Here is a 55303-nt window from a genome sequence, read left to right as displayed (position 1 = left end):
CTGTGCTCGCGGCCAGGCCGGCGCCCGTTACCTTCAGAAAATCACGACGTTTCATGCGTACCCTCCGTAGTGTCGATGCTTCGACCCGGGAACGATCTTGCTGTCGCTTGTCTTCGCCGAGGCTCGACGTTGTTTTGTTTGAGGCTTGCTAGCGTTTCCGAATGGCCCTGATGGGCTCTTTTGTTGGAATTCCGATCATTGCGGTTCCGTCAGCAAGGATGACCGGACGCCCCGTGATAATCAAGTCTCATGCCTCCCTCGCAGTTGCGAACGGCCGGCCGCCGGCGGGAGACCGTCCTGATCTGCTGATCGATTGGGCAATCGCAGGGCGCGGCATGACATGCCGGAAGACTGTCTTTGCCGGAGCAGATGGTCCGGCCAGCAACGCAGCGTTGCGACACCTTGGCGCATCCGGCCGTTTCGTCAGTCGGTGGCTAAGGCTTTGGGCCGGCGCTTGCGCATCTGATCCGCTCTGCCTTCAACAATGCCCTCATCTTGGGAAAATAAGTCTCGTCGAGTGCAGTCGGCATGTCTGCACAGATGTACGGCAGATGAAGCCTGACGTCCTCTTCAAAGCTGCGGCGCCATTCGGGCTCGTCGTACACGGCCAGAATCTCGTCATAGGCGAACAGCATGTGCGCCACGAAATTCTTGTAGCGAACCCATTCGGTGGGTTCGGTTCGCAGCTTTTGCATGTCGGGCTCGGCCAGCTCGGGATATCGCAGCGCCGATTCACTGTAGGACATGTAGACCTGCCGAGCTGTCGCGATCCTCCCGTTCGCGCGAATGACCCAGACCTGATAGGCCACGAACACCAGGGCAGCGATCGCCACCACTGCGGAGGCGATCTGTGCCGTATTGCCGTGCCTGGTGGCGAACGAGGGGGGCGGCGGTTCCGGTTTCGCCGTCAGGGCAGCGATGACGCTGCTGACCAAAAGGGTTACTCGCTCGCTCATGAATGGCTCTGTCCGAAGCTCTGTTGAAACATCTCGTCGACCGGATGCTAGACCGGGATCGGTCGACAAAGTGTTGCCATTGCTGGTAACCGGATCAGTCCGCGATTGAGCCCATCCGCATGCCCGCGCTCCGAAGCGCTTCCTGCCCCTCTTGCGGGGAAGGGCTGGGGAGAGGGCGTCTCCGGAACGGGACAATCCCCCAGAGGCGAGAACATCACCCGGCGCTTGCGCACCGACTCTCCCGCAAGCGGTTAACCATCACCCCTTCGCGAACGCCGCTTCCATCGCCTTTCGCGTCCTGATCGTCTCGTTGTTCGCGTCGAACTCGACGTCGCTCCAGCGCACGATCTCGCCATGGGCGACGTCGTGCTTCAGCTTCAGCCGATGGGCGAGGCCAATCGGCAGGGCGCTTGCCTTCAGGCTCGCGGCCGCCGGCACCAGCTTGCCCCACACCGTGTAGCCGCCTTCGCCGTCCAGCATCTCGCCGGCCCGTAAGTTGCGCTTGGCCACGGAGGCGACGTCGCCGCGGAAGCCGTAGGGCTGCCCGGTCGGCTCGCCGCGCAGTGCGGCCGACAGGATCGAGATGTTCAGCTCGAGCCCGATCAGGTGATAGGGCTTGTACATCGCGGCAAAACGTCCGCTGCCGTCGGTCTTCAACCCGTATTGCCGGAAGCAGTCCGCGGCGTAGTCGTTCGGCGCCTCCAGCACGACATAGACGCCCCAGCGGAGATCGCGAAACACCGGCCGGCCGTCGCGTTCGAGCGACGACACCACCTCCACGACGCCCGAACGCTCCAGCACGCCGCCGCGTGAGCGCGGCCGCATGATGTGCGGGAGGTCGTCGACGCCGCAGGGCGGAAACAACAATCCTTCCGAGGGGACGTCGAGCCCGCAGGCGTTCGCGATCGCGGCCATCTCGATCGCCGATTTGGTGCCGTCGAGGAAGGAGTTGAACATCTGCGGATTCATGCCGGCCGATTGCGCTTCGCCCGCCGTGAGCCCGTAATGCTGCCAGACGCCGTCGGGCGTCACGTCATGATAGGCCGGCAGATATTTCGTGCCCTTGCCGGCGGCGACCACGCGAAAACCGGTGGCGCGGGCCCAGTCGACCATCTCGGCGGTCAGCGCCGGCTGGTCGCCATAGGCGAGCGAATAGACCACGCCCGCATTGCGTGCTTCCTCGGCGAGCAGCGGGCCGGCCAGCACGTCGGCCTCGACATTGACCATCACGACATGCTTGCCCGCAGCGATTGCCGCGCGTGCGTGCCTGATGCCGACGGCGGGATTGCCGGTCGCTTCCACCACGACATCCATCGCCCCGCCGGCAATGGCGCGTGCGCCGTCATCGGTGAAGGTGGTCGCCGCGATCCGCTCGGCGCTCCACCCCACGGTGCGGCAGGCCTCGCGCGCACGGTCGCGGTCGAGGTCGACGATAACAGGCACCTCCAGCCCGGGCGTATGCGGCACCTGCGCCAGAAACATCGAGCCGAATTTGCCGGCGCCGATCAGCGCGACCCGAACGGGCTTGCCAGCGGACGCGCGGGCCTGGAGGAGGCGGAAGAGGTTCATGTGAATATCCGAGAATGCAAATGGATGTGGGGTGACGCGAACTATCAACGATCGTCATTCCGGGGCGACGCGTAGCGTCGAGCCCGGAATCCATCGGGCCGCAAGGAATGCGGATGAAAGGATTCCGGGCTCGCGCTACGCGCGCCCCGGAATGACAGCCTACTCCGCCGCCTGCCGCGGCGCACGTGCCAGCCGCACCAGCGCATCATCATCCACCGTCTTGATCGGCGCGAAGTCGCGATGGGCGATGTACTCCGGCCGCGTCGGGGTGCGGATGTAGTTCGAGACCGCGTTCAGCGTCAGGTACACGATCTTGCGCGGGTAGGGCGTGATGTTGCCCGCCGAGCCATGCACGAGATTGCCATGGAACATCAGCATGCCGCCGGGCTTGCCGGTCGGCGCGACGATGCCACCCTGCTTGACCAGCCGCGTCACGGTCTCCTCATCCAGCGTCCATAACGGATAGGAGGTGGTGGCGAGGTCATGCGAGGCCTTGAGATCGCCGGCGTTCTGGCTCTGCGGCACCAGCATCAGCGGGCCGTTGATCGGCATCACCTCGTCGAGGAAGATCGCGATGTTCATCGCGCGCGGCTCCGGCATGCCGTCGTCGCGCTTCCAGGTGCCGTAATCCTGGTGCCACTGCCAGACGTCGCCGGTGAAGGCCGATTTCGCGTTGATCTTGAACTGGTGCATGTAGACCGGCTCGCCGAACAGCTGCTCGACCGGCTCGATCATGCGCGGATGCGCACCGAGGATCCCGAAGGCCTCGTTGTAGAGATGCGCGGCAAAGGCCGTGCGCGGCGCGCCGCTCTTCTCGCGCCAGACCTCGGGCCGGTTGGCGTCGTAAATGCCGACCGCCTCGCGGGCGAGGAAATCGACTTCCTCCTGGCTGAACAGCTCGGGCAGAAACAGCCAGCCCTCGCGGTGGAAGAATTCCAGTTGCTCCTGAGACAGTTTCATGGGTCGTCCTCCTTGGTTTGTTTGTTTTTGTCGTATTTTCTCTGCCGTCATGGCCGGGCTTGACCCGGCCATCCACGTCTTTCGTTCCACGTCCAGGACGAACGTGGATGCCCGGGACAAGCCCGGGCATGACGGCGACGGAGATCTGGCCTACGCCGCCGCCTCGTCCGTCGCCCTCAATCTCTCCTCAGTCATCCGTCCCGCCGTCTGCGCATGCGCCAGCGCCGCGCGTTCGGCCGCCTTGGCGTCGCCGCTGAGAATGTGTGCGGCAATCGTGGCATGTTCGGCCCAGGCGCTGCCGCGATAGTCGAGCTCGGAGAGTACTGTCGCCATCGAGCGGCGCATATGCGGCCATTGCGGCGATATCGTCTCCTCGATCACGGGATTGCCGGCGAGCTGGTAGATCGCGCGATGAAAATCGACGTCGAGCGTGATGAGCTCGCCGAGCGAGGTGTTGCGGTCGATGCCGCGCCCGGCGGCGAGCGCCGCGTCCAGTCGCGCGCGTCCCGCCGCGTCGCTGGCGGCCCGCGTCGCTGCGAGCCGCGCTGCGAGCGCGTCGATCGCGCCGCGCACCTCGTAGAGCTGGCGGATGCGCGAGGGGTCGAGCTGGGTGACTTCAAAGCCGCGCTTGCCGCTCTCGGCGACGAGCCCCTGCCGGTGCAGCAGATGCAGCGCATGCGACACCGGCTGGCGGGACACGCCGAGCCTGTCGGCGAGCTCGTTCTGCCGGATGCGCTGGCCGGGTTGCAGCGTGCGGTCGGAGATCGCCTCAAGGATCCGGGCATAGACCTGGTCGATCAGGTTCGGGAGCGGGTCGAGAGGGATCACGCTGACAACTCCGAAGGCCAACAAAGAATACGGAATTCCGTATTCGAAGGTATTGCAGGAAGGGGGAGGCCGTCAAGGTGGCCTGCGCGGCGTCCCGCCAAGCCATTGATATCGCTAGAGGCGTCTACTGTGCATGGGGTCGTTTTCGCGCGAATTGCGCCGCGAGGCGGCTACTCCGCCAGAAACGCGTCCACCACTGCGCCGAACTCCGGCGGCGCCTGCTCGAACATCCAGTGACCGGCATTCTCGATCACCGCCGTCCTGGCGCCGGCGATGTGGCCGGCCAGCACGCGCCACATCACCGACAGGCTGCCGGTGGTCGCGCCGCCGCCGATCAGCAGCGTCGGTGTCCTGATCGCCTGCGCATCGGCGAGCGTGTAGGGCCTGCGCTGCTCGTTGATCTGGCCGAGGAAGGTCAGCGCATTGTCGCGCAATTGCTCCTTGGCTGCCGCCGGCACCCGCCGCCATGAGCCGTCGCCTTCGATGCCCTCGTAGAAGTTCTGCAGCGCACCCTCGAGGTCGCCGGCGCGGATCATCTCGACCGAGCGCGCCGTGCGCGCGGCGAGCGGTGGATGCGCGGGCGTACCCTCCGGCACCGGCAGGCTGGAATCGAGATCGCCGCCCGGCTCGGCCAGCACCAGCTTGCGCAGCAGATCCGGTCGCGCCTGCGCCACGCGAAAGGCGATGTGGCCGCCGCGCGAATGGCCCATCAGGTCGACCGGGCCGGGGGTGACCTGCTCGATGAAGGCGATGGTGTCAGCGACGTGCTGCGCCATCTTGTAGTCGTCGCCGATGGCGTCCCAATGCTCGGGAAAGAAATGCCGGAGGCTGACCGAGATCACGCGATGGCTCTTCGACAGCGGGCCGAGCACCGAATACCAGGTGCGGAAATCCCCGAGCGTGCCGTGCACGCAGACCAGCGGCGGACCCCCGCCGACTTCGAGATAGGCCATGTCGTAACCGTTGACGCGAAATGTCTGCATGATCAGCTCGCCAGAAAGTCCATCACGACTTCGGAGTATTTCTGCGGCGCCTGCTCGAACATCGGGTGCGTCGCGTTCGGGATGATCGCCGTCTTCGAATAGGGCACATGCGCCGCGAGCGCATGCAGCACCTTCGGCAGCAGGCCCTTGGTCCGTGCGCCCAGGATGAACAGCGTCGGCATCCTGATCGCCTCCGCATCCGTCTTCGAAAACGGCGGGCGGTTGTCACGGACCTGGCCGATCAGCGTGGTGGCGTTGTCGCGGAGGTTCTGCTTCACCATCGCCGGCAGCCGCGGCCAGGTGCCGGCCCCTTCCAGCGTGTCGACGAACACCGCAAGGCCGCCGTCGACATCACCGGCTGCGATCTTCTCCGCCGACGCCGTGAAGCGCGCCAGCAGCGGCGAAGGGCCGCCGACGTAATCCGGATCGAGGCTCGCATCGAGCTCACCGCCGGGCTCGGCCAGGATCAGCCGCCGCAACAGGTCGGGGCGCTGCTGTGCGACGCGGAAGCAGATGTGTCCGCCCCGCGAATGGCCCATCAGGTCGACCGGCCCGAGGTCGAGCTTTTCGATGAAAGCGATGACGTCCTGGACATGCTGGGCGATCGAATAGGTGTCGCCAACACCGTCCCAGCGTGCCGGGAAGAAGTGCCGCAAGCTGACGACGATCATCCGGTGCCGCTGCGTCAGCGGCCCGAGCACGCAGCCCCAGACGCGGAAGTCGTTGAGCGAGCCGTGCACACAGAACAGCGGCGCACGGCCGCGGTCTTCGCCCACGTCGAGATAGGGCATGTCGTATCCGTTGACGTGGAGGCTTTGCATTTGGGGCTCGCGGAGAAGGGGGCGGAACTCCTGTGCAAGATCCCCGGAAACCGGGTGGATCGCAACTATTTCCAAGCCTAGATTTAGGCGCAGACAACAATAGGGGCATGCGACAAGGACGCAGCCAGGAACCCGGCCATGACCAACCAGCATTTTGCCCTGTTCGACACTAGGATCGGTCTCTGTGCCATCGCGTGGGGTCCGCGCGGCATCAACGGCACGCAGCTGCCAATGGGTGGTGAGGACAAGATCCGCACCCGCATCAGCCAGCGCCATGCCGACGCCACCGAAGCCGAGCCGACCGCCGAGGTGCGAGAGGCGATTGACCGCATCGTCAAGCTGCTCGCGGGCGAGCCGGACGACCTCACCGACATCCCGCTCGATCTCGACGGCGTGCCCGACTTCAACCGCGGCGTCTACGAGATCGCCCGCGCCATCCCGCCCGGCAAGACCCTCACCTATGGCGACATCGCCAAGCGCCTCGGCGGCGTTCAGCTGTCGCGCGATGTCGGCCAGGCGCTCGGGCACAACCCGTGTCCGATTGTCGTACCCTGCCATCGCGTGCTGGCGGCCGGCAACAAGCCCGGCGGCTTCTCGGCCAATGGCGGCGTGGTGACGAAGCTGAAGATGCTGGAGATCGAAGGCGCGCTGGTGAACCACACGCCGAGCCTGTTTGATTGATCTCTTCTTTACCCTCCCCTGGAGGGGGACGGTCGGCGCGTAGCGCCGGGGTGGGGTGATCTCTCAATTCGGGCACTGTACGATGTGGAGAGACCGTCACCCCACCCCGCTGCGCATTCCGCTCCGCTGCATGCGCATCGACCCTCCCCCTCCAGGGGAGGGTTAGCAAGGGCGCCCTAGATCTTCGCGGTCGCCTTCGGCCAGTATTTATCGCGCAGATGCCGCTTCACCAGCTTCCCCGTTGGCGTGCGCGGCAGCTCGGCTTCGAAGTCGATCGAGCGCGGGCATTTGATCGCCGAAAGCCGTGTCCTGCAGTAAGCGATCAGGTCGGCCTCGAGCGCCTTGCCGGCGCGCGTCATGTCGTGCGGCTGCACCACCGCCTTCACCTCTTCGCCCATCTCTTCGTTCGGTACGCCGAACACGGCGACGTCGGCGATCTCCGGGTGGGTGATGAGGACGTCCTCGGTCTCCTGGGGGTAGATGTTCACCCCGCCCGAGATGATCATGTAGGATTTGCGGTCGGTGAGGAACAGGAAGCCGTCCTTGTCGAGATAGCCGACGTCGCCGAGCGTCGACCAGCCCTTGGCGTTGTAGGCCTTCTTCGTCTTCTCGGGATCGTTGTGGTAGGTGAACGCCGGGGCATCGGCAAAGTAGACCGTGCCGATCTCGCCGACGGGTTGCTCTTCGTCGTTCTCGTCCAGAATCTTGATCGTGCCGACCACGGCGCGGCCGACACTGCCGCGATGCTCCAGCCATTGCTGCGAACTGCAGACGGTGACGCCGTTGCCTTCCGAGCCCGCATAGTACTCGATCAGGATCGGCCCCCACCATTTGATCATCTTGGCCTTGACGTCGACCGGGCAGGGTGCCGCGGCGTGGATCGCGCCCTTCAGCGTCGAGACGTTGTACCTGGCGCGGACCTCGTCCGGCAGCTTCAGCATGCGCACGAACATAGTCGGCACCAGCTGGGACTGCGTGACCTTGTATTTCTCGACCAGCTTCAAGAACTCTTCTGCGTCGAAATGCTCCATGATGATGGAGGTGCCGCCCAGCACGGTCGCCATCATGTTGAACCGCAGCGGAGCTGCGTGATAGAGCGGCGCCGGCGACAGATAGATGCTGTCCGCGTTCATGCCGCACATGTCGGCGCACAGCACGCGCAGGAGCGGGTTCGGCGCGTCGATCGTCTTGCCTTCGAATGCCTTCTTGACGCCCTTGGGCCGGCCGGTGGTGCCGGACGAATACAGCATGTCGTAGCCTGCGACCTCGTCCGCGATCGGCGTCGTCGGCTGCGCAGCTGCTTCCTTGTCGTAGGACCTGAAGCCGGGCAGTGGCTCGTCCATCATGTAGAAGATGGGCCCGCCCTGCGCACCCTCGATCAGTCCCTTGATCTGGTCGGCGCATTTCGGTGTGGTGATCACGACCTTGGCGCCGCAATCGGCTATGATGTAGTCGATCTCGTCCTGCTTCAAATAGCGGCTGATCGCGGTGTAATAGAGCCCGCTGCGTTGTGCTGCCCAGCAGATCTCCATAAAGGCGAGCCGATTCTCCATCAACAGCGCGATGTGGTCGCCGGCCTTCAGGCCCAGCGAGCGGAACAGGTGTGCGCCCTGGTTCGAGAGTTCATCGAGCTCTCGATAGGTGATTGCCTTGCCGGTCCCGGCCATCTGGTAGGCGATCTTGTCGGGGGTGGTGCGGGCGTAGATGGAGGGATGGGTCATTAGCGTTGGTCCCAAGGCATGCGAGATGTCGTCCCGGCGAACGCCGGGACCCATAACCACAGGGTGTAGTTTGGCGGAGGATCGTGGTCCGGTACCGTGACCGACCACGATCAATGGATTTCGCGGTATGGGTCCCGGCGTTCGCCGGGACGACACCGTGAATGTGGCCGCGGCTTACAGTCGCTCGACGATCGTCACGTTGGCCATGCCGCCGCCTTCGCACATGGTCTGGAGACCATAGCGCTTGCCGCGCTGGTGCAGGGCGTGGAGCAGAGTCGTCATCAGCTTGGTGCCGGAGCCGCCGAGGGGATGGCCGAGCGCGATCGCGCCGCCATTGACGTTGAGGCGCTCCGGATCGGCGCCGGTGGTCTTCAGCCACGCGGTCGGCACCGAGGCGAAGGCCTCGTTGACCTCGAACAGATCGATGTCATCGATCTTCATGCCGGACTTCTCCAGCGCGCGCTTGGTGGCATGCAGCGGCGCGTCGAGCATGATGACGGGGTCGCCGCCCATCATGGTCATGTGGTGGACGCGCGCGATCGGCTTCACGCCGAGCTGCTTCAGGCCGCGCTCGTTCACCACCATGACGCCGGAGGCGCCGTCGCAGATCTGGCTGGCGCTGGCCGCGGACAGCTTGCCGTTCTCGGCGATCAGCTTGACGCCCTTGATGCCGTCGAGCGTGGCGTCGAAACGGATGCCCTCGTCGATGTGGTGGGTGTCCTTGCTGCCGTCGGCGCGGGTGATCTCGAGCGGCACGATCTCCTTCTTGAAGTGACCGGCCTGGGTCGCCGCGATCGCGCGCTGATGGCTGTTGTAGGAGTACTCGTCGAGCTCGTTCTTCGACAGGCCGTACTTCTCGGCCATCATCTCGGCGCCGGTGAACTGGCTAAACACGATGTTCGGATAGCGGTGCTCGATGCCAGGGCTCTTGTAGTTGCCAAAGCCGTTCTTGGCCGGGAGCTGCGACGACAGCCCCATCGGCACGCGCGTCATCGATTCCACGCCGGCCGCGATCACCACGTCCATCGCGCCCGACATCACCGCCTGCGCCGCGAAGTGCAGCGCCTGCTGCGACGAACCGCACTGGCGGTCGATCGAGGTGCCAGGAACGCTCTCCGGCAGCTTCGAGGCCATGATGGCGTTGCGGGCGACGTTGTTCGACTGCTCGCCGACCTGCATGACGCAGCCCATGATCACGTCCTCGACCAGGGCCGGATCGACCTTGGTGCGGTCGACCAGCTCGTCCAGTACCTTGGCGGCGAGATCGGCCGGATGCCAGCCGGCGAGGCGGCCCCCCTTGCGCCCGCCGGCGGTACGCGCAGCGGCGACGATGTATGCCTCGGCCATTTCGGTCTCTCCCTGAATTGTTCTGTATCGCGTTGGGTTGTCGGGGCGGATTTAAGGGTCGAGCTATCGATTAGTCAATCGATCAATTAACTCTTGTGATGAGGCGCTGCTTCGGCTTATCTGCGCCCGCTTCAAGCGGCGAGAACAGGGATCTCCGTGACTACCAGCGTACCGAACAGGCTCCCCAGCGCGAAGAATTCCACGGCGGAGAAATTGCTCGTGGCCGCGAGCGAGCTGATGATCGAACGCTCCTCGATCGAGATTTCCCTGAGCGACATCGCGCAGAAGTCCGGCGCCAACGCCGCATTGGTAAAATATCATTTCGGCAACAAGGACGGCCTGCTCCTGGCGCTGCTCGAGCGCGACGCGGGGACCGAGCTGTCCAATCTCGAATATCTGCTGGCCCAGCCGATCACGCCGACCGCGAAGCTGAAGCTGCATATCGGCGGGATCATCCGCGCCTATTACCGGTTCCCTTACATGAACCGGCTGATCCACTATCTCCTGCATGAAACCAACGCAGGCTCTGCCGACGAAGTCTCGAAGTTCTTCGTCGCGCCTCTGCTCGACTTTCATCGCCGCCTGCTCGCCGAAGGCGTCAGCCGCGGCGAGTTTCGTGCCACAGATCCGGTGCTGTTCTACACCAGCCTGATTGGTGCCTGCGATCATCTGTTCTTCGGCCGGCACGCGATGTCGCGCGCGACCGGCGTCGGCCCGGTCACCGACGACGTCTGCCGGCAATATATCAGGCACATGGAAACGCTGATCTGCGGCGGCATCCTCACGCAAGCCGGGGAAGCTGCCGCGGCCGGATAATCCGGCCGAAACTTTGAAGTCTAGAGAAGAAACGCCCAAGGAAAGGTACAAGCGATGGAATTGAAAGACATAGCCGTTCTCATCACCGGCGGCGGTTCGGGCCTCGGCGAAGCGACCGCCCGCGCCATGGCGGCCAAGGGCGCCAAGATCGGCGTGATCGACCAGAACAAGGACAACGCCGAGAAGGTCGCCGCTGAAGTGAAAGGCATCGCGCTCCATGCCGACGTCACCAGCGAGGAGCAGATCAAGGCCGCGATCGCGAAGGCTGAAGCCGCACATGGCGTTGCCCGCGTGCTGATGAACTGCGCCGGCATTGGCGGCTCGCAGCGCATCGTCGGCCGCGACGGCGTCTATCCCTTGGAAAAGTTCGCGCGCATCATCAACGTCAATCTGATCGGCACCTTCAACTGCCTGCGGCTGTTCGCCGAACGTCTCGTCACGATCGAGCCGGTCGGTGAGGAGCGCGGCGTCATCATCAACACCGCTTCGGTTGCCGCTTATGAGGGGCAGATCGGCCAGATCGCCTATTCGGCCTCGAAGGGCGGCGTCGTCGGCCTCACCCTGCCGGCCGCGCGCGACCTCGCCAGCCAGAAGATCCGCGTCAACACCATCGCGCCGGGCCTGTTCTTCACCCCGCTGCTGATGGGTCTGAACGAGGAAGCCCGCAAGAGCCTGGGCGCCCAAGTGCCGCATCCCTCGCGCCTCGGCGATGCCAAGGAGTACGGTTCGCTCGCCGTGCACATCGTCGAGAACCCGATGCTCAACGGCGAGACCATCCGTCTCGACGGCGCCATTCGTATGGCCCCGCGGTAGAGCGGGCTTCTTACCCTCCCCTGGAGGGGGAGGGTCGATCGCGCGAAGCGCGAGCGGGGAGGGGTGATCTCTCCACACGGGCAGCGTCTCAGGTGGAGAGACTGTCACCCCACCCCGTCTCACATTTCGATGCGCTCAACGTGAGCCGACCCTCCCCCTCCAGGGGAGGGTGGCAGACGGCCTCCGTGTGGCACGAAAGGACGAGTCTCCCATGTCCCAACCGCTGCTGATCGAGCATGACGACGGCGTCGACCGGGTGACGCTCAATCGTCCTGACAGCCTCAATGCGCTCGATCCGGCTTTGATCGACGCGCTCAACGTCTACTTCCAGGGCCTGCAGCGCAACCGCGACACGCGCGTCGTGGTGCTGAAGGGCGCCGGCAAGAATTTCTGCGCCGGCCTCGATCTCAAGGCCGCGATGGCGCGCCGTGCCGGGCAGCAGGAGCCGCCCGGCGTCACGGAGTCGCTGGACTCGCAGCGGCGCATCGCCGACATCGTGATGCTGATGCGGCGCTGCCCGCAGCCGATCCTGTCGCTGGTGCAGGGCGCGGCTGCCGGTGGCGGTTTTGCGCTTGCGCTCGCCTCCGACATCCGCATTGCGACGAAATCGGCGCGGATGAACTGCGCCTTCATCAAGCTCGGCCTCGGCGGCTGCGACATCGGCACCAGCTATTTTCTGCCGCGGCTCGTCGGTGTCTCCGTGGCGTCCGAGCTGATCCTCACCGGGCGCTTCATCGGTGCGGAGCGGGCGCTCGCGGTCGGGCTCGTGTCCGAGGTCGTCGACGACGACAAGCTCGATGCGGCCGCCGAGCCCTATGTCGAGGCGATGATGATGGCGTCGCCCGTGGGGCTGCGGCTGTCGAAAGAGTGTCTCAACATGAGCATCGATGCGGGATCGCTGGAAGCCGTGATTGCGATGGAGGATCGCAACCAGGTCCTGTGCAGCCGCTCCGAGGAGTTTTCGGAAGGCATCAGGGCCTTCCTTGAGAAGCGAAAGCCTGTCTATATCAAGCGCTGAAGTGACAAAGATCCGCAAAGGACAGTAATTCCGGGAGACGCAAAATGAGTGGAAGCGCGGCGGCGGTGATGACTAAGCCCGCCTTTCGCAAGGTGGAGTGGCTTAAGCGCGACATCGATGTCGAGCGGCGCGCCGACGGCACGGTGCTGCTGAAGTCGCGCATTCCGCTGCAGGCTTACGAGAAGCATCTTCCGGCCTCGCTCGCGAAATGGGCGAGGCAAGCGCCTGAGCGCACCTGGCTGGCACAGCGCGGCGGGCCGAGCCGCGAATGGCGCAAGGTGTCCTATGGCGAAGCCAAGCGCACCGTCGATGCGCTGACGCAGGCGCTGCTCAATCTCAGGCTCGACGGTCGTCCGGTCACGATTCTCTCCGGCAATTCGATCGAGCACGCGCTGATGACGCAGGCGGCGATGCAGGCGCGCTCTCCGGCCGCACCGGTGTCGCCGGCCTATTCGTTGATGAGCCACGATCACGTCAAGCTGAAGTACCTGTTCGACCTGATCAAGCCGGCCGTGGTGATGGTGCAGGACGGTCAGATCTTCGAAAAGGCGCTGAAGGCGCTCGATCTCACCGGTGTCACCGTCGTGCACGTCGTACGTCCCTGCGACGGCATCAAGAGCGTCGGCTTTGCCGAACTCGCGGCAACGCCCGTTACTGCTGATGTCGAGGCGTCGATCGCGAAGATCACGCCGCAGACTGTTGGCAAGCTGCTGTTCACCTCCGGCTCGACCGGCATGCCCAAGGCCGTCATCAACACGCAGGAGATGATGTGCGCCAATGCGGCGATGATGATGCAGGTGCGGCCGCGCTCGCCCGACGGACCGATCGCGACGATGCTCGACTGGATGCCATGGAACCACACCATGGGCGGCAACGCGGCGTTCCATCCAATCCTGGTCGATGGCGGCACGCTCTATATCGACGATGGTCGCCCGATGCCGGGTCAGTTCGATGAGACGCTGAAAAACCTCCGCGAGATATCGCCGACCTATTACGCCAACGTGCCCGCCGGCTACGCCGCGCTCGCGGCTGCGATGGAGAAGGACGACGCGCTGTGCCGCTCCTTCTTCAAGAACCTGTCGATCATGGCCTATGGTGGCGCGCGGCTGCCCGACGATCTCTACGAACGCATGCAGGCCCTCGCGGTGAAGACGACAGGCGAGCGCATCGTGTTCTACACCGGCTGGGGCTCGACCGAGACGGCGCCGACGTCGACCGGCACCTATTGGGACACCGAGCGTGTCGGCCTGATCGGTCTGCCGTTTCCCGGCGTCGAGTTGAAGATGGTGCCGTGCGGCTCGAAATACGAGCTGCGCCTGCGCGGCGTCAATGTCACGCCCGGCTATTTCGGCCAGCCGGATCTGACGAAGAAGATGTTCGACGAGGAGGGCTTTTACTGCATCGGCGACGCCGGCATTTTCGTCGACGATTCCGATCCGGTGAAGGGCATCATCTTCGCCGGCCGGGTCGTGGAAGACTTCAAGCTCACCACCGGCACCTTCGTGCATGTTGGCTCGCTCCGCACCGACGCGATCGCGGCCGCGACGCCCGTCGTGCATGACGCGTTGGTCGCGGGGCAGGATCGCGCCTTCATCGGCCTGCTGGCCTGGCCGAACCTGCACGCCTGCCGCCAACTCGCCGGCAATCCCGATTTGAGCTTCGAGGATGCCGTGAAGCATCCCGAGGTGGTCGCCTGCTTCAGACGAGGCCTGGAGACACATAACAGGGAGTGCGAAGGCGCCAGCAGCCGCATCATCGCCCGCGCCATGCTGATGGCCGAGCCGCCCTCGATCGACGGCAACGAGCTCACTGACAAGGGCTACATCAACCAGCGCGCCGGCCTCGAGCGCCGCGCCGCGCTGGTGGCGCGGCTCTATGCGGACAAGCCGGACCAGGACGTGATCGTGCTGCGATGAGAATACACCCCTCTCACCTCGTCATTCCGGGGCGCGCGCAGCGCGAGCCCGGAATCCATCGGGCCGCATACGCCTGGAGAAATGGATTCCGGGCTCGCCGCTCCGCGGCGCCCCGGAATGACGGCATCAATACACGCGACAGACAATAAGAGGTAGCCCGCCATGAACTTTGATTTCTCCGACGACCAGAAACAGCTCCGCGATCAGGCGCGCAAATTCCTCACCGAAAAATGCTCGCCCAAGGCCGTGCGCGTCGTGCTCGACGGCAAGGCGCCCTACGACAAGGAGTTGTGGAAGGGCCTTGCCGAGATGGGCTTTCTCGGCGTCGCAATCCCCGAGGAATTCGGCGGCGCCGGTGCCGGTCATCTCGAGCTGTGCGTCATCGCCGAGGAAATGGGCCGCGCCAATGCGCCGGTGCCGTTCTCCTCGACCGTGTACCTTGCCGCCGAAGCGCTGCTGATCGCGGGCAGCGACGCGCAGAAGAAGAAATGGCTGCCGGCGATTGCCTCGGGCGAAGCGATCGGCACGCTGGCGCTGTTCGAGGGCAAGGGCAATCCGTCGCCGAAGGCCATCAAGCTGACGGCTGCAAATGGTGTGCTCAACGGCGTCAAGAAGCCGGTGGCCGATGGCGCGATTGCCGATTTCGCGGTGGTTGCTGCGCGCACGGGATCGAGCGGTCGCGACGGCGATATCTCGCTGTTCCTGGTCGATCTCAAAGCCGGCGGCGTCGAGGTGAAGAGTCTCACCAACCTCGATCCGACACGCGGACAGGCCGAGATCGCCTTCACGAACTGCAAGGCGGAGCCGCTGGGCACCGCCGGCGAAGGCTGGAGCATCCTTACCCAGGTGCTCGACCGCGCGGCCGTGCTGTGCGCCTTTGAGCAGGTCGGCGGCTCCGACCGCGCGCTGGAGATGGGCCGCGACTACGCGCTCGACCGCATCGCGTTCGGCCGCCAGATCGGCTCGTTCCAGGCGGTCAAGCACATGCTCGCCGACATGTATGTGTCGGCGACGCTGGCCCGCTCCAACAGCTATTACGGGGCCTGGGCGCTTTCGACCAACGCCGCCGAACTGCCTGAAGCGGCCGCGGCCGCGCGCATCAGCGCCACCCAGGCGTTCCAGCATTGTGCGAAGAACAACATCCAGGTTCACGGCGGCATGGGTTTCACCTGGGAATTCGACTGCCACATGTATTACCGCCGCGCCAACGCCATGGCGCTCGGGCTCGGTAGCCTCACTTATTGGGAAGACCAGTTGATCGACCGCATGCGCAAGAAGAACGCGGCGTAGTCGCTATTGGTGTCCCGGACGCGACGCGGCATGCAATGCCGCTTCGCAGAGCCGGGACCCAGGGCCGCAATGGGCCCCGGATCTGCAGCGCACCACTTCGTGCTGCGCAGCGTCCGGGGAACGAAACAGAGAGATGAGCCATGAACTTCGACGACACCCCGCAGGAAGCCGAATTTCGCGCCACCGCGCGCGCCTGGATCGGCGCCAACGCGCCCAAACAATACGAGGACGATCTGCGCAAATCCTCGCTAGGCCGCACCGTGCTCAAGAACGGCAATATTCTCGAGGTCGCAAAGGCCTGGCAGAAGAAGAAGGCCGACGCCGGCTGGGCCTGCCTGCACTGGCCGAAGGAGTATGGCGGCCGCGGCTCGTCGCCGATCGAGCGCGTGATCTGGCAACAGGAAGAGGGGCCGTTCGGCCAGCTGTCGCGCATGTTCATCATCGGCCACGGCATGTGCGGGCCGACCATGATGGCGTTCGCGCGCGAGGAGCATAAGCGCACCTATCTGCCGCCACTCGCCTCCGGCGAAAAGGTCTGGTGCCAGCTGTTCTCCGAACCTGCCGGCGGCTCCGACGTCGCGGGCCTGCGCACGCGCGCCGAGAAGGACGGCGACGACTGGATCATCAACGGCCAGAAGATCTGGACGTCGGGCGCGCATTACTCCGACTACGGTATTTTGCTCACCCGCACCGATCCGACCGTGCCCAAGCACAAGGGCCTCACCATGTTCTTCCTGGACATGAAGAGTCCCGGCGTCGAGGTGCGGCCGATCAAGCAGGCGAGCGGCGCCTCCGATTTCAACGAGGTCTATTTCACCAATGTCCGCATTCCCGACCACCAGCGCCTCGGCGAGGTCGGCGACGGCTGGAACGTCTCGCTGACCACGCTGATGAACGAGCGCAGCGCGATCGGCGCGGCCGTCTCGACCGGTTTCCCGGAGCTCTTCGAATATTGCTCCAGCCTGATGCTGGATGATGGTCCGGCGATCGAGGATCGCGCGGTGCGCTCGAAGCTGGCGAACTGGGCGGTGAAGGCGAGCGGGCTGAAATACACCAGCATGCGCGCGATCTCGGCGCTGTCCAAGGGTGAGCGGCCAGGCCCGGAAAACTCCATCGGCAAGCTGGTCGCGGGCTCGATGATCCAGGACGTCGCGACCTACGCACTCGACTTGCAGGGCGCGAGCGGCGTGATCAGCGGCGAGGATGCCGAACTCGCCGGCCGTTTCCAGGCGATGCTGTTGCGCGCGCCGGGCACCCGCGTCGAAGGCGGCACCGACGAGATCATGCGCAACATCATCGCCGAGCGGGTGCTTGGTCTGCCCGGTGACATCCGTGTCGACAAGGACGTGCCGTTCAACAAGATCCCGACCAAGGGAAGAGGGTAGAGGTTCGCCATGAATTTCGACGATACCCCGCAGGAAGCCGCATTCCGCGCCACCGCGCGCAAATGGGTCGAGGCCAACGCTCCGAAGGAGCTTGAGGCCGAGCTGTCAAAATCCTCGCTCGGCCGCATCCGGCTCGCCCATCACGACATGGTCGAGGTCGGCAAGGCATGGCAGAAGAAGAAGGCCGAAGGCGGTTGGGCCTGCCTGCACTGGCCGAAGGAATATGGCGGTCGCGGTGCGACGCCGATCGAGAAGGTGATCTGGCAGCAGGAGGAGGGCGTCTATGGCAAGCTGACGCAACCGTTCCAGATCGGCGAGGGCATGTGCGGTCCGACCGTGATGGCTTGGGGCAGCGAGGACGCCAAACGCCGCTATCTGCCGAAACTCGCTTCGGGCGAGGAGATCTGGTGTCAGCTGTTCTCCGAGCCCTCCGCCGGCTCCGACGTTGCGGGCCTGCGCACACGTGCCGAGAAGAAGGGCGACAATTGGGTCGTCAACGGCCAGAAGATCTGGACCTCGGGCGCGCATTATTCCGACTACGGTCTGCTGATCGCGCGCACCGACCCGAACGTGCCCAAGCACCAGGGCCTCACCATGTTCTTCCTGGACATGAAGAGTCCCGGTGTCGAGGTGCGGCCGATCAGGCAGGCCAACGGCATGCAGGAGTTCAACGAGGTCTATTTCACCGATGTTGTGATCCCCGACAGCCAGCGCCTCGGGGCCGTCGGTGAGGGCTGGAGCGTGTCGCTGACGACGCTGATGAACGAGCGCATGTCGATCGGCGCGCGTCTTGCGACCGGCGTCCCCGAGTTGTTCGAGTTCTGCTCGAACCTGATGCTGGAGGACGGCCTCGCTATCGACGATCCAGCCGTGCGGTCGAAGCTGGCGAGCTGGGCGGTGAAGTCGAGCGGGTTGAAATACACCAGCTACCGCGCGATCTCGTCGCTGTCGAAGGGCGACCGGCCGGGACCGGAAAACTCCATCGGCAAGCTCGTCTCCGGCATGATGCTGCAGGACATCGCCACCTACGCCATGGACCTCCAGGGCGCGGCCGGCGTCCTCACCGGCTCGGACGAGGAGACGGTGCAGGGCCAGTTCCAGCAGATGCTGCTGTCCTCGCCTTCTATGCGCATCGCCGGCGGCACCGATGAGATCCTGCGCAACATCATCGCCGAGCGCGTGCTGGGATTGCCCGGCGACATTCGCGTCGACAAGGATGTGCCGTATACCAAGATCCCGACCAAGGGTAGATGATGTGGCATTGTGGGGTGGGTTACGCCTTCGGTGAACCCACCCTACGAAGAGAGCTAATTCATGGACGCAAAAGTGAACCAGACCGACCGCATTGGCGTGCTTGAGGAGCTCCTCAACGAGCGCTATTCCGTGCGCGCTTTCCTGCCGAAGCAGGTCGACCGCGCGACGATCGAGCATGTGCTGACGACGGCGCAACGCACGGCGTCCTGGTGCAACAGCCAGCCGTGGCAGGTCATCATCGCCAGCGGCGAAGCCAAGGAGCGCTTTCGCCAGCTGATCTACAAGGAAGCGTCGGGCGGATTGGGCGACGATTACGACTTCACTCCGCCGCGCGAGTATGTTGGCGTCTATCTGGAACGCCGCCGCGAGAGTGGTTTTCAGCTCTATAATACGCTCGGGATCGCCCGCGGCGACAGAAGCGCCTACGCCAAGCAGGCGCTGGAGAATTACAATTTCTTCGGCGCGCCGCATGTCGCGATCATTCACACTAATGAACCGCTCGGCATCTACGGCGCGATTGATTGCGGCGCCTATGTCTCGAACTTCATGCTGGCCGCGCAAGCGCTCGGACTCGGCACCATTCCGCAGGCGGCGATTGCGCGCCATTCCGGCCTGATCCGCCGTCACTTCAATCTGACCGACGACCGCCGCATCGTCTGCGGCATCTCGTTCGGCTATGCCGACAACACGCACAAGGTGAACAGCTACCGCACTTCGCGTGCGAGCGTGGCTGAAACGGCGACGTTCGTGGACGAGTAATCGAGACGCGCAAAGGCGGCCGCGAGGACGGCCGCCTTCACATCGGGTCTCGGATCGATTGACGCCGGCGGCTATCCGCCGCTGCCGCCGATCACTGCGCGAATGGTCTCGTCGGGCCCGAAGTCTTCGGCGCCGTCGACATAGAGCAGCGCGGCGAGCTTCGAGCGCGCGCGATTGACGCGACTCTTGATCGTGCCGACCGCACAGCCGCAGATCGCGGCCGCGTCCTCATAGGAAAAGCCGGAGGCGCCCACCAGGATGAGCGCTTCGCGCTGGTCCTGCGGAAGCTTCTCGAGCGCGCCGCGAAACTCCTCGAACTCGAGATGGGCGTTCTGCGAGGGCTGGGTCTTCAGCGTCTTGGCATAGTTGCCTTCGGCGTCCTCCACCTCCCTCCGCCGCTTGCGATAGTCGGAGCGGAACAGGTTGCGCAGGATCGTGAACAGCCACGCCGGCAGGTTCGAGCCGGGCTGGAACGAGTCGATGTTGGCGAGCGCACGCAACAGCGTTTCCTGCACCAGATCGTCGGCGCGGTCCGCATTGCCGCTGAGCGAAATCGCGAACGCGCGCAAACTTGGCACAGCCGCGAGGATGTCGTCACGCAGGGAGTCCGTGAGAGGCATTAATCCCTCCCATTGTTGTTGTCGTTAGAGCCCCCGTCGGTTTCCACTTGGGGTGCGCCTCCCGGAGCATCGAGCTTCTTGATCAGTTCCGCGAACCGGTCCGGAACCCCCTGCCGCACCACGTCATCGTACATGGCGCGCAGCTGATGGCCGATCCGGGACTGAATCTCCGGAGTTAGGCCTCCCTTGCCGGGGGTCGTGCTTTTGCTGACTTGAGACTTGAGATCTTTCATGACCTGTTCCACGTTTCCCCGAGTTAAGTAACTGTAAAATCGAGAAGTTCTCTCAACCGGGAGCCGTTCCCTGGACGAGTTCAATTCCAGGTTCGACAAAAAGTTCCCGGATCTGGGGAACTTTTCTTATTCTGGGGCGTCATCAGCCCCAGTAGGGGAACCCGGGCCTCCCCTCGCAGTTCCAGATTTTCAAGGTTGGCCCGAATGAATGGAGTGGGGATGTCCCGTTCGCAGCTTGTTGCTGAACACTTGCCGTTGTTGCGCCGGTATGCGCGCGCCCTGACGGGCAGCCAGGCCTCCGGTGACGCCTATGTCGCAGCCATGTTGGAAGCCATGCTGGGGGATCCGTCAGTCCTCGACGAGAGCCACGGGCCGCGAGTTGGCCTGTTCCGGCTGTTCACCCAGATCTGGAATTCGGTGTCGGTCAATGACGACGCCGAAGTGGCGACGCTGCCGATGCCGCCGGAGCGCCGGCTCTCGAACATCACGCCCCTGCCGCGGCAGGCGTTCCTGCTGCTCTCGCTCGAGGGATTTTCGGAGGAGGAAGTCGCCTACGTGCTCGGCACCGACGTCGCCGAGACTCGGCGGCTTGCCGACGCCGCGGGACGCGAGATGGCGGCCGAGATCGCCACCGACGTGCTGATCATCGAGGATGAGACCTTCATCGCCATGGACCTCGAGAGCCTGGTGAAGAACCTCGGTCACAATGTCGTCGGCGTCGCGCGCACCCATGCCGACGCGGTGGCGCTGGCCAAGAACAAGCGTCCGGGCCTGATCCTGGCCGATATCCAGCTCGCCGACGGCTCGTCCGGCCTCGACGCCGTCAACGAGCTGCTGAAGACGTTCGAGGTGCCGGTGGTGTTCATCACCGCCTATCCCGAGCGCTTCCTGACCGGCGAGCGTCCCGAGCCGGCGTTCCTGATCTCAAAGCCGTTCCAACCCGCGATGGTGTCGGCTGTGGCGAGCCAGGCCCTGTTCTTCCAGCGCAACTCGCGCAACCGCGCGCCCAAGGCGCCGGCGGCGTAAACAAGGCAATATTAGCGAATGAGCCGATCCGGCGTGCTGCAAGGCACGCCGGATTTTTCTTGTCCGATGGCCGTGCTTGACGGCCATCGAATTCGCCGCTCATACCTCGTGCATCGCCCAATCGGAGATATGCCTATGGACCAAGCGCTGCTCGACCGCCTCGCGATCCGCGATCTCGTCGAAAATTGGGCGGTGTGGCGCGACGCCGGCGACTGGGAACGCTTTGCGACCGTCTGGCACGACGAGGGCTGGATGTCCGCCACCTGGTTTCAGGGGCCGGCGCGGGATTTCATGCGCGTCAGCCAGGAGGGATTTGCCAGGGGCGTGCGCATCCTGCATTTCCTCGGCGGGACCAGCATCGACCTCGCCGGCGAGCGGGCCATCGCACAAACCAAGATGACGATCTCGCAGCGTGCCCCGGTGCATGACGTGGTTTGCGACGTCGTCTGCACCGGGCGTTTCTACGACTTCCTGGAGAAGCGGGAGGGCCATTGGGGCATCGTCCGCCGCCAGCCGATCTACGAGAAGGACCGGATCGACCCGGTCGATCCCGCTGCAACGCTTCAACTGGATCAAAAAGCGCTCGCCGCGCTGCCCGAAGGCTACCGCCACCTCGCCTACATGCAGGAGTTGATCGGCTACAAGGTCAAGCGCGACATGCCGGGCCTCACCGGGCCGGAGGTCGAGAAGCTCTATGGTGAGGGGCGGGCGTGGCTGGTGGGGATGGCGAAGTAAACGCCAGACAAAAGTAAGGCGCGACTGGCATCACCACAGTCGCGCCCTACGTCGCCGGCTTATGGGGCAGGGGGGAATAGCCGGCTGTTGAGACGACTCGCAGGCCACGGAGTCGTTCCAGCCGGCTGCAAAATTTTTCATACGGCCTCCGATTTTTCGCACACGGTTAAGTGATCTTAACGGCTGAGAACTTGCGGTCGTCTCCTTGCGTTGTTCCCACGATCGCCATGGGGCGAGGGATCGACAGCCATGTCACAGATTTACAAAGCATTTTTCGGTGCAGTCGCGATCACCTTCGCGCTCGGCGCCGCGCAGCTGGCCTCCGGCCACGATCTGGCCGACCGCTGGCAGGCCGTCGCCGACAAGGCCGACAAGCCGGGCCATAACGTCAATCGCTCCGGCAAGTCCGACCGGCTCGCCGATCTCAAGCAGGGAGTTCCCTCCCGCACCGTGTCGATGCGGCTGAACGATCTCGCAGATACGTCGGTGCTGCTGCGGGTCCCCGCGGTGATCGAGACCGGCAACGCCAAGCCGCCGGCGCTGCTGAAGGATCAGAAGCTGGGTCGCAACAAGCCGACCATCGCCTGCGAGCCGATGGTCAGCTCCCTGACCGAAGTGGCAAAACTGCTGCAGCCGGGCCGCTGCGTGACCTGATCCGCGGCGCCCGTGGAAAAATCGCCCTCCCGTCCGGAGGGCGATCGTTCACGTCCACTTGATCCCCCATCCCCTCGCGCTATATCCCGGGTTTCTTCCCCTTTTGATTGACCGGGTAAATGCATGACGACGTCCGATACCGCCGCGCATACGCAGCCATTCCAGGCCGAGGTTTCCGAGCTGCTGCACCTCATGGTGCACTCGGTCTATTCCGAGACCGATATTTTCCTGCGGGAGCTCGTCTCCAACGCCTCGGATGCCTGCGACAAGCTGCGCTACGAGGCCATCGCCAATCCGGCCCTGCTCGGCGAGGGCGACGCCCTCAAGATCCGCATCATCCCGAACAAGACGGCTGGAACGCTCACGATCGCCGACAACGGCATCGGCATGGAGCGGCAGGAGCTGATCGACCATCTCGGCACCATCGCCCGCTCCGGCACCAAGGCCTTCGTCTCGAAGCTGAAGGAGGCCAAGGAGGGCCTCGGCCTGATCGGCCAGTTCGGCGTCGGCTTTTATTCCGCCTTCATGGTGGCCGAGAAGATCGTGGTGGTCAGCCGCCGCGCCGGCGAGAGCGACGTCTGGACCTGGACGTCATCCGGCGGCTCCGGCTTCGAGATCGCACGGGCCAGCGACGAGGACGCGGCGCGCGTGGCGCGCGGCACCGAGATCGTCCTGCACTTGAAGGACGACGCGAAGAAGTATCTCGAGGCCTACGAGATCGAACGCATCATCAGTGCCTATTCTGACAACATTCTCTTCCCGATCGAACTCGTGCCGGAAGAGGGCGAACCACGCCAGATCAATTCGGCGAGTGCGCTGTGGCAGCGCTCGAAATCCGAGTTGACTCCGGAGGACTACAAAAAGGCCTATCAGCAGATCGCCTCGGCCTTCGACGATCCCGCGATGACGCTGCACTATCGCGCGGAGGGCCGTTACTCCTACGCAGTGCTGCTGTTCGCGCCGTCGACCAAACCGTTCGACCTGTTCGAGCCCTCGCGCAAGGGGCGCGTCAAGCTCTATGTCCGCCGCGTCTTCATCACCGACGATGCCGATCTGCTACCGGGGTACTTGCGCTTCATCCGCGGCGTCGTCGATAGCGAGGATCTGCCGCTCAACATCTCGCGCGAGATGCTGCAGAACAATCCGCAGCTCGCGCAGATCCGCAAAGCCGTGGCGACGCGTGTCGTGTCGGAGCTGGAAAGCCTCGCCGACAAGGACCCGGAGAATTTTACCAGGATATGGGACGCTTTTGGCGCGGTGCTGAAGGAAGGCGTCTACGAGGATTTCGAGCGTCGCGAAAAGCTGCTCGCGCTGTCGCGTTTCACCACCACCACGGGCGAGAAGCGCTCGCTGAAAGACGTCATCGCCGGTTTCAAGCCGAACCAGACCGAGATCTACTACCTCGTCGGCGACAGCATCGAGCGGCTGAAGTCCAATCCGCGGCTGGAGGCTGCAACCGCGCGCGGCATCGAGGTGCTGCTGCTGTCCGATCCCGTCGACGCCTTCTGGACCTCGATGCCGACGGAATTCGACGGCAAGCCGATGAAGTCCCTGAGCCAGGGCGATCTCAATCTCGACCTGATCCCGCGCACCGACGAGACGGACGAGGCGAAGAAGGACGAGCCGGCGGCGGATGAAGCCGCCACCATCGCCGTGATCAAGGCGGCGCTCGGCGAGCGTGTGACCGACGTCAAGGCCTCAACGCGCCTCACCAGTTCCGCCTCCTGCCTCGTTGCCGACAGCCAGGGTCCGAGCCGCGAGCTCGAGCGCATCCTGTCGCAGCAGAACCGGGGCATGCGCACCAAGCCGATCCTCGAGATCAATCTGCGCCACCCGCTGGTCACGGCGATCACCAGGGCGCAGGCCGGCTCCAGGGACGTCGACGATCTCAGCCTGCTCCTGCTCGAACAGGCGCAGATCCTGGACGGCGAGCTGCCGGAAGATCCCGCCGCGTTTGCCTCACGGTTGAACCGGCTGGTCTTGCAGGGACTCGGCGCATAGCGTCATTGGTCGCGTCCGTGCGGTGCATCACGCACCGCACTCACCTTGCCGTCATATGGTTCCAGGAACGGTCGCCTCCGGCGTGGTGTTGTGCCATAGGAGGCGGTCGGCACCAGCTCCGCCGACGCCATCGATTCGAGGATGTTTCCATGCGCTTGCCGATCCTGACCCTCACCGCAATTGCCACGCTGTTCGTCGCGGCAGACGCCAGCGCCCAGACCTATGATCCGCGCTATCCAGTGTGCATGCACGTTTACACGCCGGGCGGCTGGGGCGGGGGCGGCGACTATTACGACTGCTCATTTACTTCGATCCCGCAGTGCCGTGCGTCGGCTTCGGGCCGCTCCGCGAGCTGCGACGTCAATCCCTATTACGCCTTCAACGAACCGCCGCCGGCCCCGCGCCGTCGTCACAAGAAAGAGCACTAGCGGTCGGCGATGCGGCGTCCCGGGATGTTCTTGATGCGTTGTTCCTTCGGTCTGGCCATGATCGCCGGTATACTGCTCGCGGCTACACCGTCGCATGCGCAGACCTTCGACCCCCGTTATCCCGTCTGCATGCACGTCTATTCCGGCGCGAGCGGCGGCGGTGGAGAGTGGTACGACTGCTCCTTCACCTCGCTGCCGCAGTGCCGCGCCACGGCGACTGGCCGCGCCGCGACCTGCGATCTCAATCCGTATTATCCGGTCAACATGCCGGCGCCGCGTCGTTACCGTCAGCCGGTCGTCCACTAACCTCCGCGCTCCCGCCGGATTCCGGCCACTCCCGAGGTTGAGCCAGATCAACGTACGCATCTGCGATCCCTGACAGCCTTCGACCTAAAGCCCGACAGCAGGAGTCCGGCATCATGCCGGCCCTCCGATCGGGCGCATGAGGCGAGGAGATCTCCATGAACGGGCGTACTCTCACCACGCTCGCTGGCGCGACCCTTGGCATGATCGCGGCTTCCCAACCGGCTCGCGCAGACATGATCGCGCGTTATGAATGCAGCACCGCCGGCTTCTACAGCCAGGAGCCGATTGGCGACCGCCCAGACCACAATCTGGTGGCCCAGGACTACGTCTGCGTCGGTGTCGATGGTCTGCTGAAGGGTGCGGTCTATTCAGCTTCGAATGCGGTGGAGTGGGACGGTCCCAAGGCGACCATCGTATTTGGAGGTGGCGTGCACCGGATACCGGGTGGGCGTCTCGTAACGCAGCTCATCGAGGGCACCGCTCACGTCGTGATGAAGGACGGCAAACCCGTTGGCGTGGAGTCTTCCGGTAGGGCGGCCATCAAGTTCGCCTCGGGCCCGTTTGCGGGGTTGAGCGGCAAGAGCGTCAGGTTCGTGACGACACCCGTCAGTCCAATTCGTTTCAACCTCGAATTCACGGCGGACTAGAGGAGGGCTGTCGCGCCAGGCGGGCGCTACTCCTTCCTGATCCCCGACAGCTCCACCACCTTGCGCCAGCGGTCGGTCTCCGCCGTCAGCATGCTGCCGAACTCGCCAGCATTGCCATGCAGCGGGATCGCGCCGAGTTCGGCGATGCGGGCCTTGATCTCGTCGTCGGACAGCGCCGTGTCGATCTCGCGATTGAGCAGGTCGACGATCTCGCGCGGCGTGTCGTGCGGCGCGCCGACGCCGTAGAATGAGCTCGTCTCATAGCCTGGAAGTGTCTCGGCGATCGGCGGCACGTCGGGCAGAATCTCCGAGCGGTCGCGCGTGGTCACGCCGAGTGCGCGGAGCTTGCCGGCGCGCACCAGCTCGAAGGACGAGGTGACGTTGTCGAACATGCCCTGGATCTGGCCGCTCACGACGTCGGTCAATCCCGGCGCCGAGCCGCGATAGGGCACGTGGGTGAACTGCACGCCGGCCATCGACTTGAACAGCTCGCCCGAGAGATGCAGCGACGTGCCGATGCCGGAGGAGGCGATCGACATCTTGCCGGGACTGGCCTTGGCGTAGGCGACGAAGTCGGCGACGGTCTTCACCGGCAGGTCGTTGTTGACGACCAGCACCAGGGGAATTCGGGCGACACCCGCGACCGGCGCGATGCCCTTGGCGAAATCATACGGCAGTGCCGGATCGAACGAGGCGTTGATTGCATTGGCGGTCGAGGTCAGCAGCAGCGTGTAACCGTCGGGCGCGGACGTGATCACCGCTTGTGTCCCGATGTTGCTGCCGGCGCCAGGCTTGTTCTCGACCACGAAGGTCTGGCCGAGCCGGTCGGACAAGCGCTGGCACAGCAGCCGCGACAGCACGTCGGTCGCGCCGCCCGCCGCATAAGGCACCACCCACTTCACGCTGCGCGAGGGATAGGAGGGATTGCCGATCGCAAATGCGCGCGGCGCGGCGAATGCCGCTGCGGCAAAAGCCGCGATCTGAAGGAAATGGCGTTTGGTGATCATCCGCGTCTCCGCTCCCGCTGCACCGCTCGTACAAGAAATGGAGGGTGAGCGCAGCATTCGGCCTCGTCGCCTTGCTATCGCAAGAATCGCAACAGACCGCACGCCGATCCCGTCGGCTTGGTAAAGGATGACTGGAGTTAATCGTGCACTAACCGGCTTTTACCTTGTCTCTTAACACCTGGGCAGGGCGCGCGGATTAGACTACCGCAATCAGCAGGCACGTTCCGAAAGAATGAACGACATGACCACCGGCGTCATCGAGCAACCGAAAGCCGCGCGCGCTCCCTCGGCATCGAAGATCTGGCTCACGGCGATCGAGCTCACCGCGCGCATCGAAACGCTGCCGGGCCGCTTGTTCGCGGACGTCGTCGACGATTGGGCGCGGCGCCAGCCCGACCGCATCGCGCTGGTCACGGACGACGCAGACTTCGACTATGACGGGCTCGCTAAACGCATCAACCGTTACGCGCGCTGGGCGCGCTCGGTGGGCGTGGCCAAGGGCGACCCTGTCGGCCTGATCATGCCGAACGGCATCGACTATGTCGCCGCCTGGCTCGGCATCAGCCGGGTCGGCGGCGTGGTCGCGTTGCTCAACACGAAGTTGGTGGGACAGTCGCTCGCGCATTGCATCGACGTTGCGGCGCCCTCGCATCTCATCGTCGCACATGATCTGGCGGAGACGCTGGAGAGCGCGAAGCCGCATCTGAAGACCGAAGCAAAGATCTGGAGCCATGGCGATGCCCGCAGCGAGCGGGCCATCGACGTTGCGCTCGCAGCACTCGACGATGCTCCGCTGTCACCGGACGAGCATGGCGACGTCACGATCAACGACCGCGCCCTGCTGATCTATACGTCCGGAACCACCGGCCTGCCGAAAGCGGCCAGCATCAGCCATCGCCGCATTCTCAACTGGGGGTTCTGGTTCGCCGGCCTCACCGGTGCCACGCCGCAGGACCGGCTCTATGATTGTCTGCCGCTGTTCCACTCGGTCGGCGGGATCGTCGCGCCGTGCAGCATGCTGGCCGCCGGCGGCTCGGTGGTGATCGCGGACAAATTCTCGGCCTCGAGCTTCTGGCCGGACATCGTGCGGCATGACTGCACCCTGTTCCAGTATATCGGCGAACTCTGCCGCTATCTGCTGAAGGCGCCGCCGTCGGAATACGAGAACCGGCATCGTCTGCGTCTCGTCTGCGGCAACGGCCTGCGCGGCGACATCTGGGAGGATTTCCAGACCCGCTTCGCCATTCCGCGCATCCTCGAATTCTACGCCGCGACCGAAGGCAATTTCTCGCTGTTCAACGTCGAGGGCCAGCCCGGGGCGATCGGCCGCATCCCGCCGCTGCTCGCGCATCGTTTTCCGGCGAGCCTCGTCAGGCTCGATCCCGACAGCGGCGCGCCGCTGCGTAATGAAGATGGCCTCTGCATCGCCTGCACCCGCGGCGAGGCCGGCGAAGCCGTCGGCCGCATTGGTTCCGCGGACAACGGCGGTGGCCGCTTCGAGGGCTACACCGATGCGGGCGAGACCGAGAAGAAAATCCTGCGTGACGTCTTCGCCAAGGGCGATGCCTGGTTCCGCACCGGCGATCTGATGCGGATCGACGACAAGGGCTTTTTCCATTTCGTCGATCGCATCGGCGACACGTTTCGCTGGAAGGGCGAAAACGTCGCGACGTCCGAGGTCAACGACGCGGTGCGCGACTTCACCGGCGTGGTCGACGCCACCACCTATGGTGTCAGCATTCCCGGCACCGACGGCCGCGCCGGCATGAGCGCGATCGTCGTCAACGAGGGTTTTGACATCGCAGCGCTGCCCGCGCATCTCGCGCGACGTCTGCCGGCCTATGCCCGCCCCGTCTTCGTTCGCCTCTCGCGCGAACTCGATGCGACCGAGACCTTCAAGCAGAAAAAGGGTGATCTCGCCCGCGAGGGATTTGATCCCGGTGAGATCGCCGATCCGCTGTTCGTGCTCGATCCGAAATCCGGTGCCTATGTTGCGCTCACTTCCGAGGCTTATGCGCAGGTCGTCGATGGTGCGGTCAGGCTGTAGCCCCGCGCGAAATCCGCAGATAGGTCCAATTTTATCTGAATTGTCCAAGAAGCCATTTACTTCTGTCCGGTAAACAGACGGCCATGGGGAGGCGGTCATCAAGAGCCGCCGCAAGAGATACGATCAATTAACAAAGCAAGAGCGAGCCAGCTATGTCGGTAAGGTCTAAGGTCATCGAGGCGATCCAGCAGATCGCCAAGGAGCAGCACGTCACGCTTCCCGCCCTCTCGGACGATCTGTCCCTGCATGAGACCGGGTTCGACTCGCTCGCCTTCGCCATTCTGGTGGCGCGCCTCGAGGACGAAACCGGCGTCGACCCCTTCACCATTTCCGAGGACGCAGCGTTCCCCGCCACCGTGGGCGATTTCGTGCGAGCCTACGAAAATGTCCCCGCGTGAGATCTTTGCGCTTCGCGATCACCTCGGCGCGGAGCTGACCGGCCGCACGCTGTCGGACGCGCACGATTGCGTGTCGCTGACGGATATTCTGTCGCATACGGTCCTGGGCGGTCGCCTGCGCGAGCTGTCCGGCCGCGCGGTGCTGCTCAAGCTGTCCGACCAGCTCCGCTCTGGTCTTGCCATGATCGAGCTCGACGGCATCGCGCGCCGCATGCTGCTCTGCCCGCCTGATCTCAATCCGGCGCATCTCGAGGCGCTGATGGCCGATGCCGGGATCGATGCCGTCGTCACCGACGAGCCCGATCGCTGGGCCGCGACCGGCGTGCCGCTGATCGTCACCGCGCAATTGCCGCTTCAAGCCACAGCGCCGGCAAGGACGGAGCGTGCCACCGAGTGGCTGATGCTCACGTCGGGCACCTCAGGCGTGCCAAAAATCGTCGGCCATACGCTGGACGCGCTCACCGGCGCGATCGTCGCCGAAGGCCCCGCGCGTGGACCAGCGCCGGTGTGGGCGACGTTCTACGACATCCGCCGCTATGGCGGCCTGCAGATCTTCCTCCGCGCCGTTCTCTCCGGCGGCTCGATGGTGTTGTCCGATCCGCATGAAGCGCTCGCCGACCACGTCGTGCGGTTGAATGCGCGCGGCGTCTCGCACATCTCGGGAACGCCGTCGCACTGGCGCAAGCTCCTGATGAGCGGGTCGGCCGCGTACTTCAGGCCGGGTTACGTCCGCCTCTCCGGCGAAATCGCGGACCAGGCGGTGCTCGACGGGCTGAAGGCCGCATTCCCCAATTCCTCAGTCGGCCATGCCTATGCCTCGACCGAGGCCGGCGTCGGCTTCGCGGTCAATGACGGGCTGGAGGGCTTTCCTGCGAACTATCTCGGCAACCGCAATGGCGTGGAGATGAAGGTCGTCGACGGCTCGCTGCGCATCCGCTCGACGCGCACGGCGCACGCCTACATCGGCCGCAACGCCGCCGCGCTCACCGATGACGACGGGTTTGTCGACAGCGGCGACATCGTCGAATTGCGTGGCGACCGCTACTATTTCGTAGGCCGCCGCGGCGGTATCATCAATATCGGTGGACTGAAGGTCCACCCCGAGGAGATCGAGGCGGTGATCAACCGCCACCCCGATGTGCGGATGTCGCGGGCGAAATCACGCCGCAGTCCGATCACCGGCGGCATCGTCGTCGCCGACGTGATCCTTGCCGACGGCACCGAGCCGGCGCGGGCGAAGGACATCCGCGACCAGATCCTGGATCAGTGTCGCGCGCAGCTCGCCTCGCACAAGGTGCCGGCGGTGATCCGCTTCGTCGAGACGCTCGACGTCACTCCGGCCGGCAAACTGGCGCGCACCGATGCATAATGTTCTCGTCACCGGCGGCAGCCGCGGTATTGGGCTGGCAATCGGCAAGCGCCTCGTCGGTGCCGGCTACAATGTCATCGCGGCGGCGCGGCGTGAGAGCGACGAGCTGAAGGCCGCAATCGTCGAATCCGAGGGGCGGCTGCATTTCCGTGCTTGCGACCTTGCGGTGATCGATGCGATCCCGGCATTCGCAAAACTCGTACGCGACGAGTTCGGCGCGATCTACGGCCTCATCAACAATGCCGGCCTCGGCACCGAAGGCCTGCTCGCCACCATGCACAATTCCGAAATCGAGGCGCTGGTGCAGCTCAACGTGCTGTCGCCGATCATCCTCACGAAATACGTCGCGCGGCAGATGATGGCCGATGGCGCTGGCCGCATCATCAACATCTCGTCGATCATCGCGACCACCGGCTATAACGGCCTGTCCGTCTACGGCGCGACCAAGGCTGCCGCGACCGGCTTCACCCGCTCGCTCGCGCGCGAGGTGGGCAAGCTCGGCATCACCGTGAATGCGATCGCGCCGGGGTTCATCGACACCGAGCTGACGCATAATCTCTCGGACGAGAGCCGCAAGCGCATCGCCGGCCGCAGCGCGCTGCGCCGCCTGCCGGAGACCGACGACGTCGCACGCATGGTGGAATATCTGCTCGGCGAAGGCGGCCGCAACGTGACCGGCACGGTGTTCACGATCGATGCTGGGAATACGGCGTAATTGGAACTTGCGCCGCCATAATTGCGTTGATCCGGCGCAATGACATCGAGCCGGATTTGGTCGTAAGATATCCTGCAATCGATTGGGTTACGTCAATCGATCTGCCCTAATCGACAGGGAGCAGTGCATGGCCACGCAACACATGACCGCTTCAAACGAACGCCGGACAGAGCAGGTTCGCAAGCCCGCCGATGTTCGTTGCCCGCCGATGACGCATCAGAACTCCGGCAGTCACGGCCATGAAATGTATCCGCAGCAATTCGTGCGCCTGGTCGGTTGCCATGACGCCTCCCTCGAGGCCTTGCGCAGGCGCGAGGACGAGAGGCTGCACTAAGGCTCACGTCCGCTGCTTCGGCAGGTCAATCCGTTCGTGCAGGAATTCCGGCGGGCCCTCGGTGAGGCGGCGGATGCGGCGTTCGCGCTCGTCCGTGGGCAATGCCGGATCGAGCAGGCCCTCGATTTCGTGCACCGCTATCTCCTCGATCCGCGTGGCTTCCGATGCGATGGGATGTGCCGAGGCCGGGGGAGCAGGCGAAATCTTCAGACCCAGCTCGACCAGCTTGCAGATCGCTTCCGAGCGCGACAGCTGATGGGCTTCAGCCCAGCCATCGATCGCCGCGGTGAGTCCTTCCGGCATCTTCACTGCGCTGATCGGGTCATGCCCCGTACGCCGGCGGACCGGAGCTGTGGAGCCCTTGTTGCCAAAGTCGGGTACTTCGATCATCCCGCGTAACCCCTGGAGATCGTCTAACTCTAGTGGCTCCCGCGGGCGGCTCTTTGACGTCGATCAATGACAGGCTGCGGCATTGCGGCGCGCTGCGATCTTGTTGTCCGGGCCCGTTTCGGCCAATGATGACAGGGCGGCCGGCGAACCCGGATCGATCCTGCCACGTATCTTGCTTCTCGCATCGATCTGGACGCGCTTCCCAACCATCCGGCATCACCCGATGACTTCAGGCGAATCCTTCTACGGCGGCATTCCCGTCTTCCGCGGCTTCACCAGCCTGATGGACCCCGCGCTCTATGCTCCGCTGCCGGACAACTGGAGCATCGGCGTGGCGGACATCGTCGATTCCACCAAGGCGATCGCGGCGCAGCGCTACAAGGCGGTCAACATGGCCGGCGCGGCCGTGATCGCGGCGGTGACCAATGCGTTGGAGGGGCGGGAATTCCCCTTCGTGTTCGGCGGCGACGGCGCGAGCTTCGCGGTCGCGCCTTCCGATATCGAGCCGGCCCGGGAGGCACTTGCAGCAACCGCGACCTGGGTGCGGGAGGATCTCGACCTGAAGATGCGGGTCGCGCTGGTGCCAGTGGGGGCCATCCGCGCGCAGGGCCTCGACGTGCGCGTCGCGCGCTTTGGTCCGTCGGCCAATTTGTCCTATGCGATGTTCTCCGGCGGCGGCCTCGCCTGGGCTGATGCCGCGATGAAGCGCGGTGAGTTCGCGGTCAACGAGGCGCCCGCCGGCACGCAGCCCGATCTCTCCGGCCTGTCCTGCCGCTTCGAGGTGATCCCGGCCGCGCGCGGCCTGATCCTGTCGGTGCTGGTGATGCCGGCGCGCGGCGCCGATCCCTCGGCTTTCCGCAAGGTGATCGAGGACATCATCCATCTGGTCGAGCGTAGCCCGGATGGCGGCCGCCCGGTGCCGGCGCAGGGGCCGCCGCTGAAATGGCCACCGCAAGGGCTGGACTTCGAGGCCCGCACCAGGCGCGGCGGTTCGCTGCTCGCGCGTCGCGCCAGCGTGCTCGCCTACACGCTGTTCGTCTATCTGATCATGCGTTTCGACCTCAACGTCGGGGGCTTCGTGCCAAACGTCTACAAGCGTCAGGTGGTCGAGAATTCAGACTTCCGCAAATATGACGACGGCCTGCGCATGATCCTCGACTGCACTCCGCAGCTCGAACGCGCGCTGAGCGACCGCCTTGCGGCGGCCGCGCGCGACGGCGTCGTGCATTATGGACTCTACCAGCAGGACGCCGCGATGATGACCTGCTTCACGCCCTCGGCGCTGCGCAGCGACCACGTCCATTTCATCGACGGCGCGCGGGGCGGCTACGCCTCGGCAGCGACGGCGCTGAAGGCAATGATGGCTTGAACTGTCAGCGTCCCGCGCGCGTCCAGGTCTCGCCGCCGCAGAGCGCGCCAACGCAGCCCTCGACCCGCAGCGCATCCGCCGATGTCACGGTGACGCTGCTCGCATAGGTGCTGCCGTCGTCGGCATTGTAGATCTGGCCCGACCATTTGTTCGGACCCGATGGCTGCATGCCGCTGAACAGCGGCAAGCCGATCATCGGGCGCTTGGCGAGCGCGGGATTGGGATTCTTGCTGTCGGTGGCGAGCTGGCCGGTCGCGGTGTCGTGAGGCTCGCGCAGCCAGACGATGTGGCCGCAGATGCCGCCGCCGCATTTGCTGACCTTGACGCGGGCATCGCCGGCCTGTGTCAGCCAGATCCCGTCAGCGCTCTGCGCATGGGCGGCCGTCGCGCCGAGCAGCGCGGCCAGAGTGACGGACAAGATAGCGAATCTGCGGAGCATGGAGGGAACCTCGAAAAATGGAGGCGCCTCCATAGCAGTCCGGGAGGATAGTGCAACGCTGGATGGAATCACATTGCCGCGCTTATTTGCCTGCGCTCATTTGCCCCAGCGAGCGAAGGCGACTGAAGCCGCGGTCGAAAGCCCGAACACGACCATGGCGCCGCCGACCAGCGCGAACAAGGTCCAGGCCGGCGCCTGCGCCGTCATCAGGCCGGCGCCGCCGATCGCGACGATCAGAAGCCGCGCGGTGGAGGCGAGCACCGGGCCGCCGACGCGGGCAGCGCCCTGCGAGGAGAAATACAGCGACACGCCCATGCCGAAGAACACGAAGGCCGGCCCGGCCCAGTGGAAATAACTGTGCGCGGCGGCGGCGACGCCCGGATCGTTGGTGAAGAGCGAGACCCACAACGCGGGATCGAGCGCGATCACGAGTCCGATCAGGCCGACCGTGAGCCCGGAGGCCGCGGCCGCGGTCCAGGCCACGCGCCGCGCGCGCTTGATCTGGCCTGCGCCCATCGCCATGCCGACCATCGGCACCGAGGCGATGCCGAAGGCGAAGGTGATCGGGATCAGCAGGAATTCCAGCCGCGAGCCGATGCCGTAACCGGCCAGCATCTCGGTGCCGAAGGTCGCCAGGATCTTCGTGAAGATCAGGATGGTCAGCACGGTCTGCAGCGGCGACAGGCAGGCGACCGCGCCGACCCTCAGAATGTCCAGGAACATCCCGCGCTCGAAGTGGAAGGCGCGGACGTTGAGCGATAGCCGGCTGCGGCCGGACAGGAGATACCAGAGGAAGAAGGCCGCAGCGCAGGTGAAGGCAATCAACTGGCCCGCGGCCACGCCGGGCATGCCGAATTGCGGAACGCCGAACAGACCGAGCCCGAGCGTGCCGCCGAGCGCGATCTGGAGTGTGCTCGCCCCGATCAGAATCATCGAGGGCAGGCGCATGTCCCCCGTGCCTCGGATCACCGAAGCGAGCGTGTTGACGAGCCAGATCGCGACCGCGCCGGAGAACAGCACCTGCGAATAGCCGCTGGCTTCCTCGAGCACGCGCTCGCGGCCGCCGAGCAGCGTGAAGAATGAGCGGCCGAAGACGAGCATCGTCAGCGTGAAGAACAGGCCGCCGCAGAGGCCGATGATGGCGGCATGCAGCGCCAGGGTGGCGGCGCGGTCGCGGTCTCCCGCCCCGAGCGCACGGCTGATCGCAGACGACACGCCGCCGCCCATCGCGCCCGCACTCATCATCTGCGTCAGCATCGCGAATGGAAACACCAGCGCGATGGCGGCAAGTGGGATGGTGCCGAGGCGGCCGATGTAGGAAGTCTCGGCGATCGCGACCAGCGTGCTGCCGACCATGGCGACCATGTTGGGGATCGCGAGTCGCAGCAGCGTCGGCAGGATCGGCGCCGTCAGAAGGCTGGCGATGGGGGAGGCGACCGGAGCGCGCGGCGGGACGGTGTCTATCGGGGCGTCGATCGTCATGTTCACCGCGCGGAATATTGGATGATGGTCGACATATTACAGGGCGTACCTGTCCGGCACCAGCCCTCAGGTCACGCAGGGCTCACCACGGCAGGCCGCATAGGTCGATGGTGCCCAGCGTCGGCGCGCGGACGATGTTGAAGACGTAGGGAGCCATATGGTCGAAGCGGATTCGCCCCTCCGGCTGCTCGCAATAGACCTCACCCTTGAAGGGCAGCCAGCTCCGGGTCTCGTAGAACGTAAAATTGTGTGGTTCGCAGAACAGCAGTGCGAAGCGCACCGCCTCGTTGGCCCGCATGGTGTGCACTGCCGCGTCGATCGCCACGGTCGCATAGCCGCGGCCGCGCTGGTCCTCGCGGGTGCAAACACCGCCGATGCCGCCAATATGGACCTTTTGCCCGTTCCAGGTGGCTGTGCGGAAGTAGATGCCGACATGGCAGACGAGGCCGTCCTCGGGCGTCTCGATCAGCACGCGCAGATCCGCATTGGCCCATTTGACGTGAGCCCAGGGTTTGTCCGCGATCTGTTGCGGGCCCCAGACTGCCTGATGCAGCGGCTCGGCGATCTTCCACGAGGCGTCGCCGTTCAGAATGTCGATCTCGATGCTCATTGTTCTTTCTTTCGCATCTGCGTGTGGTGCGTCCCTTCTGTCATAAGCGCCTCAAAGGCAATGATATTTTCCGGCCTCTCCTAAAGCGCCCACATATCTGCGCCGATTTTATGCAATCCGGCCCAGCCGCGGCATCACGTGTTTTCGCAAATTCGCGGTATTTAACGGCAGCGGAACCTTCTATAAGAGTCCCCGTTAAGCTAATTCCCCATCAGTCGCGGACAACATCCCATGACCTTTACGCTCCCCCCACTCCCTTACGCCTATGACGCCCTCGGCCAGTTCATGTCGAAGGAGACGCTGGAATTCCACCACGACAAGCATCATCAGGCCTACGTCACCAACGGCAACAACGCGCTCAAGGGGACCGAATGGGAAGGCAAGTCCCTTGAGGAGATCGTCAAGGGCTCGTTCGGCAAGAACCCGGCCGTGTTCAACAACGCCGGCCAGCACTACAACCACATCCACTTCTGGAGCTGGATGAAGCCCAATGGCGGCGGCACCAAGCTGCCGGGCAAGCTCGAGAAGAAGATCAACGAAGACCTCGGCGGCTTCGAGAAGTTCAAGACCGACTTCCAGGCGGCCGGCGTCGGCCAGTTCGGCTCCGGCTGGTGCTGGCTCCAGGTCAAGAACGGCAAGCTCGAGATCTCCAAGACCCCGAACGGGGAGAATCCGCTGGTGCACGGCGCTACCCCGATTCTCGGCTGCGACGTCTGGGAGCACTCCTACTACATCGACTATCGCAATCGCCGTCCCGACTATCTCAAGGCGTTCGTCGAGAACCTCGTGAACTGGGAATACGTCGAGTCCCTGTTCGACAAGGCGTAAGTTTTACTCCGTCATTCCGGGGCGGCGCGTCAGCGCCGAGCCCGGAATCCATCGGGCGTCATCCCGAATGGATGGATAGATTCCGGGCTCGCGCTTCGCGCGCCCCGGAATGACGAAGAGGCGGTCGCTCGGGCGGTCGCCTTTTTTGCTGTGCGGAATTGAGCGGCCGAGTTCTGCGCAACGCGCGCAAGGGTCTGTCATCCTACCGTTTGCATCGATGGGGCGCCGCCCTTAATCAGGACGGGCATCACCCTCGATCCGACCGAGCCATTTGTCAGAACTTTTCCCGAAGAATCCGGCGCCTGCCGACGACGCGGAGTCCGAGCCGCGGCCGGGGCGTGTGCGCAAGCCGATCGGCTGGTCGACGATCATCATTGCGGCGCTGGTGGCGGTGAGCGCAGCTCTGGTCTGGCGGCGTGACGGCACTGACGGTGTCCTCGAGATTCTGACCCACGATCTCTCGCTGTTCGGCGGCATCCTGCCGCGCGTGCTGGCGGGCTGCCTGCTCGGCGCATTCATCTCCGAGATATTGCCGCACGAAAAAGTCTCGCGCTCGCTCGGGCCGAAGTCCGGGTTGAAGGGCCTTTTGATCGGCACCGCGTTCGGCGCGATCCTGCCCGGCGGGCCCTTCACCGCCTATCCGGTGGCGAGCGCGCTGCTGGCTGTCGGCGCCGATTTCGGTGCCACCATCGCCATGGTCGTGAGCTGGACCCTGATCGGCTATGGCCGCGCGGTGGCCTGGGAAATCCCGATCATGGGCACCGATTTCACGCTGTGGCGGATCGTCATCTCGCTGCCGCTGCCGGTGCTCGCCGGCGCGCTCGGCCGCTTCGTCTATATCCGGCTCTATCCGAAGCGCGGCAGCGACGAGGATGCGGCATGAGTGCCGCGCTCCTGATCGACATCCTTTTGTGGGGCTCGGTGTTTGGCGTCGGCCTGATCGCCTTCCGCCGCGGCCCTCCGGTGTTCAAGGCCTCGCTGCGCGAAGGCTCGATGGACTTCATCAACATCGTGCCCCGGATAGCGCTCGGCGTGATCGGCTCCGGCTATATCGCCGCCATCATCCCGCAGGAGGTGATCACCGGCTGGCTCGGGCCGGACAGCGGCTGGCTGGGCGTCGCAACCGCCGTGGTCGCCGGGGCGGCGACGCCCGGCGGTCCCGTGATCGGCTTTTCCATCGGCACGGTGGCGTTGAAGTCCGGCGGCGGGGTGCCCCAAGTGGTCGCCTATGTCGTGGCCTGGGCCCTGTTCGCCTTCCAGCGGGTGATCTTGTGGGAAATCCCGTTCATGCCGGCGCGTTTCGTCTGGTTCCGCTGCGCCGTGTCCGTGCCGTTCCCGTTCGTGGCCGCCGCGATCGCAATGGTGATCGGCAAGCCCTGAGCCAGCCGTGGACAGGGGTAATGTTATAATATAACGTCCTTGCCATGGTTCCCGCCGCGTCCCCCGCCCATCCTCACGACCATGCTCATGGCCATTCCCATGACCGCGCGCACCCACATGGGCACGATCACAGCCACGCCCATGTCCACGACCCGGCCTCGCCGCATCCGGCCCAAGCCGCGCCGTGGTCGATCCTGCGCATGACTGTGGCCGGGCGCCTTTCGGCCGCGCTGGCCGTCTGTGCCGTGCTCTGGGGCGTGGTCTTGCTGGCGATGAGGTGATCATGGCGGCCGTGCATTTCCACAACGTCACGCTCGGCTACGACCGGCATCCGGCCGTGCACCACCTCAATGGCGAGGTCGCCTCCGGCGCGCTGGTCGCCGTGATCGGTCCGAACGGGGCCGGCAAGTCGACGCTGCTGCGCGGTATCGTCGGCATCCTCCGGCCGCTCGACGGCAGCATCCATCTCGGCGGGCTCGACTCCCGCGACATCGCCTATCTGCCGCAGAGCGCGGAGATCGATCGCAGCTTTCCCATCTCGGTGTTCGATTTCGTCGCGACCGGGCTGTGGCGGGCGACCGGCCTGTTCGGCGGCATCGGCAAGGCCGCGCGTGACAAGATCCTCCGCGCGATCGCTTCCGTCGGCCTCAACGGCTTCGAGAACCGTCCCCTCGGCACGCTCTCGGGCGGGCAGATGCAGCGAGTTCTGTTTGCGCGCGTGCTGCTTCAGGATGCTCGCCTGATCGTGCTCGACGAGCCTTTCAACGCCATCGACAGCAAGACTACGACCGACCTGCTCGCGCTGGTCAAGCACTGGCACGGCGAGGGCCGCACCGTGCTCGCCGCATTGCACGACATGGAGATGGTGCGCACCCATTTCAGCGAGACCCTGGTGCTGGCACGCGGCCCCGTCGCCTGGGGACCGACGGCGGAGGTGCTGACGCCGGAGAACCTGATGGTCGCGATGCGGATGTGCGAAGCCTTCGACGACAGCGCCGCGGCCTGCGCGGCCGACGACGCCCGCTCGCAGGCGGCGTGACGTCAGATGGTTTATGACGCGCTGATCGGTCCGTTCACCGAATTCGAGTTCATGCGGCGTGCGCTCGCCGCGGTCATCGCGCTGTCGCTCGCCGGCGCGCCGATCGGCGTGTTCCTGATGCTGCGGCGGATGAGCCTCGTCGGCGACGCCATGGCGCATGCGATACTGCCCGGTGCGGCCGTTGGCTTCCTGCTCTCCGGGCTCAATCTGTTCGCGATGACGGCCGGCGGCCTGATCGCCGGCTTTGCGGTGGCGATCCTCGCCGGCGTGGTCGCGCGCTCGACCGGGCTGAAGGAGGACGCATCGCTGGCGACCTTCTACTTGGCCTCGCTGGCGCTCGGCGTGACCATCGTGTCGATCAAAGGCACCAATATCGACCTGTTGCACGTGTTGTTCGGCAACATCCTCGCGATGGACGACCAGACCCTGCTGGTGGTGGCCTTCAATGCCACCGTGACGCTGCTGGTGCTCGCGGTGATCTACCGTCCGCTCGTGATCGAGAGCGTGGATCCGCTATTCCTGCGGACCGTGAGCCGCGCCGGCGGCCCAGCGCATCTCGCCTTCCTCGCGCTCGTCGTCATCAACCTCGTCAACGGCTTTCAGGCGCTCGGCACGTTGCTGGCGGTCGGCCTGATGATCCTGCCGGCCGGCATCGCGCGATTCTGGTCGCGCGATCTCACAATGATGATCTGCATCGCGGTGGTCGCCGCCGCCGTCTCCGGCTATGCCGGCCTCGTGCTGTCGTTCCAGACCCGCGTGCCCTCCGGCCCTGCGATCATCCTGGTGGCGACCGTGCTCTACATCGTCTCGGTCCTGTTCGGCCGCGTCGGCGGCATCGTCCGCCAGTTGTTTCCCGGCCGGCATCTGGAGGCCTGACAGCGATGCGGGTCCTCGTGCTCCTCGCCTTGCTCCTGGTCGCTTCGCCGCTGCGCGCCGCGGAACGGCTCCACGTCGTCGCCAGCTTCTCCATCCTCGGCGATTTCGTCCGCACTGTTGGCGGCGACCGGGTCAACGTGACGACGCTGGTCGGCCCCGATAGCGACGTCCATGTCTACACGCCGGCGCCCAGCGATGCGAAGCGGATCGCGGACGCAAAGCTCGTCATCGTCAATGGGCTCGGCCTCGAAGGCTGGCTGCCGCGACTCGTGCAATCCTCCGGAGCCAAGGCGCAGGTGGTGACCGCGAGCGCCGGGATCACGCCCCTGAAGCTCGGTTCGGCTGCAGATCCCCACGCCTGGCAGTCCGTTCCCAACGCCAAAGTCTACGTCACCGACATCGCCAAAGCGCTGGTCGCGGCCGATCCTGACGATGCGGATGTCTTCCGCGCCCGGGCCAGGGCCTATCTGGACAAGCTCGACGCGCTCGACCGCGAGGTCCGCGAGGCCGTGGCCAAACCCCCGCCTGAGCGGCGCAAGGTGATCTCGACCCACGACGCCTTCGGCTATTTCGCCTCCGAATACGGCGTCCAGTTCATCGCCCCCCTGGGCGTTTCCACTGAAACCGAGCCCAGCGCACGGGACATCGCTGGTATCATCGGCCAGATCAAGGCCGCGAGGATCCCGGCGGTATTCCTGGAGAATATCAGTGACGACCGGCTGATCCGGCGGATTGCGGCCGAGACCGGGGCAAAGGTCGGCGGGACCCTGATTTCGGACGGTTTGACGGGTGAAAAGGGGCCTGCACCCACTTACATTGATATGGTCAGGCACAATATAAAGGCCCTGACCAGCGCGCTTGACCACTAGGGCAGGGGCCACCCCGCCTCGCGTCGCGCGGAAGCCCTATGTCCGGAGTTGTTATGTCTGAAGCGTCCCAGAAAATTCCCGTGACCGTCCTGACCGGCTATCTCGGTGCCGGCAAGACCACGCTGCTCAACCGCATCCTGTCGGAAAACCACGGCAAGAAATACGCCGTCATCGTCAACGAATTCGGCGAGATCGGCATCGACAACGACCTCATCATCGGCGCCGATGAGGAAGTGTTCGAGATGAACAATGGTTGCATCTGCTGCACCGTGCGCGGCGATCTCGTGCGCATCATGGACGGCTTGATGAAGCGCAAGGGCAAGTTCGACGCCATCATCGTCGAGACCACGGGGCTCGCCGATCCGGCGCCCGTCGCCCAGACCTTCTTCGTCGATGAGGACGTGCAGAAGAACGCCCGGCTCGACGCGGTCGTCACGGTCGCCGATGCCAAATGGCTATCAGACCGGCTGAAGGATGCGCCCGAAGCCAAGAACCAGATCGCCTTTGCCGACGTCATCGTGCTCAACAAGACCGATCTCGTCACCAAAGCCGAGCTTGCCGAGGTCGAGGCCCGCATCCGCGCCATCAACCCCTATGCCAAGCTGCATCGCACCGAGCGCTGCTCGGTGGCGCTGGCCGACGTGCTCGACCGCGGCGCATTCGACCTCGACCGCATTCTGGAGATCGAACCGGATTTCCTGGAGGCCGACGATCATGACCACGACCATGATCATCACGGCCACGACCACCATCACCATGATCACGGCCACGGCCTGAAGCACTATCACGACGAGGACATGCAGTCGCTGTCGCTTAAATCCGACAAACCGCTCGATCCGAACGTGTTCATGCCCTGGCTCCAGAACCTGGTGCAGGTCGAGGGCGGCAAGATCCTGCGCTCGAAGGGCATCCTCGCCTTCCACGACGACGACGACCGCTACGTCTTCCAGGGCGTTCACATGATGCTGGAGGGTGACCACCAGCGGAAGTGGAAGGACGACGAGCCGCGCCAGAGCCGCCTCGTCTTCATCGGTCGCGAATTGCCCGAAGATCTCATTCGCAAGGGCTTCGAGAGCTGTATCGTCTCGTGATGAAAGAGTTTACGCCGGCCCCGGATTCAGCCTCGATCGTTTCCGTCACCGACCGCGTCAAGCCGGTCACGCTGGGCATGGGCGTGACCTCAGCGCATTTCCTTGGGCCTCGCGCCGCCTTTGTCGGCGCCGAGGAGAACGTCGCGTTCGTCGATGCCAAGGGAGAGATCACCAAGGTTGCCGTGCATAACGGCGGCATTCTCTCCGCTGCCTCCGACGGCAAGCGCCTCATCATGGGCGGCGACGACGGTAAGGTCGTGTCGCTCGACGCCAACGGCGAGGTGACATTGCTTGCCACCGACCCGAAGCGGCGCTGGATCGACGCGGTGGCGCTGCATCCGGACGGCGCTTTTGCCTGGTCGGCCGGCAAGACCGCGACCGTGAAGAGCGGCAAGGCCGAGGAGAAGTCGCTTGAGGTGCCCTCCACCGTCGGCGGCCTTGCGTTCGCGCCCAAGGGGCTGCGCCTCGCGATCGCCCATTACAACGGCGCGACGCTGTGGTTTCCCAACATGGCGGACTCGGCTGAATTCCTGCCCTGGGCGGGGTCGCATCTCGGCGTCACCTTCAGCCCCGACAACAAATTTCTGGTCACCACCATGCACGAGTCGGCGCTGCACGGCTGGCGCCTCGCCGACAACAGGCACATGCGTATGACCGGCTATCCCGGCCGCGTCCGCTCGATGTCCTGGAGCGCAGGCGGCAAGGGTCTGGCGACCTCGGGCGCCGACACCGTCATCGTCTGGCCGTTTGCCAGCAAGGACGGCCCGATGGGCAAGGAGCCCGCGATGCTGGCGCCGCTTCAGGCGCGCGTGTCCGTGGTCGCCTGCCATCCGAAGAACGACATCCTCGCCGCCGGCTACAGCGACGGCACCGTACTGATGGTGCGACTGGAAGACGGCGCGGAGATCCTGGTCCGCCGCAACGGTACCCCGCCGGTTGCCGCGCTCGCCTGGAATGCCAAGGGGACGCTGCTGGCCTTTGCCGACGAAAATGGGGATGGCGGCCTGCTGGAGCTTTAATCTGTCATCGTTCTGACCGTATAGGGGGCCATGCGGTTTCTGACGACCTTCCAGATTGCTGATTTCGCCGACACGCTGGTCAGCCTGTTCACGGCCTTCGTGCTGGGTACGTTGATCGGCGCCGAGCGGCAGTATCGCCAGCGCACCGCGGGCCTGCGCACCAACGTGCTGGTCGCGGTCGGCGCCGCCGCGTTCGTCGATCTCGCCATGCATCTGACCGGCTCCGACGGTGCGGTCCGGGTGATCTCCTACGTCGTCTCGGGCATCGGCTTCCTTGGTGCCGGCGTCATCATGAAGCAGGGCATGGACGTGCGCGGGCTCAACACCGCGGCGACGCTGTGGGCTTCGGCTGCGGTCGGCTCCTGTGCGGGGGCCGACATGGTCGCGCAGGCCGCGGCCCTCACCGTGTTCGTCATCGCCGGCAACACCATGCTCCGCCCGCTGGTCAATGCCATCAACCGCATCCCGCTGAACGAGAAGACCTCGGAAGCGACCTATTACTTCAAGCTCGCGGTAGCGGTTGACGCCTTGCCCGACATGCGCGACCGGCTCGTCGAGAAGCTCGAGGGTGCGAAATATCAGGTGGCTGACATCGAAGTCGTCGAAATCGGCGACGATATCCTGGAGATCGTTGCCAAGCTGGTCGCGACCGCGGTCGATCCGAACGAGCTGAACGCGGCGGCGACCGATCTGCAGCATTTACCGGGCGTGCGCCACGCCACCTGGGAAGTCAGCACCACCGACTGAGCGCGGCGTTGGCGCGCAAACGGGGAGTTCCCGCTTCGCGGGTGGCGGAACCGCAGCCGCGCGACTTCGTTGATCTCGCGGAAAAGGCGGTGATCGACATGCCCGGCCAGAATGACAAGCGCAGACTGAAATTCGACCTGACAATTGCCTGTTCGCTGCTCGCAGCCGGCGTTGCGGTGTCGGTAATGTCACTCGCCCAGATCCGTGCCGAGAGCCGGATGGAGATGGCGCAGGCAACGCATCCGCTCCAGGGCACTCCGTCTGAGGACCAGAACAAGCCCGCCGAAGCCAAGCCCGGCGGCGACCGGCCCACCACGCCAGCCCCCGAGCCCGCGCGCCCGGATCCGCAGACGCAGGGCGCGGCCACCCAGCCAGCACTGCCGCCGGCTCCGGCGGAGAAGATCGCGCCGCCGATCAAGGAGAAGTAGGAAGCCTCCGCACAAATAGTGTTGTCACCCGCGAAAGCGGGTGATCCAGTCTCCCAGAGACTGTGTGTGGATACGGAGAGGCCGCGGCGTACTGGATGCCTCGCCTTCGCGAGGCATGACAGCGGAGTGTGAGGTGGGGTGCGTCGTACCCCTCACCGCACCAGAACATTCCGGAACTGCCAGGGATCGCTCGTATCGATATCTTCCGGAAACAGTCCCGGACGATCCGTCAGCGGCGTCCAGTCGGTGTAGAAGCCCTTGACCGGACCGAGATAGGGCAGCTGGATTTCCAGCAGCCGGTCGAAATCCATCTCGTCGGCTTCGACGATGCCTTCGTTCGGGTTTTCCAGCGCCCACACCATGCCGCCGAGCACGGCGGAGGTCACCTGCAGGCCGGTGGCGTTCTGATAGGGCGCTAGCTTGCGGGTCTCTTCGATGGAGAGCTGCGAGCCGTACCAGTAGGCATTGTTGTCGTGGCCGAACAGCAGCACGCCGAGCTCGTCGATGCCGTCGACGATCTCGTTCTCGTCGAGGATGTGGTGCTTCTCCTGCATCTTGGCGGCGCGGCCGAACATCTCATGCAGCGACAGCACGGCATCGTCAGCCGGGTGATAGGCATAGTGACAGGTCGGCCGGTAGACAGCGGTGCCCGATGCGTCGCGTACCGTGAAGTAGTCGGCGATCGAGATCGATTCGTTGTGGGTGACGAGGAAGCCGTACTGCGCGCCGCGGGTTGGGCACCATGTGCGCACGCGCGTGTTCGCGCCGGGCTGCATCAGATAGATGGCGGCGCCGCAGCCGGCCTCGTGGGTGCGCGCATTCTCCGGCATCCATTTTTCATGGGTGCCCCAGCCGAGCTCGGACGGCTGCACGCCTTCCGACAGGAAGCCTTCCACCGACCAGGTGTTGACGAAGACGTCAGGCTCTTTCGGCTTCTTGGAGCGCTGCGTGTCGCGTTCGGCGATGTGGATGCCCTTGATGCCCGCCTGCCGCATCAGGTCCGCCCATTCGGCCTTGGTCTTCGGCTTGGGAGCATTGAGCTTCAGATCGGCGGCAACGTTGAGCAGCGCCTGCTTGACGAAGAAGGAGACCATGCCGGGATTGGCGCCGCAGCAGGAGACGGCCGTCGTCGAACCGGCGGGACGCGCCTTCTTGGCGGCCAGCGTCGCTTCGCGAAGCGCGTAGTTGGAACGCGCTTCCGGACCCTTCGACGCATCGAAATAGAAGCCCAGCCAGGGCTCGTTGACGGTGTCGATATAGAGAGCGCCGAGTTCGTTGCAGAGCTCCATGATGTCGGTCGAGCCGGTGTCGACCGAGAGATTGACGCAAAATCCCTGGCCGCCGCCTTCGGTGAGCAGCGGGGTCAGCAATTCGCGATAATTGTCCCTGGTCACGGCCTTCTGGATGAAGCGGACATTGTGCTTCTCGCAATGCGCCTTGCGGCCCTCGTCCTTGGGGTCGATCACGGTGACGCGCGACTTGTCGTAATCGAGATGCCGCTCGATCAGCGGCAATGTGCCTTTGCCGATGGAGCCGAAGCCGACCATGACGATGGGACCAGTGATCTTCGCGTAGATCTGCGAGGGGTGGCTCATGGGATGGTTTCTCCGGAACGTGCTAGCAGACAATGGGTGAGGGGGATCAGGCGCTGCGGCGCTTGTCAGATGCCGCGGCGCTTGGCGGTGACTTCGATCTCGACCTTCATCTCGGGCTTGTACAGCGCCGAGACGACGAGAAGCGTTGCGGCCGGGCGAATCTCGCCGAGGACTTCGCCGCAGACCGCGAAATGGGTGTCTGCATCCTTGGCGTCGGTGAGGTAGTAGGTCACGCGGACGATGTCGGCCATCTCGAATCCGCCCTCCTTCAGGGCCGCTTCGATGGTCTTGAAGCAGTTGCGTGACTGGCTGGTGACATCGGCCGGCATGCTCATGGTCGCGTAGTCGTAGCCGGTGGTTCCTGCGACGAAGGCGAAGTCGCCGTCAATCACGGCGCGGCTGTAGCCGGCGGTCTTCTCGAACGGGGAGCCCGTGGAAATCAGGCGGCGGGACATGGTCATGGGCCTCGACTGAAGGGAATTTCGTGGGGTTTACGAGCAATTTGCGGGCCGGCGCAACCCCAAAGCAGCAGGGCTCGGCGCGGGCGCAACCGGGCGAAGCCGCTCAACGCGGCTTCGCCCGGTGCCATCGTGGCGAAGTCTTAGGCCGCGCGCGCCTGGAGGGGACGAACTACCCTCCGTTTGGGCAGGGCCGCACCGGTCGGCACGATCATCCCCTCGGCGCCATCGAGCGTGCCGGCCTGGAATTCGATGGCCAGCAGGCGGTCGCGCTCGAACGGGCCGGGCAGCATCAATGCACCGGTCTTCTCGGGCGAGAAACCGAAGCGGGCGTAATAGGGGGCATCGCCGAGCAGGATCACGGCTTCATGCCTGCGCGCCCGGGCGGCGGCCAGCGCTTGTTGCATTAGCGCGGCGCCGATCCCGAGCTCGCGGCAGGCAGGGTCTACCGCCAGCGGTCCGAGGACCAGAGCGGGCCTGCCTCCGGCGCTGACGTGCCACAGCCGCACGGTTCCCACGAGTGTCCCCTCGCGCACGGCCGACAGCGCAAGGCCGGCGGCAGGTGCACGTCCGTCGCGCAGGCGCTGGCAGGTTCGGTCATGGCGGTTCTCGCCAAAGCAGGCATCCAGCAGCGCTTCACGGGCGGCGACGTCGGCAGCACGTTCCGCACGGATCGCGAACGGAGCGGCATTCGAGGTGAGGGTAACCTGTGTCTTCCGAAAAGCAGTCATGGCGCGTCAGTCCCCGCTTGAACGGGCGTGCGCGAAGCGCGCCGATCCAAGACGTCGTCAGAATGGCAATGTCAGGGAGGGAGCCGGCAAGCCGGCTCCCGGTTTCGTCAGGCCTCGGAAAAGAGAGGCTGCTTAGATGTGGTACGTCTTCAGCGGCGGGATGCCGTTGAACGCCACCGACGAGTAGGTCGACGTATAGGCGCCGGTGCCTTCGATCAGCAGCTTGTCGCCGATCTCGAGCGTGACGGGGAGCGGATACGGGCTCTTCTCGTACAGCACGTCGGCGCTGTCGCAGGTCGGACCCGCGAGCACGCACGGCGTCATGTCCGCACCGTCATGCGGGGTGCGGATGGCGTAGCGGATCGACTCGTCCATGGTCTCGGCGAGACCGCCGAACTTGCCGATGTCGAGGTAGACCCAGCGCACCTCGTCCTCGTCGCTCTTCTTCGAGATGAGCACGACCTCGGATTCGATGATGCCGGCGTTGCCCACCATGCCGCGGCCGGGCTCGATGATGGTCTCCGGAATCTGGTTGCCAAAGTGCTTGCGCAGCGCGCGGAAGATCGAGCGGCCGTAGGTCACCACCGGCGGCACGTCCTTCAGGTACTTGGTCGGGAAGCCGCCGCCCATGTTGACCATGGTCAGGTTAATGCCGCGCTCGGCGCAGTCGCGGAACACCTGCGAGGCCATCGCCAGCGCACGGTCCCACGCCTTCACCTTGCGCTGCTGCGAGCCGACGTGGAACGAGATGCCGCACGGCTCCAGGCCCAGGCGCTTGGCAGCGTCGAGCACATCGACCGCCATCTCGGGGTCGCAGCCGAACTTGCGCGACAGCGGCCACTCGGCGCCGGCGCAGTCATAGAGAATGCGGCAGAACACCTTGGCGCCGGGAGCCGCACGGGCGATCTTCTCGACCTCGGCGGTGCAATCGACCGCGAACAGGCGAATGCCGAGCGCGAAGGCGCGCGCGATGTCGCGCTCCTTCTTGATCGTGTTGCCGAATGAGATGCGGTCGGGCGTCGCACCCGCGGCCAGCGCCATCTCGATTTCGGCGACCGTCGCGGTGTCGAAGCAGGAGCCCATGGAGGCGAGCAGGGACAGCACTTCCGGCGCCGGGTTCGCCTTGACGGCATAGAACACACGGCTGTCGGGCAGCGCCTTGGCAAAGGTCTGGTAATTGTCGCGCACGACTTCGAGGTCGACCACGAGGCAAGGCTCGGTGTCCTGGCCCTCGCTGCGGCGGTTGCGCAGGAATTCCTGAATACGTTCGGTCATAGCACTCTCCCAAACGGCCCAGCGACGGGGATCCGTTCAAAAAATGTCGTCGGATAAGCGCCCCGGCCAGATCGCGCGATGGAGGCGCGACGAGCCAAAGACTCAAATCAGACTGTGCTGCCGTGGATTGGTTGGGAATTTCCCGCCCGCACACCTGGCAATGAAGGACAAGCCTTTTCAGTAGCCCGCGCCGGCGTTGGACTGCCGGTAGAGACCAAAAAAGCCCGATCCGTCGTTGCTTTAAGTCGCGTCCCCCGTTGAGAGCGGGGTGCGCCGGTTCGCCTCCGGCTGCCAGTCACGGTTGCAAAAAGTGAAGTCACCTTCGACAAGGCATCTCTTTGAGAGAGATGCTGGACGCTCCGGGTTTGCTTTCAGTCTTCAGACTTCTGGGTCTTTCGACTTCCGCACTTCCGAAGAGCCCCTCGGCTTCTTCACCCCTTGGCGGCTGTCCGGCCTCTTGTCCGGATACCTACCGACTGACACACGACCACAGGCACGTGCGAAATTGGGCAAGAGCGCACATAAGGCTTTTGACTCCGCTTCGCAAGAATTTTTTTAGGCTGCGAACGGAATTGCCTAACATCTGCTTGCGCAGTGTTGCGCGAGCGACGCGGAAGATGAACGCGCGTTAAGTTTTCTGTGTCGTGCGCGCGTCTGACGCGCGCGAGGAAGCGTCAGCCGCGCTTCGTGAAAGGCTCGACGCGCTGAGCTGCGCGGACGAAGGCCGTCATCACGAGCACGCCGAGCGCGAACAGCACGGCCTGCAGGATGTGCGTGCCCTGGTCGCCGAGCCCGAACAGGATCGCGAGCGCCCAGCCGCCGGCAAACGCGGCGCCGAACACTTCGGCGCCGATCAGGATGGCGGCGCTGATGACAGTGATGACGCTCGGCCAGACGATCTGACGGGAGGATGAGGAGGGCGCGTTCATGGGCTCAGGGATCCCTAGGCTTCGAGGGCCGCAATCTCCCCGAAAAGGCGGGCGGGAGCAAGGCCAAATGGCCCAAAAAAGCCCCATCGCGTGCTATAGCTGGCCGCAACAAATCAGCTCAAAAACCGGGACTTGCAATGTCAGAACCCCGCCAAACTACGGACTCCGAGACCAATCCGCTGCTGAAGGCCTGGGTGACGCCGTTCGCGACTCCGCCCTTCGACGAGATCGAGCCGGAGCATTTCCTCCCGGCCTTTGAGCAGGCCTTCGCCGATCATTCCGCCGAGATCGCGGCGATCACCAACGATCCCGCCGCGGCCGACTTCGCCAACACCATCACGGCGCTGGAGCGCTCGGGCAAGCTGCTTAACAAGGTCGCGGCCGTCTTCTACGACCTCGTCTCGTCGCATTCCAATCCCGCCATCCTGGAGATCGACAAGGAGGTTTCCTTGCGGATGGCACGGCACTGGAATCCGATCATGATGAACGCCGTGCTGTTTGGCCGCATCGCCCAGCTGCACGAGAACCGTGCCAACCTGGGTCTGGCTCCCGAGCAGCTTCGCCTGCTGGAGCGCACCTACACCCGCTTCCACCGCTCCGGCGCCGGCCTCTCGGAGGAGGCCAAGAAGCGCATGGCGGAAATCAACGAGAAGCTCGCCCAGCTCGGCACCGGCTTCAGCCATCATCTGCTCGGCGATGAGCAGGACTGGTTCATGGAGCTTGGCGAGGCCGACCGTCAGGGTCTGCCGGAGAGCTTCGTCGCCGCTGCCAAGGCTGCGGCGGAAGAGCGCGGCATGGCCGGCAAGGCCATCGTGACGCTGTCGCGCTCCTCGAGCGAGCCGTTCCTGAAGAGCTCGGCGCGGCGTGACCTGCGCGAGAAGGTCTACAAGGCGTTTACGGCGCGCGGCGACAACGGCAATTCCAACGACAACAACACGACCATCGTCGAGATCCTGCAGCTGCGCGAGGAGAGCGCCAAGCTCCTGGGCTACCCCACCTTCGCGGCCTACCGGCTCGAGGATTCCATGGCCAAGACGCCTGATGCGGTGCGCGGCCTGCTCGAGCGGGTCTGGAAGCCGGCGCGGGCGCGGGCGCTCGCCGATCGCGACGAGATGCAGGCGCTGATCACGGCCGAGGGCGGCAACTTCAAGCTCGCGCCCTGGGACTGGCGCTTCTATGCCGAGAAGCTCCGCCTGCAGCGCGCCAATTTCGATGATGCCGCGATCAAGCCCTACCTGTCGCTCGACAACATGATTGCGGCGGCCTTCGATTGCGCCACCCGGCTGTTCGGCATCACCTTCGAGGAACGCAAGGACGTGCCCGTCTGGCACCCGGACGTGCGGGTCTGGGACGTCAAGGGCCCGGACGGCAAGCACAAGGCGCTGTTCTACGGTGACTACTATGCCCGTCCGTCGAAGCGTTCCGGTGCCTGGATGACATCGTTGCGCGACCAGCAGAAGCTCGACGGCGAAATCACGCCGCTCATCATCAACGTCTGCAACTTTGCCAAGGGCGCGGACGGCGAGCTCTCGCTGCTGTCGCCGGACGATGCGCGGACCTTGTTCCACGAATTCGGCCACGGCCTGCACGGCATGCTCTCCAACGTGACCTATCCGTCGCTGTCGGGAACCTCCGTGTTCACCGATTTCGTCGAGCTGCCCTCGCAGCTCTACGAGCACTGGCAGGAGCGACCCGAGGTGCTGCAGCAGTTCGCCCGCCACTACCAGACCGGCGAGCCGCTGCCTGACGATCTGCTGCAGCGGTTCCTCGCGGCGCGCAAATTCAACCAGGGCTTTGCCACCGTCGAGTTCGTCTCCTCCGCGCTGGTTGATCTCGAATTCCACACCCAGCCGGCCTCGGCGGCGGCGGATGTCCGCGCCTTCGAGAAGAAGGAGCTGGAGAAGATCGGCATGCCCGAGGAGATCTCGATGCGGCACCGGCCGACCCAGTTCGGTCACATCTTCTCCGGCGATCATTATGCCGCGGGCTATTACAGCTACATGTGGTCCGAGGTGATGGACGCCGACGCCTTCGGCGCGTTCGAGGAGGCCGGCAACATCTTCGATCCCGCCGTCGCCAAGCGCCTGCACGACGACATCTATTCGAGCGGCGGATCGGTCGATCCGGAGGCCGCCTACGAGGCCTTCCGCGGCCGGCCGCCGGAGCCCGACGCGCTGCTCCGCCGCCGCGGCCTGCTCGACGCCCCGAAGGCGGCCTGATGGGCATGCGCGCCCTGTTCGGACTGCTGCTTGCCGCCGGCCTCACGCTCGCGGCAAGCGTGGCGCACGCGCATCCGCATGTCTGGATCACCGCGACCAGCGAGCTTGTCTATGCGCCCGACGGCAGCATCACCGGGGTGCGCCACGCCTGGACCTTTGACGACATGTTCTCGGCCTATGCGGTGCAGGGGCTCGAGAGCAAGACCAAGGGCGCCTATACGCGCGAGGAGCTGGGGCCGCTGGCGCAGACCAATGTCGAGTCGCTGAAGGAATACGCCTACTTCACCTTTGCGCGAGCCGACGGCAAGAAGGAGCGTTTTAACGAGCCGGTCGACTACTTCCTCGATTACAAGGACACGGTGCTGACCCTGCACTTCACGCTGCCGCTGAAGAACCCGGTCAAGCCCAAGCAACTGGTGCTCGAAGTGTTCGACCGCTCCTATTTCATCGACTTCCAGATGGCCAAGGACAATCCGGTCAAGCTGGTCGGCGCGCCCGCCGGCTGCCAGATGAAGCTCGATCGGCCCAGCGACGGCTCCGCCACCGCCCAGAAGCTCAACGAGCAGACCTTCCTGAACGGCGAGAACTCGAATTTTGGCATGATGTTCGCCAACAAGATCACGGTGGATTGCCCTTGAGGCCGCACCTCTCCCCGCTCGCGCGCGGGCTGCTCGCCTGCGCTGCGGTTGTCGCGGTTGTGGCCGCGGCCGATGCCGCGCTCCATGATCTCCTCGCGCAAAACCCCTTTGGCGCGCCGCGTCCGGTGCAGGCCGCCGAGCCCGAGGCCGGTGGCTTCATCGGCTGGCTGCTCGCAAAACAGTCTGAATTCTATCGCCAGATGTCCGCGACCATCCGCGCCGCGAAGACCGACGGCTCAGCGGTGTGGACGCTGCTGTTCATCTCGTTCGCCTATGGCATCTTCCACGCCGCAGGGCCCGGCCACGGCAAGGCGGTAATTGCCTCCTATCTCGTCGCCAACCGCGAGACCGCGCGGCGCGGCATCGCGCTGTCGTTTGCCTCGGCGCTGATGCAGTCGCTGGTCGCCATCCTCATCGTCGGCATCTCGGCCTGGGTGCTGAACGCGACCGCAAAGACGATGTGCAAGGCGGAAGGCGCCATCGAGATTGCGAGCTATGGCCTGATCGCGCTGTTCGGCCTGCGGCTGGTCTGGGTCAAGGGCCGGACTTTCATCCGCGCGCTCCAGGCCGTGCAGCCGGTGCCGGCGATCGCGGGCGTGCCGCATGACCATCATGATCACGGCCATCACCATCATCACGATGCCCACGATCATCATGATCATGCTCACCATCACCACAGTCACGCCCACGCGCATCACGATGACGCGCACGGCCACCTTCATGACGAGCATTGCGGCCATTCCCACGGTCCCACGCCAAGCGAGCTTGCCGGCCCCGGCGGCTGGCGGCGTGGCTTCGCTGCGATCCTGACCGTCGGCATCCGCCCCTGCTCGGGCGCAATCCTGGTGCTGGTGTTCGCGCTAGCCCAGGGGCTGTTCTGGGCCGGCATCGCCGCGACCTTCCTGATGGGGCTCGGCACCGCGATCACGGTTGCGGCCATCGCGGTCGTCGCCGTCTCCGCCAAGGACATCGCCGCCCGCCTGAGCGCAGGCCGCGACGGCAGCGGCGCGCTGTTCATGCGCGGTATCGAATTCGGCGCTGCCGCCCTCGTGCTGCTGTTCGGTACGGGCCTGCTGTTCGGCTACATCGCGGCCGAGCGGACGACGTGCTTTTGAGCTGCCTTGGGCATTTTTGTCCAAGCCCGCTCATGGTACGCCACGAAGCCAGCATCCGGTTGCGGTGGCGCCGTAGACCGGATTGCCAGCAGCCTCAGGCGCTGAAGTCTGCGTAACTTCCTGAAGACCGGTTCGAGATCGAAGCGCCCGTCATGATCGCCTGGAACGCCGCGTCGAGTTCCGCGCGGCTGTAGCCCTTCGAAGCATCAGGGCGCTGTTTCCATTCGGATTGCGTGATCGCCGTTGGGGACGCCTCGATCGTGCCTCCGACGGCCTTTGCGATATATTCCGCGCGCGCCTGCGCCACGTCGGGACCGCCGTTCGGGTCGGGATCCGGCAGCGAGCCGACCTTTCCGATCGTATCGATGGTCATCTCTGCGGAGCCGCCGTTGTAAACGGTCGCAACGACCTTGCCTCCCACCTTGACGGTCGCATAGGCGTTCTGCGGGGTGTTGTCCGGTTCGCTCGTGTCAAGGGTCTGTTGAGCAGACCGCGCGTCCAGCCAATTCGTCGCTATCTGGTCACGAATCCTGGGATTGTCCTTGAGTGAGACGGCCATCAACCCCGACGTATCAAGTTTCGTCAGCGCCGAAACCGGGATTGCTCCCTTCGCATGCGCCCCTGCCTTACCTTCATCCGTGGTGGCCGTCGCCGCCGCATCGGTCGGCGTGAAAGCGGGCTTCGATTGATACGATTGCGCAGTACGAAAATAGCTTCCGGCGTTGGCCGCATTCCCAATCATAGTCTTCCTTTCATCAGCGCCCAAAGCGGGAGCAATCGCTATGCCAAGGCGGAAGCAATTGATAAGACTGAACGTATTCTTTTCGGGGCGGCCCACGCGTCGGAAGATCTTGCCGACAAGGCAAGATTTTCCGCAGTCAGGACGGTTGATTTGATCTCTCCCTTTGCGCCCAGCGCGGCTGCGGCAAAATAGTCCTAAGTTCTATCCCGGCCAAAAACCGCGCAGCAGCGGCATCAGGAAGATCGCCAGGTTGATCGCGAAACCGATGCTCCAGAGGATGGAGCGCAGCGTCGGGCGGTTGCCGAGATAGGTCAGCACATAGGCGATCCGTACGATCAGAAACAGCACCGCCAGTTCGTCGATCAGCCGCTGCGGCGAATCCCTGAACTCGGCGAGCAGCACGGCGAAGGCAAAGAAGGGGAAGGTCTCGATGCCGTTCTGATGCGCGCCAAGCGCACGCTGCGCGAGGGCGTCTTGGTAGAAGGCAGCGTCACGCGGCCGGGAATTGTCGAATGAGCGAAATCTGATCCATTTGATCGAGGCGATCGTTAGGAGATAGAGCAGCAGCGCCCCGAATACGCACCATTCTGCCAGCGTCATAGTTCCTCCCCCTCGACGCGACCCTAGCGAAACCAGCCCAATCTTGACAAGTTCAGTGCAACGCGCGACGCAACGGACCATGATGACCGCAGCCCCCATCGAGACAGCGCAGCCGCTCCTTCAGTCCAGCCGGGCGCGGGTCGGCGTGCTTCTGGTCAACCTGGGCACGCCCGATACGGCCGACGCGCCCGGCGTGCGGGTCTATTTGAAGGAATTTCTGTCGGATGCCCGCGTCATCGAGGATCAGGGCCTGATCTGGAAAGCGGTGCTGAACGGGATCATCCTGCGCACCCGGCCCCGCGCCAAGGCGCGCGACTATCTGAAGATCTGGAACACCGAGAAGAACGAGTCGCCGCTGAAGACCATCACGCGCTCGCAGAGCGACAAGCTCGCGGCCGCGCTGTCGGATCGCGACCACGTCGTGGTGGACTGGGCGATGCGCTACGGCAATCCCTCGATCAAATCCCGCATCGAGGCGCTGATCGCGAAAGGGTGCGACCGCATCCTCGCCGTCCCGCTCTATCCGCAATATTCCGCCCCGACCTCGGCGACAGTCTGCGACGAAGTGTTCCGCGTGCTGTCGCGCCTGCGCGCGCAGCCGACGCTGCGGGTGACGCCGCCCTATTACGAGGACGAGGCCTATATCGAGGCGCTCGCCACCTCGATCGAGACGCATCTGGCGGGCCTGCCGTTCAAGCCGGAGCTGATCGTCGCCTCCTTCCACGGCATGCCGAAAACCTATGTCGACAAGGGCGATCCCTATCAGGGCCAGTGCGTCGCCACGACGCAGGCGCTGC

General features: G+C 64.8%; 60 protein-coding genes (2 of these 60 only partly in view). 37 read left to right on the top strand and 23 right to left on the bottom strand.

Annotation, left to right across the window (positions count from 1 at the left end; translation table 11 throughout):
* The 7 genes from FNV92_RS31740 to FNV92_RS31710 all read right to left on the bottom strand — a co-directional run.
* On the bottom strand, positions 1 to 55 hold the 5' end (the start) of the coding sequence (locus FNV92_RS31740; RefSeq protein ID WP_015688823.1) for a TRAP transporter substrate-binding protein. 1037 nt of this gene lie to the left of the window's left edge; only the first 55 of its 1092 coding nucleotides appear in the window; the start codon lies at positions 53 to 55; its stop codon lies beyond the left edge, outside the window.
* A gap of 379 nt (positions 56 to 434) precedes the next feature.
* Positions 435 to 956 (bottom strand): hypothetical protein, encoded by a 522-nt coding sequence (locus FNV92_RS31735; RefSeq protein ID WP_143843136.1) that lies wholly within the window; start codon positions 954 to 956, stop codon positions 435 to 437.
* 258 nt (positions 957 to 1214) lie between these two features.
* Positions 1215 to 2525 (bottom strand): NAD(P)H-dependent oxidoreductase, encoded by a 1311-nt coding sequence (locus tag FNV92_RS31730; RefSeq protein ID WP_143843137.1) that lies wholly within the window; start codon positions 2523 to 2525, stop codon positions 1215 to 1217.
* Positions 2526 to 2684: 159 nt separating this feature from the next.
* Positions 2685 to 3485, bottom strand: a complete 801-nt coding sequence (locus tag FNV92_RS31725; RefSeq protein ID WP_015688820.1) for a phytanoyl-CoA dioxygenase family protein — start codon at positions 3483 to 3485, stop codon at positions 2685 to 2687.
* Between the two features lie 150 nt (positions 3486 to 3635).
* Positions 3636 to 4313 carry a GntR family transcriptional regulator gene (locus FNV92_RS31720; RefSeq protein ID WP_143843138.1) on the bottom strand — a complete coding sequence of 226 codons (678 nt, stop codon included), beginning with the start codon at positions 4311 to 4313 and terminating at the stop codon, positions 3636 to 3638.
* Between the two features lie 170 nt (positions 4314 to 4483).
* Complete coding sequence (locus FNV92_RS31715; RefSeq protein WP_143843139.1) at positions 4484 to 5296, bottom strand: alpha/beta fold hydrolase; 813 nt, start codon at positions 5294 to 5296, stop codon at positions 4484 to 4486.
* A gap of 2 nt (positions 5297 to 5298) precedes the next feature.
* The gene (locus tag FNV92_RS31710) at positions 5299 to 6117 is read right to left on the bottom strand and encodes an alpha/beta fold hydrolase (protein WP_143843140.1); all 819 of its coding nucleotides are present in this window, start codon (positions 6115 to 6117) and stop codon (positions 5299 to 5301) included.
* Between the two features lie 138 nt (positions 6118 to 6255).
* On the opposite strand from FNV92_RS31710, the gene FNV92_RS31705 reads away from it, so the two are divergent.
* Positions 6256 to 6798, top strand: coding sequence for a methylated-DNA--[protein]-cysteine S-methyltransferase (locus FNV92_RS31705; RefSeq protein WP_143843141.1), 543 nt, complete (start codon positions 6256 to 6258; stop codon positions 6796 to 6798).
* Positions 6799 to 6974: 176 nt separating this feature from the next.
* Here FNV92_RS31705 and FNV92_RS31700 read toward each other — a convergent pair whose 3' ends face one another.
* Both FNV92_RS31700 and FNV92_RS31695 read right to left on the bottom strand, forming a co-directional pair.
* Entirely contained in the window at positions 6975 to 8519 is a 1545-nt protein-coding gene (locus FNV92_RS31700; RefSeq protein WP_168213460.1) for an acyl-CoA synthetase, read from the bottom strand.
* A gap of 174 nt (positions 8520 to 8693) precedes the next feature.
* The gene (locus tag FNV92_RS31695; RefSeq protein ID WP_143843143.1) at positions 8694 to 9866 is read right to left on the bottom strand and encodes an acetyl-CoA C-acetyltransferase; all 1173 of its coding nucleotides are present in this window, start codon (positions 9864 to 9866) and stop codon (positions 8694 to 8696) included.
* A gap of 213 nt (positions 9867 to 10079) precedes the next feature.
* On the opposite strand from FNV92_RS31695, the gene FNV92_RS31690 reads away from it, so the two are divergent.
* The 8 genes from FNV92_RS31690 to FNV92_RS31655 all read left to right on the top strand — a co-directional run bounded on the left by FNV92_RS31690 (position 10080) and on the right by FNV92_RS31655 (position 19117).
* Positions 10080 to 10682 (top strand): TetR family transcriptional regulator, encoded by a 603-nt coding sequence (locus FNV92_RS31690; RefSeq protein ID WP_015688812.1) that lies wholly within the window; start codon positions 10080 to 10082, stop codon positions 10680 to 10682.
* Positions 10683 to 10736: 54 nt separating this feature from the next.
* A complete protein-coding gene (locus FNV92_RS31685) occupies positions 10737 to 11495 on the top strand; it encodes an SDR family NAD(P)-dependent oxidoreductase (protein ID WP_143843144.1) in 759 nt (252 codons plus the stop codon).
* 211 nt (positions 11496 to 11706) lie between these two features.
* Complete coding sequence (locus FNV92_RS31680; protein WP_143843145.1) at positions 11707 to 12513, top strand: enoyl-CoA hydratase/isomerase family protein; 807 nt, start codon at positions 11707 to 11709, stop codon at positions 12511 to 12513.
* Positions 12514 to 12557: 44 nt separating this feature from the next.
* Entirely contained in the window at positions 12558 to 14429 is a 1872-nt protein-coding gene (locus tag FNV92_RS31675; RefSeq protein ID WP_143843146.1) for an AMP-binding protein, read from the top strand.
* A 162-nt stretch (positions 14430 to 14591) separates the two neighbouring features.
* Positions 14592 to 15719 (top strand): acyl-CoA dehydrogenase family protein, encoded by a 1128-nt coding sequence (locus FNV92_RS31670; RefSeq protein ID WP_143843147.1) that lies wholly within the window; start codon positions 14592 to 14594, stop codon positions 15717 to 15719.
* A 140-nt stretch (positions 15720 to 15859) separates the two neighbouring features.
* A complete protein-coding gene (locus tag FNV92_RS31665) occupies positions 15860 to 17104 on the top strand; it encodes an acyl-CoA dehydrogenase (RefSeq protein WP_143843148.1) in 1245 nt (414 codons plus the stop codon).
* A 9-nt stretch (positions 17105 to 17113) separates the two neighbouring features.
* The gene (locus FNV92_RS31660; RefSeq protein WP_143843149.1) at positions 17114 to 18358 is read left to right on the top strand and encodes an acyl-CoA dehydrogenase; all 1245 of its coding nucleotides are present in this window, start codon (positions 17114 to 17116) and stop codon (positions 18356 to 18358) included.
* A gap of 60 nt (positions 18359 to 18418) precedes the next feature.
* On the top strand, positions 18419 to 19117 hold the full coding sequence (locus FNV92_RS31655; protein WP_143843150.1) for a nitroreductase: 699 nt from the start codon (positions 18419 to 18421) through the stop codon (positions 19115 to 19117).
* A gap of 71 nt (positions 19118 to 19188) precedes the next feature.
* Here FNV92_RS31655 and FNV92_RS31650 read toward each other — a convergent pair whose 3' ends face one another.
* Complete coding sequence (locus tag FNV92_RS31650; protein WP_015688805.1) at positions 19189 to 19737, bottom strand: sigma-70 family RNA polymerase sigma factor; 549 nt, start codon at positions 19735 to 19737, stop codon at positions 19189 to 19191.
* On the bottom strand, positions 19737 to 19970 hold the full coding sequence (locus FNV92_RS31645; protein WP_015688804.1) for a NepR family anti-sigma factor: 234 nt from the start codon (positions 19968 to 19970) through the stop codon (positions 19737 to 19739). The genes FNV92_RS31650 and FNV92_RS31645 overlap by 1 nt, the downstream gene beginning before the upstream one ends.
* A 219-nt stretch (positions 19971 to 20189) precedes the next feature.
* On the opposite strand from FNV92_RS31645, the gene FNV92_RS31640 reads away from it, so the two are divergent.
* The 7 genes from FNV92_RS31640 (at position 20190) to FNV92_RS31610 (ending at position 25767) form a co-directional block, all read left to right on the top strand.
* Positions 20190 to 20996, top strand: a complete 807-nt coding sequence (locus FNV92_RS31640) for a response regulator (RefSeq protein WP_015688803.1) — start codon at positions 20190 to 20192, stop codon at positions 20994 to 20996.
* 135 nt (positions 20997 to 21131) lie between these two features.
* On the top strand, positions 21132 to 21731 hold the full coding sequence (locus tag FNV92_RS31635) for a nuclear transport factor 2 family protein (RefSeq protein ID WP_143843153.1): 600 nt from the start codon (positions 21132 to 21134) through the stop codon (positions 21729 to 21731).
* Positions 21732 to 21980: 249 nt separating this feature from the next.
* Positions 21981 to 22385 (top strand): hypothetical protein, encoded by a 405-nt coding sequence (locus tag FNV92_RS31630; protein ID WP_015688801.1) that lies wholly within the window; start codon positions 21981 to 21983, stop codon positions 22383 to 22385.
* A 123-nt stretch (positions 22386 to 22508) separates the two neighbouring features.
* Positions 22509 to 24386, top strand: coding sequence for a molecular chaperone HtpG (htpG, locus tag FNV92_RS31625; protein WP_143843154.1), 1878 nt, complete (start codon positions 22509 to 22511; stop codon positions 24384 to 24386).
* A 149-nt stretch (positions 24387 to 24535) separates the two neighbouring features.
* Positions 24536 to 24814 (top strand): DUF3551 domain-containing protein, encoded by a 279-nt coding sequence (locus tag FNV92_RS31620; protein WP_015688799.1) that lies wholly within the window; start codon positions 24536 to 24538, stop codon positions 24812 to 24814.
* 33 nt (positions 24815 to 24847) lie between these two features.
* Entirely contained in the window at positions 24848 to 25120 is a 273-nt protein-coding gene (locus FNV92_RS31615; RefSeq protein WP_143843155.1) for a DUF3551 domain-containing protein, read from the top strand.
* A gap of 155 nt (positions 25121 to 25275) precedes the next feature.
* Positions 25276 to 25767: a hypothetical protein gene (locus FNV92_RS31610; protein ID WP_143843156.1), complete on the top strand. Its 492-nt coding sequence runs from the start codon at positions 25276 to 25278 to the stop codon at positions 25765 to 25767.
* Between the two features lie 26 nt (positions 25768 to 25793).
* Here FNV92_RS31610 and FNV92_RS31605 read toward each other — a convergent pair whose 3' ends face one another.
* Complete coding sequence (locus tag FNV92_RS31605) at positions 25794 to 26774, bottom strand: Bug family tripartite tricarboxylate transporter substrate binding protein (RefSeq protein WP_143843157.1); 981 nt, start codon at positions 26772 to 26774, stop codon at positions 25794 to 25796.
* A 232-nt stretch (positions 26775 to 27006) separates the two neighbouring features.
* On the opposite strand from FNV92_RS31605, the gene FNV92_RS31600 reads away from it, so the two are divergent.
* From FNV92_RS31600 to FNV92_RS31580, 5 genes are all read left to right on the top strand, one after another.
* Positions 27007 to 28821, top strand: a complete 1815-nt coding sequence (locus FNV92_RS31600) for a long-chain-acyl-CoA synthetase (RefSeq protein WP_143843158.1) — start codon at positions 27007 to 27009, stop codon at positions 28819 to 28821.
* A gap of 152 nt (positions 28822 to 28973) precedes the next feature.
* Positions 28974 to 29219, top strand: a complete 246-nt coding sequence (locus FNV92_RS31595) for an acyl carrier protein (RefSeq protein WP_015688794.1) — start codon at positions 28974 to 28976, stop codon at positions 29217 to 29219.
* Positions 29206 to 30588: a class I adenylate-forming enzyme family protein gene (locus tag FNV92_RS31590; RefSeq protein ID WP_168213461.1), complete on the top strand. Its 1383-nt coding sequence runs from the start codon at positions 29206 to 29208 to the stop codon at positions 30586 to 30588. The genes FNV92_RS31595 and FNV92_RS31590 overlap by 14 nt, the downstream gene beginning before the upstream one ends.
* The gene (locus FNV92_RS31585) at positions 30581 to 31303 is read left to right on the top strand and encodes an SDR family NAD(P)-dependent oxidoreductase (protein ID WP_143843159.1); all 723 of its coding nucleotides are present in this window, start codon (positions 30581 to 30583) and stop codon (positions 31301 to 31303) included. Before FNV92_RS31590 ends, FNV92_RS31585 begins: the two co-directional genes overlap by 8 nt.
* Positions 31304 to 31430: 127 nt before the next feature.
* Complete coding sequence (locus tag FNV92_RS31580; RefSeq protein WP_015688791.1) at positions 31431 to 31637, top strand: hypothetical protein; 207 nt, start codon at positions 31431 to 31433, stop codon at positions 31635 to 31637.
* Positions 31638 to 31640: 3 nt separating this feature from the next.
* Here FNV92_RS31580 and FNV92_RS31575 read toward each other — a convergent pair whose 3' ends face one another.
* The gene (locus FNV92_RS31575) at positions 31641 to 32027 is read right to left on the bottom strand and encodes a hypothetical protein (protein WP_143843160.1); all 387 of its coding nucleotides are present in this window, start codon (positions 32025 to 32027) and stop codon (positions 31641 to 31643) included.
* Between the two features lie 223 nt (positions 32028 to 32250).
* Here FNV92_RS31575 and FNV92_RS31570 point away from each other — a divergent pair, with 223 nt between their 5' ends.
* Complete coding sequence (locus FNV92_RS31570) at positions 32251 to 33396, top strand: DUF3095 domain-containing protein (protein WP_143843161.1); 1146 nt, start codon at positions 32251 to 32253, stop codon at positions 33394 to 33396.
* Between the two features lie 4 nt (positions 33397 to 33400).
* Here FNV92_RS31570 and FNV92_RS31565 read toward each other — a convergent pair whose 3' ends face one another.
* The 3 genes from FNV92_RS31565 to FNV92_RS31555 all read right to left on the bottom strand — a co-directional run bounded on the left by FNV92_RS31565 (position 33401) and on the right by FNV92_RS31555 (position 35927).
* Entirely contained in the window at positions 33401 to 33835 is a 435-nt protein-coding gene (locus tag FNV92_RS31565) for a DUF2147 domain-containing protein (protein WP_143843162.1), read from the bottom strand.
* A gap of 96 nt (positions 33836 to 33931) precedes the next feature.
* Entirely contained in the window at positions 33932 to 35317 is a 1386-nt protein-coding gene (locus FNV92_RS31560; RefSeq protein WP_168213462.1) for an MATE family efflux transporter, read from the bottom strand.
* A gap of 82 nt (positions 35318 to 35399) precedes the next feature.
* Positions 35400 to 35927, bottom strand: a complete 528-nt coding sequence (locus FNV92_RS31555; protein ID WP_143843164.1) for a GNAT family N-acetyltransferase — start codon at positions 35925 to 35927, stop codon at positions 35400 to 35402.
* 231 nt (positions 35928 to 36158) lie between these two features.
* On the opposite strand from FNV92_RS31555, the gene FNV92_RS31550 reads away from it, so the two are divergent.
* The 11 genes from FNV92_RS31550 to FNV92_RS31500 all read left to right on the top strand — a co-directional run bounded on the left by FNV92_RS31550 (position 36159) and on the right by FNV92_RS31500 (position 44204).
* Positions 36159 to 36755: a superoxide dismutase gene (locus tag FNV92_RS31550; protein ID WP_014491764.1), complete on the top strand. Its 597-nt coding sequence runs from the start codon at positions 36159 to 36161 to the stop codon at positions 36753 to 36755.
* 271 nt (positions 36756 to 37026) lie between these two features.
* Positions 37027 to 37638 carry a permease gene (locus FNV92_RS31545; protein ID WP_143843165.1) on the top strand — a complete coding sequence of 204 codons (612 nt, stop codon included), beginning with the start codon at positions 37027 to 37029 and terminating at the stop codon, positions 37636 to 37638.
* Complete coding sequence (locus tag FNV92_RS31540; protein WP_008138982.1) at positions 37635 to 38135, top strand: hypothetical protein; 501 nt, start codon at positions 37635 to 37637, stop codon at positions 38133 to 38135. The genes FNV92_RS31545 and FNV92_RS31540 overlap by 4 nt, the downstream gene beginning before the upstream one ends.
* Before the next feature lie 44 nt (positions 38136 to 38179).
* The gene (locus tag FNV92_RS31535) at positions 38180 to 38416 is read left to right on the top strand and encodes a hypothetical protein (protein WP_143843166.1); all 237 of its coding nucleotides are present in this window, start codon (positions 38180 to 38182) and stop codon (positions 38414 to 38416) included.
* A 2-nt stretch (positions 38417 to 38418) separates the two neighbouring features.
* A complete protein-coding gene (locus tag FNV92_RS31530; RefSeq protein ID WP_168213463.1) occupies positions 38419 to 39174 on the top strand; it encodes a metal ABC transporter ATP-binding protein in 756 nt (251 codons plus the stop codon).
* Between the two features lie 6 nt (positions 39175 to 39180).
* On the top strand, positions 39181 to 40050 hold the full coding sequence (locus FNV92_RS31525; RefSeq protein ID WP_015688783.1) for a metal ABC transporter permease: 870 nt from the start codon (positions 39181 to 39183) through the stop codon (positions 40048 to 40050).
* 5 nt (positions 40051 to 40055) lie between these two features.
* Positions 40056 to 40919 carry a metal ABC transporter substrate-binding protein gene (locus FNV92_RS31520; protein ID WP_168213464.1) on the top strand — a complete coding sequence of 288 codons (864 nt, stop codon included), beginning with the start codon at positions 40056 to 40058 and terminating at the stop codon, positions 40917 to 40919.
* 53 nt (positions 40920 to 40972) lie between these two features.
* Complete coding sequence (locus FNV92_RS31515; RefSeq protein ID WP_143843169.1) at positions 40973 to 42010, top strand: CobW family GTP-binding protein; 1038 nt, start codon at positions 40973 to 40975, stop codon at positions 42008 to 42010.
* Positions 42010 to 43029, top strand: coding sequence for a WD40 repeat domain-containing protein (locus FNV92_RS31510; RefSeq protein WP_168213788.1), 1020 nt, complete (start codon positions 42010 to 42012; stop codon positions 43027 to 43029). The genes FNV92_RS31515 and FNV92_RS31510 overlap by 1 nt, the downstream gene beginning before the upstream one ends.
* A gap of 30 nt (positions 43030 to 43059) precedes the next feature.
* Complete coding sequence (locus tag FNV92_RS31505; RefSeq protein WP_015688779.1) at positions 43060 to 43776, top strand: MgtC/SapB family protein; 717 nt, start codon at positions 43060 to 43062, stop codon at positions 43774 to 43776.
* Between the two features lie 98 nt (positions 43777 to 43874).
* Complete coding sequence (locus tag FNV92_RS31500; protein ID WP_168213789.1) at positions 43875 to 44204, top strand: hypothetical protein; 330 nt, start codon at positions 43875 to 43877, stop codon at positions 44202 to 44204.
* Between the two features lie 152 nt (positions 44205 to 44356).
* On the opposite strand, the gene FNV92_RS31495 is transcribed toward FNV92_RS31500, so the two are convergent.
* The 5 genes from FNV92_RS31495 to FNV92_RS31475 form a co-directional block, all read right to left on the bottom strand.
* On the bottom strand, positions 44357 to 45799 hold the full coding sequence (locus tag FNV92_RS31495; protein ID WP_015688777.1) for a homospermidine synthase: 1443 nt from the start codon (positions 45797 to 45799) through the stop codon (positions 44357 to 44359).
* A 65-nt stretch (positions 45800 to 45864) separates the two neighbouring features.
* A complete protein-coding gene (locus FNV92_RS31490; protein ID WP_143846161.1) occupies positions 45865 to 46254 on the bottom strand; it encodes a RidA family protein in 390 nt (129 codons plus the stop codon).
* Positions 46255 to 46400: 146 nt separating this feature from the next.
* Positions 46401 to 46988 carry a GNAT family N-acetyltransferase gene (locus FNV92_RS31485; RefSeq protein ID WP_143843171.1) on the bottom strand — a complete coding sequence of 196 codons (588 nt, stop codon included), beginning with the start codon at positions 46986 to 46988 and terminating at the stop codon, positions 46401 to 46403.
* A 132-nt stretch (positions 46989 to 47120) separates the two neighbouring features.
* On the bottom strand, positions 47121 to 48263 hold the full coding sequence (locus tag FNV92_RS31480) for a type III PLP-dependent enzyme (RefSeq protein ID WP_015688774.1): 1143 nt from the start codon (positions 48261 to 48263) through the stop codon (positions 47121 to 47123).
* A 674-nt stretch (positions 48264 to 48937) separates the two neighbouring features.
* Positions 48938 to 49192 (bottom strand): hypothetical protein, encoded by a 255-nt coding sequence (locus FNV92_RS31475; RefSeq protein ID WP_143843172.1) that lies wholly within the window; start codon positions 49190 to 49192, stop codon positions 48938 to 48940.
* Positions 49193 to 49329: 137 nt separating this feature from the next.
* On the opposite strand from FNV92_RS31475, the gene FNV92_RS31470 reads away from it, so the two are divergent.
* Genes FNV92_RS31470 through FNV92_RS31460 form a run of 3 tightly spaced genes read left to right on the top strand, consistent with a single transcriptional unit; the run spans position 49330 to position 53164 of the window.
* Positions 49330 to 51411 carry a M3 family metallopeptidase gene (locus FNV92_RS31470; protein WP_143843173.1) on the top strand — a complete coding sequence of 694 codons (2082 nt, stop codon included), beginning with the start codon at positions 49330 to 49332 and terminating at the stop codon, positions 51409 to 51411.
* Positions 51411 to 52049: a DUF1007 family protein gene (locus tag FNV92_RS31465; protein WP_143843174.1), complete on the top strand. Its 639-nt coding sequence runs from the start codon at positions 51411 to 51413 to the stop codon at positions 52047 to 52049. Before FNV92_RS31470 ends, FNV92_RS31465 begins: the two co-directional genes overlap by 1 nt.
* A complete protein-coding gene (locus FNV92_RS31460; RefSeq protein ID WP_143843175.1) occupies positions 52040 to 53164 on the top strand; it encodes a nickel/cobalt transporter in 1125 nt (374 codons plus the stop codon). The genes FNV92_RS31465 and FNV92_RS31460 overlap by 10 nt, the downstream gene beginning before the upstream one ends.
* 94 nt (positions 53165 to 53258) lie before the next feature.
* Here FNV92_RS31460 and FNV92_RS31455 read toward each other — a convergent pair whose 3' ends face one another.
* Together FNV92_RS31455 and FNV92_RS31450 are read right to left on the bottom strand one after the other, a co-directional pair.
* Positions 53259 to 54002, bottom strand: a complete 744-nt coding sequence (locus FNV92_RS31455) for a hypothetical protein (protein ID WP_143843176.1) — start codon at positions 54000 to 54002, stop codon at positions 53259 to 53261.
* A 105-nt stretch (positions 54003 to 54107) separates the two neighbouring features.
* On the bottom strand, positions 54108 to 54506 hold the full coding sequence (locus FNV92_RS31450; protein WP_015688768.1) for an MAPEG family protein: 399 nt from the start codon (positions 54504 to 54506) through the stop codon (positions 54108 to 54110).
* A 79-nt stretch (positions 54507 to 54585) separates the two neighbouring features.
* Here FNV92_RS31450 and hemH point away from each other — a divergent pair, with 79 nt between their 5' ends.
* Positions 54586 to 55303, top strand: partial view of a ferrochelatase gene (gene hemH, locus FNV92_RS31445; protein WP_143843177.1) — the 5' portion only. It continues 320 nt past the right edge of the window; the window shows 718 of its 1038 coding nt (coding positions 1-718); it begins with the start codon at positions 54586 to 54588; its stop codon lies beyond the right edge, outside the window.

Source organism: Bradyrhizobium cosmicum, assembly GCF_007290395.2.
In the GTDB taxonomy this organism is placed as follows: Bacteria; Pseudomonadota; Alphaproteobacteria; order Rhizobiales; family Xanthobacteraceae; genus Bradyrhizobium; species Bradyrhizobium cosmicum.
Note: the sequence above shows the minus strand (reverse complement) of the source record. Positions and strands in the feature narration are given on the sequence as shown.

Coding starts and splice junctions, on each gene's coding strand:
- FNV92_RS31495 (WP_015688777.1), bottom strand. CDS start 45,799: ATGAGCCACCCCTCGCAGATCTACGCGAAGATCACTGGTCCCATCGTC.
- FNV92_RS31510 (WP_168213788.1), top strand. CDS start 42,010: ATGAAAGAGTTTACGCCGGCCCCGGATTCAGCCTCGATCGTTTCCGTC.
- FNV92_RS31650 (WP_015688805.1), bottom strand. CDS start 19,737: ATGCCTCTCACGGACTCCCTGCGTGACGACATCCTCGCGGCTGTGCCA.
- FNV92_RS31595 (WP_015688794.1), top strand. CDS start 28,974: ATGTCGGTAAGGTCTAAGGTCATCGAGGCGATCCAGCAGATCGCCAAG.
- FNV92_RS31485 (WP_143843171.1), bottom strand. CDS start 46,988: ATGACTGCTTTTCGGAAGACACAGGTTACCCTCACCTCGAATGCCGCT.
- FNV92_RS31655 (WP_143843150.1), top strand. CDS start 18,419: ATGGACGCAAAAGTGAACCAGACCGACCGCATTGGCGTGCTTGAGGAG.
- FNV92_RS31525 (WP_015688783.1), top strand. CDS start 39,181: ATGGTTTATGACGCGCTGATCGGTCCGTTCACCGAATTCGAGTTCATG.
- FNV92_RS31705 (WP_143843141.1), top strand. CDS start 6,256: ATGACCAACCAGCATTTTGCCCTGTTCGACACTAGGATCGGTCTCTGT.
- FNV92_RS31570 (WP_143843161.1), top strand. CDS start 32,251: ATGACTTCAGGCGAATCCTTCTACGGCGGCATTCCCGTCTTCCGCGGC.
- FNV92_RS31695 (WP_143843143.1), bottom strand. CDS start 9,866: ATGGCCGAGGCATACATCGTCGCCGCTGCGCGTACCGCCGGCGGGCGC.
- FNV92_RS31465 (WP_143843174.1), top strand. CDS start 51,411: ATGGGCATGCGCGCCCTGTTCGGACTGCTGCTTGCCGCCGGCCTCACG.
- FNV92_RS31540 (WP_008138982.1), top strand. CDS start 37,635: ATGAGTGCCGCGCTCCTGATCGACATCCTTTTGTGGGGCTCGGTGTTT.
- FNV92_RS31665 (WP_143843148.1), top strand. CDS start 15,860: ATGAACTTCGACGACACCCCGCAGGAAGCCGAATTTCGCGCCACCGCG.
- FNV92_RS31550 (WP_014491764.1), top strand. CDS start 36,159: ATGACCTTTACGCTCCCCCCACTCCCTTACGCCTATGACGCCCTCGGC.
- FNV92_RS31710 (WP_143843140.1), bottom strand. CDS start 6,117: ATGCAAAGCCTCCACGTCAACGGATACGACATGCCCTATCTCGACGTG.
- FNV92_RS31715 (WP_143843139.1), bottom strand. CDS start 5,296: ATGCAGACATTTCGCGTCAACGGTTACGACATGGCCTATCTCGAAGTC.
- FNV92_RS31565 (WP_143843162.1), bottom strand. CDS start 33,835: ATGCTCCGCAGATTCGCTATCTTGTCCGTCACTCTGGCCGCGCTGCTC.
- FNV92_RS31580 (WP_015688791.1), top strand. CDS start 31,431: ATGGCCACGCAACACATGACCGCTTCAAACGAACGCCGGACAGAGCAG.
- FNV92_RS31535 (WP_143843166.1), top strand. CDS start 38,180: ATGGTTCCCGCCGCGTCCCCCGCCCATCCTCACGACCATGCTCATGGC.
- FNV92_RS31475 (WP_143843172.1), bottom strand. CDS start 49,192: ATGAACGCGCCCTCCTCATCCTCCCGTCAGATCGTCTGGCCGAGCGTC.
- FNV92_RS31610 (WP_143843156.1), top strand. CDS start 25,276: ATGAACGGGCGTACTCTCACCACGCTCGCTGGCGCGACCCTTGGCATG.
- FNV92_RS31605 (WP_143843157.1), bottom strand. CDS start 26,774: ATGATCACCAAACGCCATTTCCTTCAGATCGCGGCTTTTGCCGCAGCG.
- FNV92_RS31620 (WP_015688799.1), top strand. CDS start 24,536: ATGCGCTTGCCGATCCTGACCCTCACCGCAATTGCCACGCTGTTCGTC.
- FNV92_RS31600 (WP_143843158.1), top strand. CDS start 27,007: ATGAACGACATGACCACCGGCGTCATCGAGCAACCGAAAGCCGCGCGC.
- FNV92_RS31490 (WP_143846161.1), bottom strand. CDS start 46,254: ATGTCCCGCCGCCTGATTTCCACGGGCTCCCCGTTCGAGAAGACCGCC.
- FNV92_RS31730 (WP_143843137.1), bottom strand. CDS start 2,525: ATGAACCTCTTCCGCCTCCTCCAGGCCCGCGCGTCCGCTGGCAAGCCC.
- htpG (WP_143843154.1), top strand. CDS start 22,509: ATGACGACGTCCGATACCGCCGCGCATACGCAGCCATTCCAGGCCGAG.
- FNV92_RS31735 (WP_143843136.1), bottom strand. CDS start 956: ATGAGCGAGCGAGTAACCCTTTTGGTCAGCAGCGTCATCGCTGCCCTG.
- FNV92_RS31585 (WP_143843159.1), top strand. CDS start 30,581: ATGCATAATGTTCTCGTCACCGGCGGCAGCCGCGGTATTGGGCTGGCA.
- FNV92_RS31670 (WP_143843147.1), top strand. CDS start 14,592: ATGAACTTTGATTTCTCCGACGACCAGAAACAGCTCCGCGATCAGGCG.
- FNV92_RS31470 (WP_143843173.1), top strand. CDS start 49,330: ATGTCAGAACCCCGCCAAACTACGGACTCCGAGACCAATCCGCTGCTG.
- FNV92_RS31615 (WP_143843155.1), top strand. CDS start 24,848: ATGCGTTGTTCCTTCGGTCTGGCCATGATCGCCGGTATACTGCTCGCG.
- FNV92_RS31555 (WP_143843164.1), bottom strand. CDS start 35,927: ATGAGCATCGAGATCGACATTCTGAACGGCGACGCCTCGTGGAAGATC.
- FNV92_RS31680 (WP_143843145.1), top strand. CDS start 11,707: ATGTCCCAACCGCTGCTGATCGAGCATGACGACGGCGTCGACCGGGTG.
- FNV92_RS31725 (WP_015688820.1), bottom strand. CDS start 3,485: ATGAAACTGTCTCAGGAGCAACTGGAATTCTTCCACCGCGAGGGCTGG.
- FNV92_RS31520 (WP_168213464.1), top strand. CDS start 40,056: ATGCGGGTCCTCGTGCTCCTCGCCTTGCTCCTGGTCGCTTCGCCGCTG.
- FNV92_RS31675 (WP_143843146.1), top strand. CDS start 12,558: ATGAGTGGAAGCGCGGCGGCGGTGATGACTAAGCCCGCCTTTCGCAAG.
- FNV92_RS31700 (WP_168213460.1), bottom strand. CDS start 8,519: ATGACCCATCCCTCCATCTACGCCCGCACCACCCCCGACAAGATCGCC.
- FNV92_RS31630 (WP_015688801.1), top strand. CDS start 21,981: ATGTCACAGATTTACAAAGCATTTTTCGGTGCAGTCGCGATCACCTTC.
- FNV92_RS31500 (WP_168213789.1), top strand. CDS start 43,875: ATGCCCGGCCAGAATGACAAGCGCAGACTGAAATTCGACCTGACAATT.
- FNV92_RS31645 (WP_015688804.1), bottom strand. CDS start 19,970: ATGAAAGATCTCAAGTCTCAAGTCAGCAAAAGCACGACCCCCGGCAAG.
- FNV92_RS31660 (WP_143843149.1), top strand. CDS start 17,114: ATGAATTTCGACGATACCCCGCAGGAAGCCGCATTCCGCGCCACCGCG.
- FNV92_RS31635 (WP_143843153.1), top strand. CDS start 21,132: ATGGACCAAGCGCTGCTCGACCGCCTCGCGATCCGCGATCTCGTCGAA.
- FNV92_RS31515 (WP_143843169.1), top strand. CDS start 40,973: ATGTCTGAAGCGTCCCAGAAAATTCCCGTGACCGTCCTGACCGGCTAT.
- FNV92_RS31640 (WP_015688803.1), top strand. CDS start 20,190: ATGTCCCGTTCGCAGCTTGTTGCTGAACACTTGCCGTTGTTGCGCCGG.
- FNV92_RS31505 (WP_015688779.1), top strand. CDS start 43,060: ATGCGGTTTCTGACGACCTTCCAGATTGCTGATTTCGCCGACACGCTG.
- FNV92_RS31685 (WP_143843144.1), top strand. CDS start 10,737: ATGGAATTGAAAGACATAGCCGTTCTCATCACCGGCGGCGGTTCGGGC.
- FNV92_RS31560 (WP_168213462.1), bottom strand. CDS start 35,317: ATGACGATCGACGCCCCGATAGACACCGTCCCGCCGCGCGCTCCGGTC.
- FNV92_RS31590 (WP_168213461.1), top strand. CDS start 29,206: ATGTCCCCGCGTGAGATCTTTGCGCTTCGCGATCACCTCGGCGCGGAG.
- FNV92_RS31450 (WP_015688768.1), bottom strand. CDS start 54,506: ATGACGCTGGCAGAATGGTGCGTATTCGGGGCGCTGCTGCTCTATCTC.
- FNV92_RS31575 (WP_143843160.1), bottom strand. CDS start 32,027: ATGATCGAAGTACCCGACTTTGGCAACAAGGGCTCCACAGCTCCGGTC.
- FNV92_RS31530 (WP_168213463.1), top strand. CDS start 38,419: ATGGCGGCCGTGCATTTCCACAACGTCACGCTCGGCTACGACCGGCAT.
- FNV92_RS31480 (WP_015688774.1), bottom strand. CDS start 48,263: ATGACCGAACGTATTCAGGAATTCCTGCGCAACCGCCGCAGCGAGGGC.